We start from the raw sequence: 47,296 nt of genomic DNA, 5'->3' as shown, positions 1-47,296 counted from the left end.
GCTCACACCAAGCGAGTTTGCCAACCGTTCAAACAGGGACGAAAACCAGAACAGAGTCTACTTATAAACGAGGGCAATCAGGGGTGCAGGTCAAAAGGTAAAAGTAATTCATACCCGACCGTGCTTTGAATATTGGCTTCTTTCGCATTTTGAGTTCACAAATGCTCCCTTCCAAGGGGTCTCCGGTGGCAAAAGTGCATGTGATCAAGTTGTAGAGAAAATAACTGGTCACTACCCAGATTTTCGCAAGAACAATGTCGCCGCCATTCGGCGGTTCGTGGACGACGAAAATCTTTTGCAACAAGGTCTGATGAACTATGAGAAATGCTCAAGGTGTGCCGGAGATAATCCAAATACAAATGTTGGCGATCTTGTCCGACATCTGCTTGGTATCGCGAAAATCTTTTAAATCAATTCAAGACAAAAACCCCGGCATCGCTGCCGGGGTTTTGCATTTCGTACCTGCCTGAGTGGCTGGACTTAGAAGTCCATGCCGCCCATGCCGCCGCCCGGAGGCATTCCGCCGCCGCCTGCGCCGCCCTTCTTAGGGACTTCGGCGATCATGGCTTCGGTGGTGATCAGGAGAGCCGCAACCGAAGCTGCGTTCTGGATCGCCGCACGAACGACCTTGGTCGGGTCGATGATGCCCTTGGAGACGAGGTTGCCGTATTCACCGGTCTGCGAGTCGAAGCCGTAAGCATACTGCTCCTTCTCGAGCACCTTGCCGACGATGACCGAACCGTCTTCGCCTGCGTTGATGGCGATCTGGCGGGCCGGAGCGGAGAGCGCCTTGCGGACGATCTCGACGCCGGTCTTCTGGTCGTCGTTCTGGGTCTTGATGCGCTTGAGCTGCTCGGAAGCGCGCAGGAGGGCGACGCCGCCGCCCGGCACGATGCCTTCTTCAACAGCCGCACGGGTCGCATGCATCGCGTCATCAACGCGGTCCTTGCGCTCCTTCACTTCAACCTCGGTCGCGCCGCCGACGCGGATCACCGCGACGCCGCCTGCGAGCTTGGCCAGACGCTCCTGCAGCTTCTCGCGGTCGTAGTCCGAAGTGGTTTCTTCGATCTGCGCCTTGATCTGCGACACGCGTGCTTCGATGTCGGCCTTCTTGCCGGCGCCGTTGACGATGGTGGTGTTTTCCTTGTCGATCATCACCTTCTTGGCGCGGCCCAGCATCTGCAGGGTCACGTTCTCGAGCTTGATGCCGAGGTCTTCCGAGATCGCCTGGCCGCCGGTCAGGACAGCGATGTCCTGCAGCATGGCCTTGCGGCGGTCGCCGAAGCCCGGAGCCTTCACGGCGGCAACCTTGAGGCCGCCGCGGAGACGGTTGACGACGAGGGTGGCGAGAGCTTCGCCTTCGACGTCTTCAGCAACGATGACAAGCGGCTTGCCGGTCTGCACGACGGCTTCCAGCAATGGCAGCAGTTCGTTCAGCGAGGAGAGCTTCTTCTCGTTGATCAGGATGTAGGCGTCGTCGAATTCAACGCGCATCTTGTCGGCGTTGGTGACGAAGTAGGGGGAGATGTAGCCGCGGTCGAACTGCATGCCTTCGACGACGTCGAGTTCGGTGTCGAGCGACTTGGCTTCTTCAACCGTGATGACGCCTTCGTTGCCGACCTTGGCCATCGCCTTCGCGAGGAAGTCGCCGATTTCCTTGTCGCCGTTGGCCGAGATGGTGCCGACCTGGGCGATCTCGTCGTTCGACGTGACCTTCTTGGAGTTCTTGACGAGGTCCGCAACGACCGCTTCGACCGCGAGGTCGATGCCGCGCTTCAGATCCATCGGGTTCATGCCGGCCGCAACTGCCTTGGCGCCTTCCTTGACGATGGCCTGGGCCAGAACGGTCGCGGTGGTGGTGCCGTCGCCGGCAGCGTCTGCCGACTTCGAGGCCACTTCACGGACCATCTGCGCGCCCATGTTCTCGAACTTGTCTTCAAGCTCGATGTCCTTGGCGACGGTGACGCCGTCCTTGGTGATGCGCGGAGCGCCGAACGACTTGTCGAGAACGACGTTGCGGCCCTTCGGACCGAGCGTCACCTTGACGGCGTTGGCGAGGATGTCGACGCCGCGCAACATCTTGTCGCGGGCTTCAACGCCGAATTTGACTTCTTTAGCTGCCATGTTGGATTTCCTTGAGTGTCAGGAAGATTCTGGAATTTCGGATGAGAGAGGGCGCTCTTAAGCGGCCTTCTTCTTCGTGGCGGGCAATCCGGTGATGACGCCCATGATGTCGCTTTCCTTCATGATCAGGACTTCCTGGCCATCGATCTTGACCTCGGTGCCGGACCACTTGCCGAACAGGACGATGTCGCCGACCTTCAGGTCGATCGGGATCAGCTTGCCGGCCTCGTCGCGGCCGCCTGGGCCGACCGAGAGGATCTCGCCCTGCGAGGGCTTCTCTTTGGCGCTGTCCGGAATGATGATGCCGCCAGCGGACTTCTCTTCGGCGTCGATACGCTTGACCACGACGCGGTCGTGAAGCGGACGGAATTTCATGCAGTCCTCCTAATAGATTGATATTGCTGTGTTTTTACGAGTTTAGCAGTCATGGCAGGCGAGTGCTACCGCGACTGCATCGGACATAAGCCCATGGCGGGCGCCGGGCAAGGGCTTCTAGCAGAAAAACTGGCAGTCCGATGGTGCGGCTGCCAATTTTTGCGGGATCGTTAATGGGCCGGCGGCTGGGGCGGAGGCGGGGGCTGAGGCTGGGGCTGGGGCTGAGGTGTGGGCGGGGGTGTCGCGGCCTTCTCCTTGCGCACAATGTCCAGCTCCGGCCGGGGCGCGACCTCCACCGGCATCGGCTTGTCGTTTTTCCAGGCCACCGCGCGGGCGGCCTGCAACGACAGGAAGCCGAAGGTGCGCACCGCCGCCCACATGATCCATCGGGTGAGGAAGCCGACGCCGCATACTTCCATCGCCTCGAGAAAGATCGCGTCGGCACGCTGCCGGGTCGGGGCTTCCGGGTGCGGCTGGGTCCCGGGGCGCAATTCGTTATAGAGATAGTCGTGGATCACGGCGGCGCGGCTGTAGCGGCCCCAGGTCGGGAGAAACGCCCAGAAGATGCGGGGGACCGATGCGCCGTCGGTCTTGAACAGCTTGTACACCTCGATGAGGCGGCCCGAGTTTTCGTCGCCGACCTCATAGACCAGCGGCTGTTCGAGCCGCCATGTCCGGTAATCGACATCGAGCTGCGTGATGGTGAGTTCGCCGGTGAAACGGCTCATGGCCCCGCTCCGTATTGACGAGAGCGAGACTCGCACGCGCAGGGCGTGCTGTCAGCAGCAGCTTTGTCAGCAGTCTCGGTGTCATGCTGCTACTGCCTTGAAAGGCAACACTTTATTTAACATTTAAGCTTGTGATGAGGCTTCGTACTGCGTCAGATTCTTAGGTAGCGCGTTTGTTCGCGACGTGGAATCCGGTTCGCGACTTTCGCGCTCAACAGAGAGTGGGTGCGAGCGCGTTCGACAAAACCGGTTGCCACGATATTTGCCGATCGCCTCCGCCAAGGAGGTTCTGATGATCTCGAAAGCGATGGTCCCGCAGGACGCTGCCTGTCATGGCGTTGTCTCGGAGGACTTCAAGCGGCAACTCGCCGGTTACGGACTGACGACGGCCGAAATTCTTTATCGGCGCCCCGATCACCGCTGGCTGCTGCAATCCTACGTCTGGCAGAACTACGACCTGTTCCCGAAATTTCCGGCGCTGCAGGATTTCCTGACCTTCTGGCAGAACAAGCTCGAAGGGCCGCTGGTCTCGGTCACCGTCGCGCACTCGAAGCTGATCAAGCCAGCGGAGTTGAAGGCGGTCGACGGTCTGTTCCGGCTGCACTGACGGCGTGTCGTTGCGGGGTGCATCACCCCGCAAAGCGGTAAGCGCGCAGTCGCGGATCATTTCGCGAACTTCTTCGCACCCGCGACGCAGGCGACCACTGCGACCGTCACGGCGATCATCAGCGGGCTGACCTGCTCGTGCAGCAGCGAGGCGGAGAGCGCGAGACCGAAGAAGGGCTGGAGCAGTTGCAACTGCCCGACGGCGGCGATGCCGCCCTGAGCGAGACCGCGATACCAGAACACGAAGCCGATCAGCATGCTGAACAGCGACACATAGATCAGGCCAATCCACGCGGGTTCACTCACGCCAGCGAAGGACACCGGCCACGTGTAAAGCGCCAGCCCCACGGTGAGCGGCAGAGACAGCGCGAGCGCCCAGGAAATCACCTGCCAGCCGCCAAGCGTGCGCGACAGTTTCGCCCCTTCGGCATATCCCAGACCACAGACGATGATAGCCGCCAGCATCAGGAGGTCGCCGATCGGCGCGGCGGCGATGCCTTGAACCACTGCAAAGCCGACCACCAGCGCGCTGCCGATGCATGAGAACAGCCAGAACGCGGGCCCCGGGCGTTCACCGCCGCGCAATACCGCGAAGATCGCCGTCGACAACGGCAACAGCCCGATGAACACGATGGAATGAGCCGAGGTGATGTACTGCAGCGCCAGCGCGGTGAGCAGTGGAAAGCCGACGACGACACCGAGCGCGACAATGACCAGCGAGACGAGATCGCTTCGCGCCGGACGCTTCTCATGAAACATGAGAAGAAGCGCCAGACCCATGACACCCGCGATGGCGGCGCGCGCGACGGTCAGGAAGACCGGATCGAAATCCATCACGGCCACCCGCGTCGCCGGCAGCGAACCGCTGAAGATCAGTACACCCACGAAGCCGTTGATCCATCCGCGCGTGGTCTCGTCCATCCAAGTCTCCATTCTTTCGACCTGTATCGGACAAAGGACCGTCGTCATTCCAGAGACACTGCAGTACAATTGGGATGAACTGTTATGGAAGATCGGCCAGTACGGATGAAACCAAGGTCGGGCATCGAGGGGCACGGCGACACGCTGATCGTCACCGTCATGGGCGCGATCCGGCAGCAGATCGGCGCGCGCAGCCTGACGCCGGGCGCAAAGCTGCCGTCGATCCGCGCCTTCGCGGTGACAATGCAGGTTTCCAAATCCACCGTCGTCGAAGCCTATGAACGGCTGATGGCGGAAGGCGTCATCCGGTCGCGTTCCGGCTCCGGCTATTACGTGGCCGCGCCGTTGGCGCCGCTGTCGCTCGCGCTGATAGGCCCGAAGCTCGACCGCGAAATCGATCCGCTGTGGATTTCGCGTCAGTCGCTGGAGGCGGACGACACCCTTCTGAAACCCGGTTGCGGCTGGCTTCCCGCGAGTTGGATGCCGCAGGAAGCGATACGCCGGGGACTGCGCACGATCTCGCGCGCGGAAGAAGCCGCGCTGTCCGACTATGGAACGCCGCGCGGTCTGCCGCCGTTGCGGCAACTGCTGGCGCGCAGGATGGGGGAGCACGGCATCAAGGTCTCGCCCGATAATGTGATCCTGACGGAATCCGGCACTCAGGCGCTCGATCTGATTTGCCGCTTCCTCATCGAGCCCGGCGATACGGTGCTGGTCGATGATCCCTGCTACTTCAACTTCCATGCGTTGCTGCGCGTGCACCGGGCGAATGTGATCAGCGTGCCCTACACGCCAGCCGGGCCGGACGCCGATGCGTTCGCGCAAGCGCTCACCGAGCATCGGCCGCGCCTCTACATCACCAACTCCGGTATTCACAATCCGACCGGCGCGACGTTGTCACCTGTCGTCGCCCATCGTGTGCTGAAGCTGGCGGATCAGGCCGATCTCACCATCGTCGAGGACGACATCTTCGCCGATTTCGAGGTGACTCCGGCCCCAAGGCTCGCTGCCTTCGACGGGCTTGATCGCGTCATCCAGATCGGCAGCTTCTCAAAGACGCTGTCCGCCTCCGTGCGGTGTGGTTTCATCGCTGCGCGGCCGGACTGGATCGACGGCCTGATCGATCTCAAGATCGCCACCAGCTTCGGAGGTGCCAGTTTATCGGCTGCGCTGGTGCAGACGCTGCTGATGGACGGCAGTTACCGCAAGCATATCGGGGCTCTACGACAGCGGCTGTCCAGCGGACGGGCCGAGACGGCGGCGCGATTGAAAGCAATCGGCATCGTTCCGTGGATCGAGCCGCAGGCGGGCATGTTCCTGTGGTGCAAACTGCCGGATGGAATCGACGCTGCGGACATCGCGCGCCGCGCGCTGACCGACAACGTCGTGCTCGCTCCCGGCAATGCGTTCAGCCTGTCGAAGACCGCCGGCGGCTTTATGCGGTTCAACGTCGCGCAATCCGTGGACCCGCGAGTTTTCACGACGCTTCGGGCCGCGATGAAAGGCGCCGAGCGGCGGGTATCGTAGGGCATTTCGATCGGCGATCTTTCAGGCCGCCGATCATTGTCTGGGCGGCGGGCAATGGTTAGTCTTTCCGGGCCACGCTGCATCGACGAATGCTGCTGGCCAAAAGGGAGGCACGCATGGTCAAAACAAGATCGGCCACAACAAAATCCACCAAAACAAAATCGGCGAAAGCGAAGTCTGCAAAGGCGAAGTCAGCGGCGCGATCCGTCGCCCTGAAAAAATCCGCGCCGCGCAAGAAGGCCGCCGCATCCACATCCCGCACCAAAGCCAAGTCGGGCAAGCCGCGTGCATCGGCCGGGCGAAGCGCGCCTATGAAACAAGTTCGCCCGAAGCAGCGCTTCGTGGTCAGTCACCATCGCGAGGAGGATTTTCGTGCCGACGGCCTGCGCGCCTATGCGCAGTACCGCGATCTCGGCATCGCGGAGGGCACCCATGGGCTCGCGCGTGCGCATGTCATCCGTCTGATCGGGCCGTGCGATCCGAAGGAAGTCTCGAAGCTGCATTTCCACGGTGTCGAGTTTCAGATGGTCTACGTCCTGAAAGGCTGGGTGAAAACCTATCTCGAAGGCCAGGGCGAGATCATGATGCGCGAAGGCAGCAGCTGGACGCAGCCGCCGCGCATCAAGCATCTGATCCGCGACTACTCGGACGATTGCGAATTGCTTGAAGTGATCCTGCCGGCGGATTTCGCAACGGTGGAACTGTGATCGGAAAATCCAGGGCCTTCGGCGCCGGCCAGATTTCTCCGAGTCATCGGTAGCGATGTCTCGCGACTCGACGACAACAATCCGAATCCGCGAAGTAGCACTGCTGGCGATTATGGGGCTGATCGCCGCCTATTTCATGGTCTGGCCGGTGTGGCGCGCTTGGTTTCCGTTGGACATCGGCCCAACCGATGGATGGAACGCCTATTTCCAGGACCTCGCTTTCGGACCTGGACTTTATCCCGCTGCTGACGCACTGGTGGCGAACAACTATCCACCGCTGTCTTTCTATTTTATCGCGGCGCTCGGCAAGGTGTTCGGCGATCCGCTCTATGTCGGCCGGGCCGTGTCGATCCTGGCGACCCTCGGCATCGGCATCGAGACCGGTGTTGTGGTCAGGCAACTCGGCGGCGGGCGTTTTGCATCGATCTTCGCGGGTCTGTGGGTGGTTGCGATCCTTGCCCGATCGTTCAATTCCTATGTCGGCCGCAACGATCCGCAACTGCTCGCCGAGTTCATCATGATGCTCGGCCTGATCTGTTTCCTGCACAACAGGGGCCGCGGATTTTCATCGACCATGCCCCTGCTGCTGATGGTGTTTGCAGGGTTCTTCAAGCACAATGTGGTCGCTGTGCCGCTCACCGCTCTAATCTGGATGTTGCTGCATGACGGCCGAAAGGCGATCAGACCGCTCGTGATCGTCGCACTGGTCATCTCCGCAGGCCTGCTGTCGTGCCAGCTGGCGTATCCGACGTTTTTCGCCAACATGCTATCGCCACGCGCCTATTCCATTGAGCGCGTGCTGATCGCGCTCGGTCGGCTGCAGTGGGTGGCTCCGGCGCTGGTGATCAGCATCGTCTGGAGCTGGCGGGAGCGGACGAAAACGCCGGCCCGCTTCACGATGCTGTTCGTCGGCATCGGACTTCTGATCTATCTGATCCAGTGGACCGGCGATTCCGTCATGGACAACGCGCAGTTCGATCTTGTGATCGCCACTGCGGTGGGGGTCGGTCTGGCCTACAACCATGCCGCCAGTCTGCCGCTTGCACCGCGCCTCGGCGTCGCCGGCGTTCGTACTGCGATCGTTACGATCCTTGCGGTGCGGTTGCTGGCGACGGGTCGGATCGAACCCGCGCTGATCCTTTTTGATTCGAATTATCGTGCGCAGTTTCCGGAGCACGCGGCCATCGTGCATGCGGAAGCCGCAAAGGTCGCTCGCATCCCCGGGACGGTCTTTTGCGAAAACCACATCGTCTGCAGGCTGGCGGGAAAGCCTTTTGAGGTCGACGATTTCAAGACCGAGCAGTTCGTCAACACGGGCCGACTCACCCAGGCAGAACTGAGCGCGTTGCTTGATCGCAGGGGAGTAACCAATTTCGGGTCCGATCCTGCCACGAGAGCGGAATCACTGAACCGCGATATGTTTGCGACGCGCGATCCGCCGGTCGCTGCGCGCAACTAGAACAGTTCATCCGCGTCCGACGAACGGCATCGCCATGATGTTGAAACAGCGCGTTGGCGTCGAGCGAGCGTGTTGCCGTGAATACGATGGCGTCGGTAACATTCTGCTCCATCCATGTGCGACGCGCCTTCCTTGCCCTGAGCTGCTCCTTATCCGTTAGTCGCGGCCGGGCTCGCACAACCATGATTTAAAATGCAGTAACCATGCCACCATAAGTTGTATTTTGTTAGCAAGGTAGAAAACATCGTCGGGTATTCGTCAGGCGGACAAACTGGGCAGAATGCATGTTCCGTACCCTTACGTGCCTGACCACCGAGCACGACTGGCGGCTTGTCCTGCTCGCCGGGCTTGTGTGCTTCGTCGCAAGCGTCGTCGCTGTCAGCATTTTCCATCGTGCCATCGCGTCGCAAACCAGGGCGCGTCTGATCTGGATTGCAATCGCCGGAGCCGTGTTTGGATACGGGGTCTGGGCGACGCACTTCATCGCAATGCTCGCCTATGAGCCGGGCGTTTCATCCGGTTACGGCATTGCCCTGACGGCACTGTCGCTTGCTGCGGCAATGATATTGACGTCGTGCGGTTTGGCCTTTGCCGCAAACGACCCCAGCCGGTGGCGTGCACCCATTGGTGGCGGGATCATGGGCGCCGGCATCGCCAGTATGCACTATCTCGGCATGTGGGCGCTCGAAGTGCCGGGGCGCGTGGTGTGGTCGCTGGACCTTGTCGCGGCATCCATCGTGCTCGGATTGCTCTTCGGCTATGTCGCGCTTCTGGTCGCGATACGCCGGAGCGACAGGTGGGGAACGCTTTACGCCGCACTCTTTCTGACGCTTGCGATTGTCGCTCATCACTTCACGGCCATGGGCGCGGTCGAGATCATTCCAGATCCCACGCTGACGCCTGGCACGCTATCGCTTTCTCCAGCGGTGCTTGCCCTGGCCATTGCAGGTGTCGCCCTGTCGGTGCTCGGGATGAGTTTTGTCGGTGTGCTGGCAGATCGCCGCCTTGCGCTGCGCACCCGCAGGTTCGAAGAAATCATCGACCAGCTTTCGCTCGCCCGGCAGCAGAATGAAAGCTCACAAAAGGAACTGCAGGATCAGAAATTCAGGCTGGACACCGCCATCAACAACATGGGCGAAGGCCTGTGTATGTTCGATGCGGAAAAGCGGCTGGTCATTTGCAACGATCGTTATGCCGAAATGTATCGGCTGCCGCCGGAGCTGTTGAAGACGGGCACGCCCCACCATGACATCATCAAGCACCGCATCGTCAACGGTATCCTCAAGGGCGAAACCAGCGAGAGCGCTGCGACGCTGGTGATGTCGAGGCTGGGTGCGCTGCCTCGCAATGAAACGTCGAGCCGGATCGAAGAACTCGCGGATGGCCGTTCGATCTGCGTCACGCGGCAGCCGGTGGCGGCTGGGTTGCGACGCACCTCGACGTCACCGAGCAACGGCGGTCTGAAGCCAGGGTCGCCCATATGGCGCAGCATGACGCGCTCACCGATCTGCCGAATCGCGTGCTGCTTCGGGACCGGCTGGAACAGGCTCTTTCCATCACACGCAGGGGAGGGCCGCATCTGGCAGTGCTGATGCTGGATCTCGACCGCTTCAAGGAGATCAACGACACGCTGGGGCATCCAACGGGCGACGCTTTGCTGCAGGCTGTTGCCGCGCGTCTGTGCACGTGTATCAGAGACACGGCATTGATCGCCCGTCTGGGAGGTGACGAATTCGCCGTCATCGAGCACATGTCAAAGCCGGTTGCCGAAGCTGCGGCTCTTGCCGAGAGGATCAAGCGGGCACTCTCCGAGCCGTTCGATCTTGGTGATCATCAGGTGATCACCGGAACAAGCATCGGTATCGCCGTCGCGCCAACTGACGGCATCAATTCCGATCAGATTTTGAAAGCGGCGGACCTCGCCCTCTATCGCGCCAAAAGCAGCGGACGCGGCACGTTCCATTTCTTCGAGCCCGAGCTGGACCAGCGCATGCATGCGAGGCGAAATCTCGAGCGCGACATGCGGCATGCACTCGTCAGCGGTGAGTTCGAACTCCACTATCAGCCATTTGTCGATCTGAAGAGCGGCGACATCAGCGGGTTGGAGGCACTGTTGCGTTGGCATCATCCCCAGCGCGGGTTGGTTTCGCCTGCGGAGTTTATCCCGCTTGCGGAAGAAACCGGCCTCATTGTGCCCATCGGGGAGTGGGTTCTGAGGACGGCGTGCGCCGAAGCTGCGAAATGGCCGGCCGATCTCAAGGTTGCGGTCAACCTGTCGCCCGCTCAATTCAGAAGCAAGGAACTGGTCCCGGTCGTTTTTGGTGCGCTCGCGGCTTCGGGCATTGCGTCACAAAGGCTTGAACTCGAAGTGACGGAGACGGCAATCATGCATGACAGCGAGGCCGTGTTCGCGGCGCTCGGTCAGTTGCACAAGCTCGGCGTGCGAATTGCGCTGGATGATTTCGGAACGGGCTATTCATCCTTGAGCTTTCTGCAGAAATTTCCGTTCGACAAGATCAAGATCGATCGCAGCTTCGTCAACGAGCTCCTGAGTGCGAAGGAAGAGTCGCGTTTGATCGCGCGGGCCGTGGTGAGATTTGCCGTCAGCCTTGGCAAGACGACCACGGCGGAAGGAGTCGAGACGAAGGAACAGCTGGACATCCTTCGCGAAGAAGCCTGCACCGAGATGCAGGGCTATTACTTCAGCCGGCCGAAGTGTTCCGCCGAAATCGCGCAAATGGTAGGGGCGGAGGCAGTATCAGCACCCGTCGCTACCCGCGACTGGCCCGCCGAAGATCGACGCAAGATTCAATCGGCAGCGGGTTGAGACGGGACCCCTCGGGCGTTCGTCAGCCCCGCCCACGGCCGTCACTCGAGCGGCAGTAGCGGCTTGCGGCGAATGAACGGTGAGTAGACCGGAGCGTCAGGCGTGATCCTGCCGTCGCTCCCCCAATGGGCCATCTGGTTGAACGGGATGGCCGGAATTTTCTCCACCTGGGACAGCGTTGTCGCAAAATCGTTGCTGATCGCCTTCAGGCGCGCTTCCACCGCTGCAGGATCGGAATAACGCAAGCCGGCTTCGACGCCGTAGGCAACGAATGGTTCGAGAACGGAAAATCCGCCGTAGGCGAGGGAGAAATTGATCGGCCACAGCAGCAGGTCAATGTCGCCGCTGCGTCCGTTATAGGCGTAGGTGTCCTCGCTCGTGCCCACGGTCACCGAGAGCATCGCCTTCTTGCCGACAAACCGGCCGTTCTCGAAGCGCTTCTTGCTGGTGTAGACGTCGCCGTAAATGAAGACGCGATCAAACCATCCCTTGAGTATCGCGGGCGGCAGATGCCACCACATCGGATACTGCAGGATCAGCAGATCGGCCTGATCGAGCCGCGCGATTTCCGCGGCGACGTCAGGCGGGATGGTTTGCGTCGCGGAGGCGTGGCGTTGTTCGGATTGCACGTCGAAGCGGCTGCGATCCAGCGGCGCCGGATAGTGCTCCGGACGCTCGCAGGGATCGAACCCCATCTGGTAAAGATCGGAAACGGTGACCGACCAGCCTTTCCGTTCAAGCGCTTCGCGGCCGGTCGCGGCCAGATGTGCGTTGTAGGATTTCGGCTCGGGATGAGCGACGACGATGTGAGCGCGCATGTTCTGTGTTTTATCCGCGTCCGACGAACGGCATCTTGGTCGCCATGATGTTGAGGAACAGCGCGTTGGCGTCGAGCGAACGCGTCGCCATGAACACGATGGCGTCGGCGACGTTCTGCACGTCCATGCGCGGCTCAACCATCGTATCGCCGCGCGGCTGAAGCACGCCGCCGGTCATGCGTTCGGTCATCTCGGTTGCGGCGTTGCCGATGTCGATCTGGCCGCAGGCGATGTCGTAGGCGCGGCCGTCGAGGGCGGTGGCGCGGGTGAGGCCGCTGATGGCGTGCTTGGTCGAGGTGTAGGGCGCGGAGAATGGACGCGGGGCATAGGCCGAGATCGAGCCGTTGTTGATGATGCGTCCGCCGCGCGGCGTCTGGTCCTTCATGATGCGGAACGCGTGCTGCGTGCACAGGAACGGCGCGGTGAGGTTGGTCGCCACCGTGGTCTGCCACTGCTGCAGGCTGATGTCCTCCAGCGGCACCGGCGGTGTGCCGACGCCGGCGTTGTTGAACAAGACATCGAGGCGGCCGAATGCGTCCATGGTCTTGGCGAACAGCGCGCCGATCGAGGCCGGATCGGTCATGTCGCTGGGCACGACGAGGCTCTTGCCGAGATCCTTGCCGGCCTTCGCGGTGTCTTCCAGGGCGTCCTTGCGGCGCCCCGCAAGAACCACCGAGAAGCCGGCCTTCATCAACGCCAGCGAGGAGGCGCGTCCAATTCCGGAACCGGCGCCGGTGACGATCGCAACTTTCATCTGTTTCTCCCTTTATTGTTTTTCGTGATTTGGTCTTTCATCCGTCACGGCAGAAAACCCGCTGTGACAAATGTTATTTCGTATTCCCGTAAGGCGGACGCGGGATGTTCTGGTGCGCGGCGCGCAGTGCAGCCGACCAGCGCGAGCGCAGATCGTGGAAATACGGCTCGCCCGCTTCGATGCGATAGTTCAGGTCGGCGTCGAGGGCGTCGGGACGCACCAGAAGAATGTCGATCGGCATGCCGACGCCGAGATTGGAGCGCATCGTCGAATCCATCGACACCAGCCCGACCTTGAGCGCGTCATACAGATCGACGTCATAGGAGATCGCGCGGTCGAGCACGGGCTTGCCGTATTTGTGCTCGCCGATCTGCAGGTAGGGCGTATCGGTGGTGCATTCGATGAAGTTGCCGGCGGTGTAGACCATGAACAGCCGCATCCGTGCGCCCTTGATCTGGCCGCCGAACAGAAACGACACGTCGAAGGAAATATCCTCGGCGCGCAGCGCGCTGCCTTCGAGCGCATGAACGCTCCGGATGGCGCGGCCGATGCGCTGCGCCGCCTGAAACATGGTCGGCGCGTTCATCAGCGTTTCACGTTCGCCGGTCTCGGGGTTTTCAAATCCTTCGTTCAGCGTCGAGATGACGGATTGGGTGAGGGCCAGATTGCCGGCAGTGGCGATCGCCATGATCCGCTCGCCGGGATTGCTGAAGACGTGCAGCTTGCGGAAGGTGGAGATGTTGTCGAGGCCCGCATTGGTGCGGGTGTCGGCCATCATCATCAGCCCGTCACGTACGAGGATTCCGCAGCAATAGGTCATACTAGTGGTCCGGTTCTAACATTCGCATCCCGTTTCAGCAGCGATCTTTTGCGAATGTTAGAATCAAAGGACCACTAGCGAATATAAGTTTCCAGTGGAGTTTTGGATTTGACATTCGCGTTGCGAACCCTCTGCAAATGGGTCGCGAATGTCAAATCCACTCCACTGGTCTCCAGACCGTGCATTTCTACGCGGCTGGAGCGGGTGGGGCAACCGGCCAGCGGCCGGGCATACGCCCGTCAGACGAATGAAACCGTCACGATTGGCTCTGCCGTCCGGCCTGATCGACCCTGACGGCGACTTCCAGCGTCTCCGTGCCGCCGCCGTAACGGGTGCCGCGCGTCGGAGCAGCGCTCAGGTAGTCAAGACCGACTGCGACCCGGACATGGGACTCCGTGGTGCAGATGGCGTTGGTTGCATCGAACCCGACCCAGCCGAGCCGCTCGACGTAAGCTTCCGCCCAAGCGTGCCCCGCATCCTGCGCGACCATGCCGTCGGAGCGGAGCAGATGCCCTGAGACGTAGCGGGCCGGGACGCCAACGCTGCGGGCGCAGGCAATGAAGATGTGCGCGTAATCCTGACAGACGCCGCGCTTGAGCGCGAAAGCTTCTGTGGCGGATGTTCCGGCGTGGGTCGGATCGGTATCGAACGTCATGTGATCGTTGATCTGAAGCATCAGCGCATGAAGGAAACCCAGCGTGTCGCCGGCCGCGTCGCTGAAAAGGTTGCTGGCGAACTTCGCCATCGCTGCGTTGACCTCGGTCAGCGGCGTGGCGCGCAGGAAAAGGCTCGGTGGGAATCGCTCGTCGGTGCCGCGCACCACGCCACCGGTGTCATGGGTCTCGATCAGGCCTTCGACATGGATGGTCAGGTCCGACAGTGCGCCATGAGTCAGCACGTGCGTGACGTTGCCGAAGGCATCCTGATGCACGTCGAGGCGCGTATCGGTGGAGACGTCGATCTGCCAGTCGGCGACATACTGGCCGTCATGGCTGCCCGGCGTCATGCGCAGAATCTGGATCACGCCGGTCGCCGGCGGCTCGTAGCGGTATGTGGTGGTGTGGGCGATTTTCAGGCGCATGGCGTGTCAAACAATTTGAGTTTCATCATGCCCGGCCTTGTGCCGGGCATCCACGTCTTTTTTATTGCGGCTTTCCGAAGCAAGTCGTGGATGGCCGGGACATAGGCGTTCTTTAGAACGCCGTTCTTCGAACGGCTATGCCCGGCCATGATGGCATCAATGGAATCCGGGTCGCATCAGATCAGGTATTGCTTCGAGATGGTATCGCCCAACCGGGCATTGTCCGCAATGAATTCCTGGATGAATTCGTGCAGGCCGCGCTGGAACAGGTCGTCCATGTGCGCATGTTCCAGCCGGTTGCGAACGCCGCGCGCGTGGCGTTGCGCCGCGCCCTGCCGTCCGTAGGCGACGCCGATCTGGTCGAGATTGCGCACGAGATTGCCGTAGCAGCTCGCCAGCGAGCGCGGCAGCGACTCATTGAGAATGAGCAGATCCGCGATCAGCCACGGCTTCAGCGTTTCGCGATAGACCCAGTGGTAGGCGGTGAGCGCCGAGACCGAACGCAGGATCGAGGTCCACTGATAGTAATCGAGCGGGCCGCCGACATGCTCTTCCTCAGGCAGCAGCACGTGATACTTCACGTCGAGAATACGCGCGGTGTTGTCGGCGCGTTCCAGATGCAGGCCGAGCCGCGAAAACCAGTAGGCATCGTTGCGCAGCATCGTCCGGTAGGCGGAGCCGTCGAACCGCAGTGAGGTTTCCTGCACGAAGCGGAGAAATTTCGTCAGGTCCTCGCGCGTCTTCGCGCCTTTGGGCCATTTCGCGTGCAACTCGATCCACGCACCGTTGATGGTATCCCACATCTCAGAGGTCAGCGCGGTGCGCACCGAGCGTGAATTCAGCCGCGCATTCTCGATGCAGTTGCGGATCGAGGAGGGGTTGTCGAGCGAGAACGACAGGAAGTCGACGACGGTGCGCTCGTTGGCCTCTTCGTGAAACTTGTAAAAGATGTCGTCGATGCCCGCGGTGAGCAGCGCGGATTCCCATTCGTTGCTCTTGCCGACATAGGCATCGGGCAGCGCGGTGGCGCGTAGCGTCGCCTCGATGGTGCGCGCGAGATACTCCGCGCGTTCGACGTAGCGGGCCAGCCAGTAGAGACTTTCTGCGGTGCGCGACAGCATGCGTTACTCGAGTATCCACGTATCTTTGGTGCCGCCGCCCTGGCTGGAATTGACCACGAGCGAACCTTCCTTCAGCGCCACACGGGTGAGACCGCCGGGCACCACGGTGACGTGATCCTTGCCGGTCAGCACAAACGGCCGTAGATCGACGTGGCGCGGCGCAAGGCCCGATGCGGTGCAGGTTGGGCAGGTGGACAGCGCCAGCGTCGGCTGTGCGATGAAGCCTTCCGGCTCCTTCAGCAGTTTGGCGCGGAAGGCTTCGATCATCTCGTTGGTGGAAGCGGGGCCGATCAGCATGCCGTAGCCGCCGGAGCCATGCACTTCCTTGACGACGAGGTCTTTGAGGTTGTCGAGCACGTAGGAGAGGTCCTTCGGCTCGCGGCAGCGATAGGTCGGGACGTTCTTCAGGATCGGCTCTTCTCCGAGATAGAACTTCACGATGTCCGGCATGTAGCTGTAGACCGCCTTGTCGTCGGCGATACCGGTGCCGACCGCGTTGGCGAGCGTGACGTTACCGGCGATATAAGCCGACATCAGGCCCGGAACGCCGAGCACAGAGTCGGGGCGGAAGGTGAGGGGGTCGAGGAAGTCGTCATCGACGCGGCGGTAGATCACATCGACGCGTTTCAGTCCCTCGGTCGTGCGCATGAACACTTCGTCGTTCTTGACGATGAGGTCGCGGCCCTCGACCAGTTCGACGCCAAGCTTGTCGGCTAGAAACGAGTGTTCGTAGTACGCCGAGTTGTAGATGCCGGGCGTGAGCAGGGCGACGGTCGGTTCGGCCTTCGAGGTGAGGGGGGCCACCGAGCGCAACGCTGCCAGCAGTTCATCCGGATAGTTCTCCACCGGCGCCACGCGATGCCGCGCGAACAGGTCCGGAAACAGCCGCATCATGATTTCGCGGTTTTCCAGCATGTAGGACACGCCGGACGGCGTGCGGGCGTTGTCTTCCAGCACGTAGAAGTTCTCGGAGTCGACGCGCACGATGTCGATCCCGGCGATGTGGACATAGACGTCGTGCGGGACGTCCTGGCCGTTCATCTCCGGCCTGAACACCGGGTTCTGGAAGATCAGATCGTCGGGAATGATCTTGGCTCGGAGGATGTCGCGGCCGTGATAGATGTCGCTCAGGAACATGTTGAGCGCCTTGACGCGCTGCTTCAGCCCCTTTTCCATCGTCGTCCATTCCTTGCCGGACAGGATCCGGGGGATGACGTCAAATGGGATCAGCCGCTCGGTGGACTCGGCCTCGCCGTAGACCGCGAAGGTGATGCCGATCCGCCGGAACAGCAGCTCGGCCTCCTGACGCCGGTATTCCAGCGCGTCCGGAGGGGTCTCCTTCAGCCAGAGGGAGAGTTCGTGATAGGCGGAGCGAAGAGCGCCGCCCGGTCCATTCATTTCATCGAAGGCAACTGCCATAAACCAGTACGCTTCTTTCAGGTCCTAGTGGTCCGTCCCGCTGCTCAAACTGATGGTAGCAAGGGTTGGGCCAGCGCGATATGCATTGCCTGCGGGCAATTGACGGGACCTTGCGTCGATCTGCCTGAAAAACGAGCGGGCGGCTGCCCAGAGATGCGGCAAAAGCTCGTGACTTCAATGCGTTGTGTGCGCCAAAGTTCCTGGCGTACCTGTGGGCGGCCCCGGACGTCCGCTCCGGGACAGGTAGGAGAGACAAAATGAGTGAGATCGTCACCGCCGGCATTCTCGTGATCGGCGATGAAATCCTGTCCGGGCGCACCAAGGACAAGAACATCGGCTTCATCGCCGAATACCTGACCAATATCGGCATCGACCTGAAGGAAGTGCGGGTCGTGGCCGACGAGGAAGACTCGATCATCGAGGCGCTCGACGCGCTGCGCGAACGCTACACCTACGTCTTCACCACGGGCGGCATCGGGCCGACCCACGACGACATCACCGCAGACAGCGTAGCCAAGGCGTTCGGGGTCAAGATCGATCTCCATCCCGAGGTGGTGGCCCGCTTCGAGGAGCGTTTCGGCGCTGACCTGAACGAGGCACGGTTGCGGATGGCACGTATCCCGGACGGGGCGGAGCTGATCACGAGCGCGACCATCCTCGCTCCCGGCTTCAAGATCGGCAATGTCATCGTGATGGCCGGTGTGCCGTCGATCATGCAGGCGATGATGGACATCATTTCGCCGAAGCTGAAGTCCGGTATACGGATGCTGTCGGATTCGGTGCGCGCCAATGCTCGGGAAGGCGATATCGGCACGCCGCTGCGCGCCATTCAGGAAGCGCATCCCGACACCAGCATCGGCAGCTATCCGTTCCTTGACGAGAACGGCAAGCCTAACACCAACGTCGTGGTGCGCTCGCGCGACGAGGCCAAGCTGCGCGCCGCAATGACGGACGTGGAAGCCATGCTGGCTAACCTCAAGGTCGCAAAGTAGTTGCTGCGGGAAGGTCATGTCATGAGCGAGCGATTTTTCGAGGCGATCGCTGCCGGGAAAGTCCCGACGCCGGAATGCGCCAAGACGCTGGGCCTGGACATCATCGGCTACGATCTCGACGCGCATACGGTCGAGCTCGGGTTCGAGGGCCGCCCGGAGTTCGCCAACCCGATTGGCATCGTGCAGGGCGGCTTTCTGTCCGCGATGCTGGATGACTGCATGGGTCTTGCCTCGGCGACATTGCTGAGCGTGGGAGAGTTCGCGCCGACGCTCGCGATCAACGTCCAGTTTCACCGCCCGGCGAAAATCGGCAAGCTTCGGGGAGCAGGGCGGGTCACCAAGCAAGGCAAGGACATTCTCCATCTGGCTGGGGAGCTGTTTCAGGACGACAAGCTCGTTGCGACTGGCACCGCGACAGCGATGGTCCGGAAAATGTGACATGAGCGGAGATGGCTACGATGAGTGACGAGAGCGCGCGAAAGCCGTTTCCGGTGTCGTGGGACCAGTTTCACCGCGATGCGCGGGCGCTGGCGTGGCGGCTGAGCGGGGCGGGACCGTTCGAAGCCATGATCGCGGTGACGCGCGGGGGGCTCGTGCCTGCGGCGGTCATCGCGCGCGAACTCGGTATTCGTGTCATCGATACGCTGTGCGTGTCGAGCTACGACCATACCTCGCAGGGCGAGCCGACCTTACTGAAGGGAATCTCCGACGCGGTGGCGCGGCTCGGCGGCGGCACTGGCAAGGGGTTGCTGGTGGTCGAAGATCTGGTCGACACCGGCAAGACCGCGCGCATCGTGCGCGATCTGGTGCCACAGGCGCACATCGCGGCGGTCTACGCCAAGCCGATAGGCAAGCCGATGGTCGATACCTTCATCACGGAAGTGTCGCAGGACACCTGGATCTTCTTTCCGTGGGATACCGGGCTGTCGTTCCAGCCGCCGATCCGGGACGGCGCGGCGTAGTGCGGCGCAACAGCCGAACGCGGTAGAATGCGATCAGTCAGCGTCGTATCGTGCGGTCATCGATGATCTGGATGTGAAGGATCGGGACCATGACCGAGACCGGAAACAAGCGTGCGTTCGACTCGTCCGATATCACCGCGCTGTCGCATCTGTATCGCGGCGAACTTTACCGCAGTACGGTCTGGCGCACCCGGCTCGACGCCACGACCAATTGGGCGGTGCTGACCACCGGCATCGCGCTGTCGCTGACGTTCAGCAGCGAGCACGCTTCGCCTCTGCCGCTGGTGCTGGTGGGGCTGCTGGTCGCCACGTTTCTGTTCATCGAAGCGCGGCGTTACCGCTTTTTTGATTTCTGGCGCATGCGGGCGCACGTGCTTGAAGTCCAGTTCTTCGGACCGATTCTGAGGGGCGAGGGCGTTCAGACCGCGAATGGCTGGAACGAGATTCTCTATCAGGACTACAAGGCGCCTAACCTTCACATCAGCTACCTCGAGGCGATCGGCCGGCGGCTTCGCAACAACTATTGCTGGATTTTCGCGATCCAGGTCACGGCCTATCTCGGCAAGCTCCTGATCCATCCGGAGCCTGTCGCCTCGCTGCACGAACTGTTTGCGCGCGCAACGATCGGGCCGATCCCCGGCCAGCTTGTCCTGCTCGCCGGACTTGTTTTCCATGCCACATGGATCACCATCGCGATGGTCACATATCGCAGCCGAAGGGGCGCTGGGCGCTCGCGGCCGCCACGTCCGGCAAGCGACCGGCTGCTGGATCTTGCGCGGGGATAGGGATTAGCCCAGCTTCTCCCGCGCCAGCTTCGCGCCCGCGCCGAGCGCGCGGAGTTTTGCTTCCGCGATGTCGCGGCGCATCGGCGCCATGCCGCAGTTGGTCGTGGCGACGATGTTGTCCTTCGGCACGAACTTCATCACGGCTTCGATGGTTTTCACGACATCTTCGGGCGTCTCGACCGTGTCGCTGGCGACGTCGATCACGCCGGCCTGCACGACCTTGCCCTTGAGCAGGCCGAGAAGCTCCAGCGGCACATGCGAGTTGCGGCATTCGATGGCAACCTGCTGGATCGGACTCTTGTCGATAGCCGGGAAGATCTGCTCGTACTGCCGCCACTCTGCGCCGAGCGATTCCTTCCAGTCGGTGTTGGCCTTGATGCCGTAGCCGTAGCAAATGTGAACGGCGGTCTGGCAGGTGAGGCCCTGCGCGGCGCGCGTCAGCGCCTCGATTCCCCAGTCGTTGACCTCGTCCATGAACACGTTGAAGGCGGGCTCGTCGAACTGGATCATGTCGACGCCGTCGGCCTGCAGCGCCTTCGCTTCGGCGTTCAGCAGATCGGCAAAGGCGAACGCCATCTTCACGCGGTCGCCATAGTAACTGTCGGCGAGGGTGTCGATGATGGTCATCGGGCCGGGCAGGGTGAATTTCAGCTTGCGCGTCGTATGCGCCCGCGCGGCGCGCGCTTCATCGGCGTGGACTCGGCCCTTCAGCTGCAACGGTGCAACGACCTGCGGCACCATCGCCTTGTAGCGATCCTTGCGGATTCCCATTTCGACCTTGTGGGCGAAATCGATCCCTTCGACGCGCTCCAGAAATCCATGCACGAAATGCTGCCGCGCCTGTTCGCCCTCGGTGACGAGATCGATCCCGGCGTCTTCCTGGATTTTCACCGCGAGCAGCGTGGCGTCACGTTTGGCGTTGACCAGTTCCGCGCCCTTGAGTTTCCAGGGCGCCCACAGCGTATTGGGCTCGGCCAGCCATTCGGGCTTCGGCAATGAGCCGGCGATGGTCGTTTGAAACAGCATGGCGCTTCCGTTCTTCTTGGTTGCACGCTTATCTGCCATGTCCTGGCCGTCGCATACAAGCTGTTCGCGCTTGCGGGATGGAATGTGGCTGGAGACGCCGCTAGGATTGCGTGCGGCCGTTCGGCCTCGCTTATCCAGACACGGACCATGGCATGATTGAACTGTATTACGCGCCGACACCCAACGGGTGGAAAATCTCGATCATGCTGGAAGAACTGGGGCTGCCTTACACGGTGTTTCCAGTGAACATCCGGACCGGCGAACAGTTCGAGCCCGAGTTCCTCAAGATCAGCCCGAACAACCGCATCCCCGCGATCATCGACCGTGCGCCTGCCGACGGCGGTGAGCCGATCCCGATGTTTGAGACCGGCGCGATCCTGATCTATCTGGCGGAGAAGACTGGACGCTTTCTGCCGAAGGATGTGCGCGGCCGTTTCAAGGTGATCCAGTGGGTGATGTGGCAGATGGGCGGGCTCGGCCCGATGCTCGGTCAGCACGGTCACTTCGCGCTCTATGCGACCGAGCAAATTCCCTACGCGATCCAGCGCTATCGCGACGAGGCCTCGCGGCTTTATGCCGTGCTCGACCGGCAGCTTGGCAAGACCGGCGCCTATGTCGCGGGCGATGAGTATTCCATTGCCGACATCGCGTGCTTCCCCTGGACCATGACCCACAAGGCGCAGGGATTCACGCTCGACGACTTTCCGCACATCAAGCGCTGGTACGCGGACGTCCGTGCGCGGCCGGAGGTGCAGAAGGGTCTTGCCGTCGGAAAATTCGACAAGACGCCGTTCACCGAGGAGCAGCGCAAGAACATGTTCGGCAAGGCCGCGCAGCAGGCACAATAAACGACAACAAAAGACGAAACAGGAAACGCCATCATGATCGAGTTCTTCTTCGACTGCTCCAGCCCGTGGACGTATCTGGCGTTCACCAACATCCAGCCGCTTGCGAAGGAGCTTGGCGCAGAGATCACATGGCGGCCGATTCTGGTCGGTGGCATCTTCAACACCGTCAACAAGACGATGTACGAGACGCGCGCCAATCCGGTGCCGGCGAAGCAGGCCTACACGGCGAAGGACATGGCGGACTGGGCGCGGCTTGCGAACATCAAGATCAAGATGCCGCCGACGGTGTTCCCGGTGAACGCGGTGAAATCGATGCGCGGGTGTATCTGGGCGGACAGCCAGGGCAAGCTGCTGCCGTTCGCCACGGCAGTGTTCGAAGCCTATTGGGGCGACGATCAGGATGTCTCCAAGGACGAGGTGCTGACGAAAATCTGCGAGCGCGTCGGTCTCGATCCGCAAAAATTCTTCGCGGGCATCGCCGAGCAGTCCGTCAAGGATCAGCTCAAGGCCAACACCGATGAGGCGATCGCGCGCGGCGCATTCGGCTCGCCGACGATTTATCTCGACAAGACCGACATGTACTTCGGCAACGACCGCCTGCCGTTGATCCGCGCCGCGCTGATGCGGAAGAAGAAGACGGCGTGACAATGATTGTGGGGCGAACGGTCGTATTGTCTCCGGTCGTCCCCGCGGAAGCGGGGACCCAGAGCAAAGAACTGGATTCCCGCGTGCGCGGGAATGAGCGGAGAAACTAATGCCGCGCGCCGTTGTCTGCCGCGAGCTTGGGCCGCCTGAATCCCTGAAGCTGGAAGATGTCCCGCGCGCCACGCTCGCGCCGGGGCAGATACGTGTCGCGATCCATGCGGCCGGGCTGAATTTCCCCGACATCCTGATGGCGGCGGGTGAATATCAGTTGAAGCCGCCGCTGCCGTTCACGCCGGGCATGGAGGCGGGCGGCGAGGTGATCGAGGCCGCGGGGGGGGATGGCGTTCGCGCGGGCGACAGGGTGATCGTGAAGGCGCGGTTCGGCTGCTACGCCGATGAAATTGTCGTCACGCCCGATCAACTCACGCCGCTGCCGTCAACATTCGATTACGCGCAGGGCGCGACGTTCCTCGCGGCGCACGGCACGGCGTATCACGCGTTGAAGGATCGTGCGCAGATCAAGCCGGGTGAGGTGCTGCTTGTGCACGGCGCTGGCGGCGGCGTCGGGCTCGCAGCCGTTGAACTCGGCAAGGTATTCGGCGCAATCGTTATCGCGTGCGCGTCAAGCGAAGAGAAGCTGGCCGTCGCAGGGCAGCGCGGCGCGGACCATGTCGTGCTTTACGGACGCGAGCCGTTCAAGGACGCGGTGAAGCGCATTACGGAAGGGCGCGGCGTCGATGTCGTGTTCGATCCGGTGGGCGGCGAGATCTTCGAGGACAGCCTGCGCTGCATCGCGTGGGGCGCACGCCTGCTGGTGATCGGCTTCACCGGCGGCGTCGGCGCGGCGAAGACAAATCTGGTGCTGATCAAGGGTGCCAGCGTGCTTGGCGTGCGCGCGGGCGAGGCGGTGCGCAAGGACCCTTCGCTTGGCGTTGTTCGCCTTGCGGACCTGACACGGCTCGCCGAGGAGGGTCGCATCAGTCCAAACATCTCGCATCGCCTGCCGCTGGAAGATTATGCGAAGGCGATGCGGTTGTTGATGGACCGCCGCGCCATCGGGCGCGTGGTCCTCACGATGCGGTAGGCTGTTTACTTGTACTCCCGCTCGGTCCACCACGGGAAATACGACGGCATGTCCTTCGATACGGTTTGCTTGAACTGCGCGGGCCGCTTCTCGAGGAACGACATCACGCCTTCGCGCACGTCGGCGGACTGGCCGCGCGAGTAGATGCCGCGGCTGTCGACCTTGTGGGCCTCCATCGGATCGTCCGCGCCCAGCATGCGCCACATCTGCTGGCGGATCAGCGCGATCGACACCGGGGCGGTATTCTCCACGATCTCGCGCGCGATGGCGCGCGCAGCGGGCATCAGTTCATCGGCAGGCAGCACCTTGCTGACGAGGCGTCCGTCGAGGGCTTCCTGTGCCGGAAACACGCGGCCCGAGTAACACCATTCCAGCGCCTGCGAGATACCGACGAGGCGCGGCAGGAACCAGCTCGATGCCGCTTCCGGCACGATGCCGCGCCGCGCGAACACGAAGCCGAACCGCGCGTCGACTGAGGCGATTCGAATGTCCATGGGAAGCTGCATGGTGACGCCGATGCCGACGGCCGCGCCGTTGATCGCGCCGATGACGGGCTTCAGCGATTTGAAAATGCGCAGCGTCACGCGTCCGCCGCCGTCGCGCACCGCGTCGTCGCTCCACTCGACTTCGCCGTTCGGGCGAAGTGGCGCGCTTTTGCGATCAGGCCGTGCAGCGCGGTCGAAGGTTGCGCCGCCTTCGGAGAGGTCCGCGCCCGCGCAGAACGCGCGCCCCGCGCCTGTCACGATGATGGCGCGCACGTTGTCGTCGGCGTCGGCAGCGTCGAACGCGTCGATCAGCTCGTTCATCATGACATGCGTGAACGCGTTCATCTTGTCGGGACGATTGAGCGTGATGGTCAGGATATTGTCCTGAACTTCGTATTTGATCTGTTGGTAGTTTGCCTGGGCCATCGCCGCGTATCCTCCAGCTTGTTTGTTTTATGTTCGCGCGAGGGCGAACCAGGCGGATACCCTAGCGCGTCTGTCGAAGCGCTGGCAATTTTCGCAAACGGGACACAACTATGCGATGGACGTTCCGGCCTGCCGCGCGTAGCCTTGCTAGATCGACGTGAGGCAGCCATGCGTGCAGTTCTCGAACACTGCAAGGGCCGGGCGGAAACGTATGTTCCCGCGAAAACGTTGCTGATCCGGGAAGGCGAAACCACCGGCGATCTGTTTATCCTGATCGAGGGTGAACTTGAGGTTCTCAAGGGTGACACCATTATCGCGGTCGTCACCGAGCCGGGCGCAATCCTCGGCGAAATGTCGGTGCTGCTCGGCCAGCCGCACACTGGGACAGTCCGGGCCGCGACCGGCTCCACCGTTTACAAAATCGATGATGGCGCCGGGTTCCTGCGCGAGAATTCCGCTGTGACGCTGCTGGTCGCGACGGTGCTTGCCCAGCGCCTGAATGCCGCGACGACATATGTCGCCGACATCAAACGGCAGTATGCCGGACACGGCACGATGGTCGGCGAAGTGCTCGAGAGTCTCGTCAACCAGCCGGAGTCGAAAGCGTCGGATCGCGAGCCTGACCCACGGTTGTAAGCCAGCCGGCCATGCATGACCTCCCCCGAGGCTGGCTAGTCATCTACGGGCTTTTTGCGCAGGACAAGCTGAGGCTTGCCCGCCGGGAAACTGCAGCAACGTTAAGTGTTTAAAGCTCGCTGTGTGCTGTGGCGCGCTCGCCGTCACAATGCTACAACCCGCGCGCGCGGACGTGGCGGAATTGGTAGACGCAAGGGACTTAAAATCCCTCGATGGCAACGTCGTGCGGGTTCGATTCCCGCCGTCCGCACCAAGTTGCCGCGAGTTCTTTCGCCAGGTGTTCTTGAGATGGATGTCTCAGCGAGAGACCGTCGGCAGGTACGCGCGAATACGCGGCGAGAAATCGGGCGCACCATCGGTATGCGCGCTCAATCGGTCCTCACTTGATCCTCACTTGGCCAGTGCGTTCTTGTAGATGACGCCGTCCTTCATGATGACCAGAAAATTCTTGCCGGGCTCTGCGACGAGATTGATATTTTCCAGCGGATTGCCATCGACCAGCAGCAGGTCGGCAAACGCGCCTTGCTCCACCACGCCGAGCTTGCCGGGATAGGGATTGCGCTTGCCCGACAACTGCAAGAGTTCGGCGTTGGTCGAGGTCGCCATGATCAGCGCCTCGGCGGGCGTGTACCAGCGGGTGAGCGAGGCGAGGATAGCACCTTGCTGCTTTGCCAGCGCGGCGGAGAACAGGACGTCGGTGCCCCACGCCGTCTTGATCTTGTACTTCTTTGCGAACTCGTAGGTTCTGGCGATACCGGGCCAGACCTCTTCCGCTTTGTCGCGCTGGACAGAACCCACAGGAAAGCCCAGCTTCAAGGCCTCAGGGAGCGGCTGCGTGCTCAGCCAGATGCCCTTCTCGGCAATCAGTTGGGCGGTTTCTTCGTCCATCAGCGTGCCGTGTTCGAGGCACTTCACGCCCGCCGCGATAGCGCTACGGATCGCAGCCGGCGTGAAGGCGTGCGCGACGACATACGTGCCCCAGTTCTCGGCCGCTTCGACCGCGGCGCGCAACTCGGCTCCGGTGAAGGTGGTCACATCGAGCGGACTGAAGGGCGACGACACGCCGCCGCCCGCCGTCAACTTCACTTGAGACGCGCCCTGCATGAGCTGTTCGCGCACGCGCACGCGCACCTCGTCGGGGCTGTCCGCGACCACGGCGCCGCCGACCAGTTCCATGCGGGTGAGCGCGCCGCTCGCGCGCGGCAAATCCGTGAGCTGGCGGAAATCGCCATGCCCGCTGGTGACCGTGATCATCGCCCCGGACGGATAGATGCGCGGGCCCTTGACGATGCCTTCGTCGATGGCGCGCTTGAGGCCGAACGCCGGCCCGCCGACGTCGCGAACGGTGGTGAAGCCGCGCATGAGGGTGTCTGTCGCCTCCTCGCCGGCCGCGAGATTGTTGTAGCCGACGTCTCCGAACGACTGCGCCACGGTCCCCCGTATCAGCATCGCGTGCCAATGCGCGTCGATCAGGCCGGGCATCAGCGTCTTGCCGCCGCCGTCGACGATGCGGGTGTCGGCTCTGCGATCCACCGGAATGGGCGCGATGGAGATGCGCTCGATCTTGTTGCCCCGGACCAGTACATTCGCCGGATCGGACAACGCAGCATTCTTGCCGTCGAAGATGCGGACGTTCTGAAAAAGTGTGACCCCGTCGCTGGCAGAAGCGGAGGGAGGCGCCGAACTCGGCGCTTGCGCCAGACCCGCCTGGCAAAGTCCGATGAAGATCGCCGCCGACAGCAGCGATGGACCCAGGATGCGTTTCGGATTCCTGGCCATCGCCAGGCCACACAACGTGCTCAACTCTCCTTTTGAGTTCATTGTGCAATCTCCTTTTGCGTTTTGAATTCCAGAATTGAAGCTGATAGCGGAGAACTTTTCGCGGGAGCCAACGTCGACGCATCGGCGTTGGATGTATCTGACGGGACGCTGTGATCGCGGTCACTGAATGCAGCGGCCGGTCGGGCGCAGCTTGAACGGCTTGAACTCTATCATCGCGTGCCGGCTCAAGGCTATCGCGGAAACGGCTGCTGGTGGTGCGCAATGGACATGCCGAGAGGGGGCGAGGGCTTCAGCTTTCGGGAGAACGTCAAGCGGCAAGGACAAGTGCGCCAAAGGAAATCTGATTGAGCTTCCTGTACACTTTGACATCCATGTTGAAATATACAAAAGGACTTAAAGTTTCTCGGTGGTAATGTCGTGCGCTTCGTTGCCGCACGTCGAGCTTTAACGCGTGATCGGACCTGCCGATCGAAGGATTGAAAAATGGACAAGAAAGCCCTGCGCGAAGAAACCGAGCGCCTCGTTCGCGAGGCGATGGAGCGCAAGGCCCTTGTGGTCAAGCAGGGCAATACGCGGATCGAGACAACCTGCGGCAAGTGCGGCAAGGCAAATCGTGTTCTGGCGGAGAAGGGCGCGATCCGCGTCAAGTTCGTCTGCAAGGAATGCGGCCACAAGCAAGAAACGCTTTGATCCGCCACCTCATGCTACTGTCACCACCACAAATTCAACATGAAGACCGGCAACACGACGCGCATGAAACACGGGTTCACAACTGAAGATCTGAATTGCGATCCCGCGCGGCTGCGGGCGGCCGGGCTGCGTCTCGCCGTGCTGGGCGCGCTGGCGATCGGCCTCGGCGCTTGCGCGAGCGGTGGCGAGTCGCCCTTTGGATCGAGCGTGTTTGTCGATCCTTCGAAGTATGATCTCTACAATTGCCAGCAGCTTGCGACGGCGCGCAAAACCACCAACGACCGCGTGGTCGAACTCGAAGGCCTGATGGCCAAGGCGGAAACCGGCGCGGGCGGGGCGCTGGTATCGGGTCTGGCCTATCAGACGGACTACCGCGCGCAGCGTGCGCAGCGCGACGCCATCGACGAAAAGCTCGCCCGCAACAACTGCAGCGCCGAACTCGCGCCGCCTCCGGCCGCCGCCGCGCCGAGCGGCAAGCGCCGCCGCTGATGTTGCTGACGGCGCAGCGCGTCAGGACATTCGCCAGTCGTAGATCCAGTCCTGCTTCGACAGCAGGCGTGATCCGCCCAGCATCCTGATGACCTGATCGCGCGCGAAGCCGACCGGCCCACTGAGGTGATAGGTCTGGCCGTTCTTGCGGGCCGTTCGCTGGACGCGCGTCACGCGCGGCGCGCGCTGGCGGGCGTATTGCGTGAATGCCGCAGTTGGATTTCCTGATGAGGCTTCCAGGCATTTCGCGATCACCGCGGCGTCCTCGATTGCCATGCCCGCACCCTGCGCCGCGAACGGCAGCATCGCGTGCGAGGCGTCGCCCAGGAGCGCAATCGGCCCCTTGTTCCATGTGCCGCCGTCGCGCATGGCGAACAGTGCCCACTTCCGCCAGCTATCGACCGCGCCGATTATCATGCGCGCGGCGATCGGCCAGTGCGGATCTGCGAAATGATTGGCGATTTCCACCACGTCGCCGGGCTCGCTCCAGCCCGGCCTGTTCCATTGGCCCGAGACGATGGCGACCATGTTAATGCGCTTGCCGCCCGACATCGGATAGGCGACGAGATGCGCGTTCGCGCCCATCCAGAGTTGCACGCGCTGCGTCATGAAGCCGCTCGGCAGTTGCGCCGCATCGACGGTGCCGCGCCAGGCGATGCTGCCGGTGAATTGCGGCTTCGCCTCGGGGAAAATTTCGTGGCGGACGCTGGACCAGACACCGTCGGCGCCAATGAGCGCCAGAGCCTGCTCCTGCTGTCGCGTCGTGGCGCGGCGCTGAACCACCGTGACGCCCTTCGGGTAGACGGCGACGTCCTCGAACTGTGCGCCGAGCCGCAGATCGATGTCGGGATGGTTGGTTACGCGCGCCAGCAGCGCGGATTGCAGGTCGGCTCGGCGGACGATCCAGTAGGGCGCGCCGTAACGGAGGGTAGCGGCTTCGCCGAGCGGTATCCGGCCGATTTCCTTAGCCGTGCGGGCCGTCATGATGCTGATCGACTCAGGCGCGATCACATGAGGGGCAAGCAGCGGCTCGAGACCGAGATCAATCAGGATGCGGCTGGCATTGGGTGACAGTTGCAGCCCGGCGCCGGCTTCTTCGAGCTTTTCGGTGCGCTCAAGCACGATGACGCGGAAACCGCGCTGAGCAAGCGTCAGTGCGGCCGTCAGTCCTCCTATACCCGCACCAGCAACGACGATGGTGCGTGAATCGGTCACGGGTTTTTTAGGCGACCTTGTCCTTCAGCACGCACTCAGGAGGGCGTGCTTCGCCGGCCTTCAGATCGGCGGCATAGCGATACAGCGTCGAGCAATAGGGGCAGATGATCTCGTTATCGTCGCCGAGGTCGAGAAATACGTGCGGATGATCGAACGGCGGATTCGCGCCGACGCACATGAACTCCCGAGAGCCAATTTCGATGATGGCCACGCCCGCATCGTTATGAAAGTGAGGGACGACGTGATCCGCCATAGCAATTCTACCCCAATCCTGGTCTTTTGCGTCTTTGCCCATACCCCGGCAAACAGCGACGACGCAGCCGCTGCTGTTCATATTACCGAGCGATACGACTTATTCCTAGTTCCTAGACGGCGGCGCTGGATTCGTCCAATCGCCACAGTGTCAGCATGTGAATTCGACACAATCTTGCCGCCTTGGGAAAGCCCTTCTTTCGTTGGGGAGGTTGTGTCCGAAAAACGGCACACCATGTCATCGGCGAGTCACAGGCTTAGCCGAGTACGGATTTTGAACCCGGGGCCTGCTGAAAGGTTGTCCTTTGCAATGAAACCAGCCCGGCGCATCGGTTTGACACTTGCGGCCGCGGTCGCCTCAGTGGCTGTATTCGCCGTGGTGTGGCCGCATGCGCGCGATGCCGCGGCGCTGTTTCAGGCACAGGACGATCCGCCGCAATTGTCGGACCTGCTGGTCGATTCTGCCCTGCGAAACAACGAAGCCGTTATCGGGGACGGCATTGCGCGGGCGCTCGAAGCCAACGACGCGGATCTCGCAAAAAGCTTCGCAGATCTGGCGCAGGACAAGGGTATCAAGCTGCCGCCCGGCGTGACCGAGCGCGTCGATGCCGCGGTGGCCGATGAAAATTCCGCGGCCAGTACGGCGCGGCGCTTTGCCGCCGGCTTCGTGACAGGCGAGGTCAATGATATGGCCAGTCTCTCCGGCACCGTCGCCGGCGATCTGTTCGTTTACGGCGACATCCGAGACGTGGTGCGCGAGGGCAAGCGGCTCGCGATGGGCGAGGACGCCGACCAGCTGGTGCTCGGGCTGGCAAGCGTCGGCCTTGTGGTCACAGCGGCGACCTATGTGTCGGTCGGCGGCGCGACGCCTGTTCGCGCCGGCCTGTCGATGGTGAAGGACGCCCGCAAGGTCGGCCGCCTCGGCGCAGGCCTCACCGAATGGGCGGGCCGCTCGGCGCGCGGCGTGGTCGATGCGCCGATGCTGCAGCAGGCGGTCGCCACCGCATCGATTACGCGTCCGAGCCAGACCATCAGCGCGATGAAGGCCGCGTTCAAGGCGGAGAAGGCGGGTGCGCTGGTGCGTCTTGCCAAGGATGTCGGCCGTGTTGGCGAGAAGGCCGGCACCAAAGGCGCGCTCGATGTGCTGCGCATCGCCGACGGACCGAAGGATGTCGCGCGCGCGGCGAAGCTCGCGGAATCCAAAGGCAGCCAGACCCGCGCCATCGTGAAAATTCTCGGGCGCGGCGCGCTGCTGCTGACTGCAGGCGCATTCAATCTGGCGTGGTGGGTGTTCGCTGCATTGCTGGCGCTGTTCGGTTTTATCACCTCGATCAAGGCAACGACCGAGCGGCTCACGCTGTCATGGATTCAACGCTCCAAACTCAAACGTGCGCGGCGCGAACTCGCAGCGGCGCAAGCTCAGCACGCGATCTGACGCATCTGGTCAGGCGCGTTGCATCCGGATAAACTGCACCCGCATATCACGACCGTTCCGGTCACATCATCTTTCCCAACACTGGACCATCCGATGCCGAGCTTTCACAACGGCTCCGTTGAAATTGCGTATCTCGATGAGGGCGAGGGCGACCCGATCATCCTCGTGCACGGCTTCGCATCCACCAAGAACGTGAACTGGGTTTATCCGACGTGGGTTTCGACTCTGACGAAAGCGGGGCGGCGCGTCATCGCGCTCGACAATCGCGGTCACGGTGATTCCGCGAAGCTGTACGATTCCGAAGAATATCACATCGGCACCATGGCCGGTGACGTGCGCGCGCTGATGGATCATCTGAACATCGCGCGTGCCGACATGATGGGTTACTCGATGGGCGGACGCATCACCGCGTATCTCGGCCAGCGCAATCCGGAGCGGCTGCGCACGGCGATCCTCGGCGGCATCGGCATGGGTTTGATCGAAGGCGGCGGCCCGGGCGAGAATGTCGCCTCCGCGCTGGAAGCTGCGTCGCTCGATGACGTCACCGATCCGGTCGGCCGGACGTTTCGGGCGTTTGCAGATCAGACCCGCTCGGATCGCAGAGCGCTTGCTGCATGCCTGCGCGGCTCGCGGCGCTTGATGACGCGCGAGGAAGCGGCCGCGATTGCCGTTCCCACGCTGATCGCAGTGGGGACGACCGATGACATCGCGGGGTCCGCACAGCGGCTCGCGGAGGTCATTCCCGGGTCGCAAGTGCTTGATATTCCAAACCGCGATCACATGCGCGCGGTTGGCGACCGCGTTTATAAAGACGGCGTGCTGGAGTTCCTTGCAAAGCACGCCTGAGCGGAAGCGCGTAGATAATTATTCTACGGGGCGGGGAGATTATTATTCCAGCGTCAACCTTGCTGGATGTTGCGGCCTTCCAACAGTCCATTATGTGGTAAGATATCCTCAACGCCCATCAGCCGGACTCCTTACATGGCCAAGCACCATCTCGATACGAAGACGGCCCTCTCGACCGTCGATCCCGTCTGGACCCGTATCCGGGGCGAGGCCGAGGAGATCGTGCAGCGCGAGCCCGAGCTTGCGACCTTCATCTATTCGAGCGTGTTGCATCACGACCGGCTCGAGGATGCGGTGGTGCATCGTATCGCCGAGCGTCTCGATCATTCGGCGCTGTCCGGCGATCTGATCCGTCAGGCCTACAATGACGCGATCGAAGCCGATCCTGATCTGGGCAATGCGTTCCGTGCCGATCTCGTGGCGGTGTACGACCGCGATCCGGCGGTATCGCGTTTCATCGACGCGCTGCTCTACTTCAAGGGCTTCCATGCTCTTCAGGCGCACCGGCTTGCGCACTGGCTGTATCACAACGGCCGCAGGGATTTTGCCTACTACATTCAGAGCCGCTCATCGGCCGAGTTCCAGACCGACATCAATCCTGCCGCAAAAATCGGCCGCGGTATTTTCCTCGACCACGCCACCGGCTTCGTTGTCGGCGAGACCGCGGTAATCGAGGACGATGTATCGATCCTGCACGGCGTGACGCTTGGCGGCACCGGCAAGGAAAACGAGGACCGGCATCCGAAGATTCGTCACGGCGTGATGCTCGGCGCAGGCGCGAAGATTCTCGGCAACATCGAAGTCGGCCACTGCGCGCGCGTGGCGTCAGGCTCGGTGGTGTTGAAAGATGTGCCGAACAACGTCACGGTGGCAGGCGTGCCGGCGAAGATCGTCGGTGAGGCCGGCTGCTCCGAGCCGTCGCGCACCATGAACCAGATGCTCAACGCCAACGGCAATTGATTCAAGCTGCTTGCGATTTATCGCGATCCCACACTAGCGGTCCGCGCCGGATCGCTTTAAAGCTGTCGCCAACATCATTTTTCAGTTGGAGAAACGCCCGTGGACGTTACGGAAGTCAGGAAGCTCGACGCTTATCTCAAGCGGCTGTTCGGTAATCCAAAAATCCGCGTCGTGCCGCGCCCGAAGAAGGACGACTCGGCCGAGGTCTATATCGGCGAGGAATTCATCGGCGTGCTGTTCGTCGATGACGAGGACGATGATCGGTCCTTCCAGTTCCAGATGGCGATCCTCGAAACCGACATCGAGGAAGAGGTTTGATCTAAGCCGCACACGAGAATTTGCTTGAAATAAAGATCGTCATGCCCGGCCTTGTGCCGGGCATCCACGTCTTTGGAACAAGCAAGACGTGGATGGCCGGGACATAGGCGTTCTTTAGAACGCCGTTCTTCGAACGGCTATGCCCGGCCATGACGGTTGTTCGATTTGCCTAACCGTGCGGTCTGCGCATCCGGACGATCAACTGATCCATCGCAGTCGCAACGTCGCGCCATTTCGATAGCCACTCGCGCGGAAATCTGAAAGTCACATCCGTTCCTTCGATCCGGCGCTCGGCAAGACACATGCCGGGCGTTTTCGCGTCGCGCGTGCAACGCGCGATGATCTGCGGCGACGAGGCATAGACGAGATCCTCATTAGCGTAGGGCGTGTTGTCGCGGAACGGGCGGATGCTCAACCCATCCTGCAGGCTGCCTGCATTCTGATCGAGGTAGCGCGGATAAATCGTCCGGGTCCGATCGTCCGGCGACAGCGCATCGTGATGGGCGGCGATGGACAGGAAAATCCGGTCGATCTCCGGGAGATTTTCCTCGACCGTTTCCGCGCTGACCGGACGCCGCGCCTCGGGCGGCTCAAGCGAGGGATAGACGAAGTTGAGATCGACGCGCTCCTGCGGGCCGGTGCGCTTTTGCAGTTTCACCCGGATCGCCTTGGTCGGCACATTGAACAGCGTGTTGCCGATGGTGATCGGCAGCCGGTCCGGATCGCCGGCCTTCTCTAGCCCCCAGGTCGGCCACAGCAGATACGCCACGACGGCGACCGCGCATGCGCCGATCGCGCCCATGGTCAGCAGCGGCACAAGGTGGCTGCGCTGGGCGCGCCGCGTAAGTGCGGGGCGGGACGACGTTGACGAAGACAGGGCCATGATCGGGAAACAGACATTCCGGGGTAATGCCCGTCCTACGCGGGCCGAATCGCGGCGATTATGCCATGTGCGGGCTGATTTCCCCCGGGTTCCGCGTGAGTGGGGCGCCGCCGGAGCCATGCATCCGAGGCCGGGCGGCGGCGCGGTGTTAACCTTTCTTTAAGGATAAAGTGGCGGGCGCGGCAGCATTTTGCGAAGCCTAGGGGCGAGCCAACCGGCGTGCCGGCGGCCCTCAAAGTGTTCTCGTGCGTTGGAAGTTTCAGATGTCGCCCGAAGCGTTGAATTCCTTCTTTGCCATCTTCATCGGATTTGCCACCGCGGGCGCACTGACCAGCGGATTCCAGGCCTTGATGGAAAAGCCTCCCGGTTTCGGATTGCTGATGCAGGAAGCCACGCCGAAGGCGTTCGCCGCCGTGCCGTTTCTGGTCTTCGCCGCGCCCTTCATCATCATGCGCAACACCGTGCGCGGCCGCACGCTCGAAGGACGCCGGGTTCAGTTCGTGGCGATGGCCACCGTCATCGCCGGTTTCTGGAGCATGATGTCCGGAACATTCGTGCTGATGCTGCTCGGCGCGATTGCCTGATCTCCACTGATCGGCTGGCGACAGTCTCGCCAGACCCTGTTCGTTCGTGGCATTGTCGCGCCGGATTTTAGCTGGAGACCGGAATGGCGATCTACGAACTCGACGGGCGCGCGCCCGAACTTCCTGCCGATGGACAATACTTCATCGCCGACACCGCGACGGTGATCGGCAACGTGCGCCTGCAGGCCAACGCCAGCGTCTGGTTCGGCTCGGTCCTGCGCGGCGACAACGAACTGATCGACATCGGCGAGGGCTCCAACGTGCAGGACAACTGCACCTTCCACACCGACCCCGGATTCCCGCTGACCATCGGTAAGAGCTGCACCATCGGCCACAATGTCATTCTGCACGGCTGCACCATTGGAGACGGCGCGCTGATCGGCATGGGCGCGATCATCATGAATGGTGCGCGCATCGGCGCGGGCTGCGTCGTCGGCGCGGGCGCTATCATTACCGAAGGCAAGCAGTTCGAGGACCGCACGCTGGTCATCGGCGCACCCGCGCGCGTCATTCGTACGCTGACGCCAGAACAGGTGACCGCCATGACTTACGGCGCGCCGCATTACGTTCACAACGGCCAGCGGTTCAAGGCGGGTCTGAAGAAGATCGGGTGAGGCGCGCGGACGTCGGCCGAGAAAAAAGTACGGCGTCTCTCGTGCTATCCAGTCACGCGCGCTCTGACAACAGATCGAATGATACAATGTGCAAATGTATCAGTCGAATTCGCGCTTCCATGTCGTCTGAAAATGGTGTTGAAGATCGCCCGCTCAATTCGTTTGAGCCAACACAAAATATATTTCAGGGAGATCGTCATGGTTGGAATTACGCGGCGGCATGTTGTAGCAACTGGCATTGGAGCTTTGGCAGCCATGAATGGCGTGTCGAAGAGCGTTGCGCAAATGGCGGTGCCGAAGACATTCGTCCTAGTTCACGGTGCGTGGCATGGTGGATGGTGCTGGCGTCAGGTTTCCGATGCCCTTGTCAAACAAGGTCATCGGGTGTTTTCGCCGACGCTGACTGGATTGGGCGAACGGTCTCACCTGCTCAACAAGAGCATTAACCTCACGACGCACATCACCGACATTGCCAATGTCATTCAGTACGAGGATCTGTCCAACGTCGTGCTGGTTGGTCATTCCTACGGCGGTATCATCATCAGCGGCGTAGCTGAGCGTCTCGCGGCCCGGATATCGTCGATCGTCTTCCTCGATGCTTTCCTGCCCGAAGACGGCGAAACGCTTTTGCAAAAATCGTCTCCGGCTTTCGTCACTGCCATCAACACGGCGATCGAAAAAGGCGAAAGCGGAATCAAGCCGCCGCCAGCGGCGGCCTTCGGTGTTCCGGAAAAGGATCGTGCGTGGGTCGACAGCAAAACCACGGCCCAGCCGGTCGGGACATATACCGAGGCCGCGGTGTTCAAGGGCGCGCGGGACAGGATCGCGAAGAAGGTCTACGTGCGCGCCAAGGGTTACAAGAGTGTTGCGTTCGATGCGAACCTCGCGAAGGCGAAAGAATCTGGCAAGTGGAAGACGCTTGAGCTGGATATCGGTCACGATCTGATGGTTATCGATCCGGCACAGGTCACGTCGATCATTCTTGAGGCCGCCTAGCGGTTGACGGAACGCTTCCCTAAAAAAAGTTGCGGCCAGCCCTGGGGGAGAGCTGGCCGCGCACGAACCGGTCTGGGACGGGGAGGGGTGGGGATACGACCGGGTCGTGGGTTCCTATGACTTCAAGTATTCATTTTTGAGCATGACGTTTCGATCATGCTCGAATTCTCAGCGTGAACTTGCGGTGGCAACGGCGGGACGCGAGTCTCCAAGCGAAACCCAGGCGTTGGCGTCGGTCTGCGACTGCCGCTTCACGAAGCGGTAGCCAGTGTCGGTCCATGCGACGACTTCCTCGTTCTGGTTGTCGAGGATGAACTCGCCTTTGTCGGACTTCACCGTCAGCACGGCGTGGCCTTCGCCCTTCTTGTCGCGCACCACCGTGATCAGCAGCGCTTCGCGCGGCCAACCGGCCTCGATCAGCATCTTGCGCTTGAGCAGGACATAGTCCTCGCAGTCGCCGTATCCGTCGGTCGGAAGCGACCACTTCTCGATGACGCCCCAATGATCGATGTCGGTCATCGGCTTGATGGTCTCGTTGACCCAGCGATTGACCCGCAGCAGATCTTTCCACGCCGCCTGCGTCATCACGATGTCGCGGGCCTGCGTCGCGCCGCCCCGGCAATCGCGCGGATTGTCGGCGCAGAATTCAACCCAGCCGATCGGCGCACGCGTCGTGTCGCCCAGGCTGGCATATAGCACTCGTTCGCCTGCGGCATGCGCCGCAACCGTCATCCCCAACAGGCTGGCAGCAATCGCCAGACCAACTCCCCGTCCACGAATTGAAAACATTGTGGCCCCCGTTTCTTGTTGGGACCACTTTTCACACAAAGGATTTTCGCCGCGGCTAAGTCGACGAAGTACAATTGAAGCAAAGGCAAGTAAAAACTGGAGATACTTCGATCTATACTTTAGTAAAATGAAATTAAAATTTGAAATAACTGCAATTGATTCAAATTTTATCTATCTTGGTCTAATCCGCTGATAGTGCGGATATTTTCGCGGTGGGGAGGGTCGGGATCGATCGATCAAACCGGCGCGCAAAAAGCTTCAGGGCGACACCCGGATGTGGGTATCGCCCTGATTGGTCTCAAAAATCAGAAACTGGTAACCGCGGCTCTTTACTGCGCGCTTACGTTGTCTTCGACAGTCTCGGGAAGCTGCGCGTGAACGAACTCGATCGCGAAGCCTTCTTCGAGGTGACGGACGACCCGGGCTTGCACGCGGCCGAGGGTGACCGCCTCGCCGACCAGCGGCTTGATTTCTGCGGCAAGGGCCGCACCGGACAGCGACAGGTCCATGATCCGGCAGGCCAGGGCCCGGCCGTCATCGAATTTGAGTACCGACATCGGATTGCGCGGCACGATACGGTCGTGGCGGCGGTCTTCCGGCAAATTGAGGATCTGGCGGTTGGCAAGCCAGGTGAGCTGGGCTGCGAGCTTGTCGCGTTTGCGGGGCGTCGCGCCGACCGTCATGGCAAAGCCATTGTCGAGCAGGCGGGTGATCTTGCCCTCAACGCGGCCGATATGATCGAGATACGCCACCACGCGTTCGCCGACATTGCCGATGCCGGGCGCCAGCATGGCGAGGCCGCCGGGGGACATATTGATGACCTGGCATGGAAACTCGCGCCGGTCCGCCAGCATGTAGCGGCCGAGCAAATGAACCTTCACGCGCTGAAAACGTCGCCGCTCCTGAGCGGACGGACGAATTGATTGTCTTTGCACCAACGCCATCATCAACACCGGTCGACCGGTTTTTCGGTATGATGGACCTTACGGCTGTCTGGGTTAACGATGCGTTAGCCCTAACGAAGTGCGACGCTCGGAAGGCGCTGCGGAATGAAGCGAACGTCGGATACGGGATACTAGCGCAGGCCTTCGTAGACGGTCAGGCCGCGGATCAGCGACCACTTCCGCAGCGCGCGCGGGCGGTTGCGATCCTGTTGCAGATGACGCCAGGACGTCACGCTGAAATCTTTCAGGGTGCCGTAGGTCTGCGTGCCCTCGATGGGACTGAGGGGCGCCAGCGATCCGGTCAGGCTGACCGGGCTGTGGGAGCGGGCGCTGAACGGCAAAAGCAGCAGTTCGAGATGAATTCGGGTTTCGTCCGGAGCCAGCGCGGTCACGCCAACCACGGTGGCCTGGGTTTCCTCCGCCACAATCCCGAGGATGTCCTTGATCTCTTCGCGATCGGCGTCGCGGAACAGGCTGGTGAAACTCTGCCCTTTCAGGTCGCGGCCCAGCAGGGCGCACATCCGGGTTCCGGCCACCCTGAACGGGTACTCGGCAAGGGCATCGTAGGACAGGACGAAGATGTCGCCGAGCAGATGCCGGACCTGATCGGGCGCCAGATCGCTCCGTTCGGGCGCGGCAGCGCCGGCGCGCTTCTCGTCCCAATAGGCGTAAAATTCCCGGCTTGCTGGATGCTTCATCGCTCTATCCCGCGGACGAGGCGGGACAGATTTGTCCCGATTTCAGGCACCGCGAGGCCCCTTTCTGTTGTGCGGGACTTGAAGTGCAGCGTCTATGCCGGAACCGGGATTCGTCGCTCAACCGGGCTGGTTTGCTAAATTAACGTTAAATTAACTACGAGCTTCGTGGATCAACGTATCTCACCTAGTATCTAAGCACTCCAAGTCGCCGGTCTTCTCCAGGGATCGGCGGTGGCGAACTCAAGGTTGAACGACAGGCGGCGGAAAAACGATCTGGTCATTGTACGGGGAGGGGTGGGGATGCCCGGAGCGTGAAGCAGCGCTCTCACTCGAAAGTCCGTACAAGAAGACCGGTACGACCAAGGGAGGGCCTTCAAGCCCTCCCTTTTCTTTTGCGTTGCCTCAATCCTGCCGCTTGCACCGCATGGCCAAAGCCGCCTATCTCAAGAGGTAGTTTCGCTCCGGACATTGTGCGCCCTTGGACTCTCGTGAATCCCCCCGCGAACCGATCCTGACCATTCCGTTCGGCATGACGGCGCTGCTCGTCATCATGGCCGGCATCCACGGCTTGCGCGCCTTGTTGCCGCTCGCCACCGACGCGGAAGTGATCTGGACTTTCGGCTTTGTGCCCGCGCGTTACGACGCGTCCGTGCTGGCGGGACGGTTTCCCGGCGGCGTCGGCGCGGAAATATGGACGTTCCTGACCTATGCCTTCCTGCATGCGGATCTCACCCACATCGCCTTCAATATGCTGTGGATGCTGCCGTTCGGCAGCGCGGTCGCGCGCCGGTTCGGGACCACGCGGTTCTTCGCGTTTTTCGCCGTCACCGCGATTGCGGGTGCGTTCGCCCATCTGGTGACCCACCAGCACGAGGTCGCACCGATGATCGGCGCATCGGCGGCGGTATCGGGCATGATGGCGGCTGCGATCCGCTTCGCCTTCCAGCATGGAAGTTTCCTGTCGTTCCGTCGCGGCGATGCGGAAGCGGCGGCAAGAGTGCCGGCGCTCTCGCTGATGCGGTCTTTGAAGAATCCAAGTGTGCTCGGATTCCTCGCGGTCTGGTTCGGCCTCAACATCATCACCGGTTTAGGCGCGATCGCCATCGGCGCATCCGCGCAGAGCATTGCGTGGCAGGCGCATATCGGCGGTTTTGTCGCAGGCCTGCTGTTGTTTTCATTGTTCGATCCGGTGCCGCGCGCCATCATGCAGGACAATAATGCGCGCGTCTTGCCGCCTGCGGCAGACTGACCGGCGTCCGATCTCCTGCCGCGCGGGCTGCCATGCGGTCCCATGCGCCGCCTTGCGAGCCGGTGGTATTTGCTCCATCATCCGGTCAGGCAATATCGGAGACGCGCGAAACCAATCAGACGATACGTTGTTTGACTCGGCAGCAAAATTAAAGACCTCACTGCGTTCGGCATCAAGAGCAGCGCGATGTGGTCGGATTTTCGGGAGGCTACAATGACGGTTCGAGCAGTTCTGGGTAGCAAGGGCCACCAGGTGATCAGCGTATCGCCCGACACCAAGCTTTCAGCAGCAATCAAGATTCTCACAGAGCGCCGTATCGGCGCTGTGATGGTGATGAGCGGTCAGAAAATCGACGGCATCCTCTCCGAGCGCGACATTGTCCGTGTGCTGGGTGAGCGCGGTGCTGGCGTGCTCGAAGAACCTGTGCGCGGCGTGATGACGTCGAAGGTCATCACCTGTCATGAATCGGACACCGTGTCCGCCATCATGGAAGTCATGACGTCAGGAAAATTCCGGCATCTGCCCGTCGTCGATAACGACAGGATCGTCGGGCTGATTTCAATCGGCGACGTGGTGAAGTGGCGCGTTGCGGAGTTCGAGCGCGAGCAGGAAGCGCTGCAGGACTACATCAAGACGGCCTGACAGCTTCCTTGCGAGACGCAGCCGTTAAGGCTGCGTCGGTTGCGCGGTGCCCGGCGTCTGATTTGATGTCGGGGTCAGCAGGTTGATCGCTTCCTGAATCGATTCGATGTTGCGCTCAGCGGCCCGCGTGCCGTGGTTGATGATTTCCTCGGCGCGATGGAAGTCGAACCATCCGACCTTGCCGACGCGCGGCGAGATCAGAACATCCGGCGGATCGCCCGCGAGGCGCGAGCGCGTGATGCGGTCCTGCATGATGTTGAAGGCCTCGACCATCACCGTGGAAATTCCCGGACGTCCGGCGCTGCCGAAGAATTCCCGCTTCACGGTCTTCTCTGCCGAGAAGAACTTTCCGAAGCCGCGCTTTTCCGGCACTGCGGGTTCAGCCGATGGCGTGGATTCTTCCGCGACCTTGCCGTGCGCGGAGATAAGGGTGCCGTGGCCGAACACGTCGGTCGAGACGTTGCAGGCGATCACGATTTCCGCGCCGAGCGCGCGCGCTGCCGATACCGGCACCGGATTGACCAGCGCGCCGTCCACCAGCCAGCGCTCGCCAATCAGCACCGGCTCGAAGATGCCGGGCAGGGCGTAGGACGCACGCACCGCATCGACCAGCTTTCCGTTAGTGATCCAGATTTCGTGGCCGGTATTGACCTCGGTGGAGACCGCCGCGAACTTCAGCGGAAGTTCATCGATGTAGGTGCCGCCGAATGACGCCTCGAGCTGGGCCGCGAGCTTGCTGCCGCCGATCAGGCCCGAGCCATTGAGGCGGATGTCGAGATAGCTGAAGATATTGCGCGGCAGGAGTCCCTTGGCCCACGCTTCCAGCGTATCGAGATGTCCCGCGGCATAGGAACCGCCGACCACGGCGCCGATGGAGGTACCGACCACGATGTCCGGAACGATGCCGTTGGCGAGCAGCGTGCGCAGGATGCCGATATGCGCGAACCCGCGCGCCGCGCCGCCGCCGAGCGCGAGCCCGATCGTCGGTTTCTTCGTGACTGCCGCCCCCAGCTCCATCTTGTTCCTTGCGCCGTTGTGGCGGAATCCCATCAAACTTTCGAGCAACGTCCGTCTCCTGAGGTCTCATGACGGCGAATCGGTCGCCTTCGACCGGATTTGGTCATGAGAACGCGAAATGGGTGTGATTGTGCCGGGGACACGCGTCTCGCGTACTCAGGAAATGTGACTGTAGCGCGGCTTCTGCCGGGACAGAAGCCGCTATTCCCCGGATAGCGGCTCCTGAAAACCCGTCAAGGCCGTTGTCAGGCTTGAATTTGCCTCGTTTCGGTGAAAAACCTCCGCCATGACAGCCCCCGGACACAGCCGCAGGACAGCCGTCCGCGGTGCGCGGACAGGCTCCATGGATCCTTTGCGTCGTTACGCATTGGCATGGATGCATGCGCTGGCGTGTCTGTTCGCGATTGTGGTTGCGCAGCCTGCGGCCGCGCAGTTCGTCGGCGATGCGCCGCCGCCCATTCCCCCAGCCAATGTGCCCGAGACGCCGACGCCGTCAGGCCCCGCGATCAGTCTCGCGCCGCCGTCCGGTCCCGCCGCAGCACCGGGATTTCCCGCGACGCTGACGCAGCCGCCGGTCACCACCGCATTGCCGCCGCAGCCCGCGCCGACGCCGCAGCAAGGTGTCCTCGCGCTGACCGCGCGATTCGGAAAAGATCTGCCGTCGGTCAGCAACGGCGTGGTGTGGCGTGTCTACTCCGACAAGCCCGACGCGAGCGGCGCGTTTCAGCTGGTGCGCGAAGACCGCACCGCCACCCCGAACATCGTCCTGGCGCCCGGCGGCTATGTCGTTCACGCGTCGCTTGGCCTCGTCAGCGCGGTTCGTCCGGTGACGCTGCGCAACGATACGTTGCGCGAACAGTTCGATCTTCCCGCCGGCGGCCTTCGCATCGAAGGCCGTGTCGGTACCACCAAGATCCCGCAGGGACAGATCACGTTCTCGATTTACAAAGGCAGCCAGTTCGAAGTCGGCGAGCGCGCGCCGCTGGCGCAGAACGTCGCCGCCGGCGATGTGCTGCTGGTGCCCGAAGGGACGTACTACATCATCTCGAACTACGGCGATGCGAACTCGGTGGTGCGTTCGGATATTCGCATCCAGGCCGGCAAGCTGACCGACGTGACCTGCACGCACCGCGCGGCGGTGATCACGCTCAAGCTGGTCAGCGACAAGGGCGGTGAAGCGCTGGCCAATACCGCGTGGTCGGTGATCACGCCTGCGGGCGACGTCATCAAGGAATACAACGGCGCGTTTCCGAAGGTCATCCTTTCGGAAGGCGAGTACCGCGTGATCGCAAAGAACGAAGGCAAGGTGTTCGAGCGCCCGTTCAATGTCAGCAACGGGGTCGACGGCGAAGTCGAAGTCGTCGCGCGATAAGCTGTATTAAATCTGTCATAGTTTCTAAGACGCACTAACCATCAAACGACTTAGAACTTTCACAAACCACACATCGGCGCCGTCGGCGCGCTGCGTTTACGCAGCCTTAAGCGTCGCTGCATTGGATACCGTCCGCTGACACGACAGAAAGCCGTGTCGATGGGATGGGGTGTGCTGTGGTTGCCGTCGCGAAATCGAAGAAGACGTCAGATCCGGAATTATTCAGCGACGTTTCTGTTCTGCGCCGGAAATGGCAGGCAGCGCTCAAGCCCGGAAAAGATCTGCCCTTCTTTGAGGACGTCATGCTGGGCAGTCTTGGCCGCCTGGCCGACCATATCATGCTCATCAAGGACGAGGGCGTTGCGTTCAAGGTCTCGCGCGCCGGCCGTTATGTCGAGCAGTGGCTGGAAACCGAAATCCAGGACACCACGCTCGATGCGTTTCCGCCCGACTGCGCGTTGATCCTGAGCGAAGCAGTTGCGAGCGCGCGACGGAGCGGCAAGCCGTATCTGGCGACGGCCCATTGCGTCCGCGACGGTCTTGTCCAGATTTACGACGTCTTTGCGCTGCCGGTTGCCTCACGGTGGGGCGGCACCATGACCAGCGTCTATGTGAACCGGCGCGGCCTTCAGTACAATTTGCTCGACGCAGTCTTCTCCGCAGCCGGTGACGGTGTCCTGTCGCTGGCGACCATTCGTGACGCGGACGGAAAGCCCGCCGATTTCCAGATCGTCCACCTTAATCAAGGTACCGCGCGCCTTCTTCGGTTGCCTCCGGACGAACTGCGCTGGCGCAGACTGAGTTCCGGAACGCACGCGCTCTGCGCGCCGGAAGTTTTCAGCAGGCTGTGCGCCGTGGTCAGTGACGGGATCGGCGAACAGTTCGAAGTGAGCGATGACACGAGCACGCTGAAGATCAGCGCAGCGCCGGTCGGCGACATGCTTGCGCTGTCGCTGACCGATGTCACGGATATGAAGCGGCGCGAACAATCGTTCCGGTTGTTGTTCGAAAGCAATCCGATGCCGATGTGGGTGTTTGACGTGGAGACGCGGAAGTTTCGCAGCGTGAACGATGCCGCCGTGAGTCACTATGGTTATGACCGCGCGACGTTTCTCTCCATGGAGTTGCAAGATCTCTGGCCGAGAGACGAATGGGAAGAGCATTCCCGCGCGCTGGTCGGGGTTGGCGACGTGTACAATTCCGGCCGCAACTGGCGGCATTTGAAGGCAGACGGCAGCGAGATCGAGGTCCTGACATTCGGTCGTCGTGTGACATTCCAGGACCGCGACAGTTTTCTGGTGTCCGCGGTCGACATTACCGAGCGCCGCAAGGCGGAGGCCCGGATCGCCTACATGGCGCACCACGACGGGCTGACAAATCTGGCAAATCGCGTGATGTTTCAGGAACGATTGCGGCAGGACCTCGAGCGCAGCCGCCTCGTCAACAAGACCATCGCGGTGCTTTGCATCGATCTCGACCTGTTCAAGAACGTCAACGATTCCTTCGGCCATCCGACCGGCGACAGGCTGCTGACGCAGGTGGCGCAGCGGCTTGTGGCCAATGTGCGCGGCGACAATCTGGTGGCGCGGCTCGGCGGCGACGAATTCGCAATCATTCTCGGGACCGGCGCGTCGCCGATCGAGATCAGCGACCAGGCCATCCGCATCATCGAAACCCTCAGCGCGCCTTACCAGATCGACAGCCTCGAAGTGGTCATCGGCGCCAGCATCGGCATCGCTATCTCGCCAGGGGACGGTGACAGCGGGGAAGAACTGCTGCGCAACGCCGACATGGCGCTGTATCGCGCCAAGTCGGAGGGCGGCGGCGTGCACCATTTCTTTGAGAAGGAAATGGACCGCCACGCACAGCGGCGTCGCGACATGGAGATTGATCTGCGCCATGCGCTCGCCAATGGCGAGTTCGAACTGCATTATCAGCCGCTGGTCGATCTGGCGCAGGACCGCATCGTGTCCTTCGAGGCCTTGTTGCGCTGGAAGCATCCCGAGAAGGGCATGATTTCGCCGGCCGATTTCATTCCAGTCGCCGAGGACATCGGCTTGATTGTCCCGCTCGGCGAATGGGTTTTGCGCGAAGCCTGCACGCAGGCGGCGGCGTGGCCTTCGGACATCAAGGTCGCCGTCAATCTGTCGGCGGCGCAGTTCCGAAGCCGCAACCTGACGCAGGCGGTGTTCACGGCGCTCGCGCAGTCCGGTCTGTCGCCGCTGCGGCTCGAGCTCGAAATCACCGAGTCGATTTTCCTGGCGGACAGCGAGGCCAACCTCGCAATCCTGCATCAGTTGCGCGAATTCGGCGTCCGCATTTCGATGGACGATTTTGGCACCGGCTATTCCAGCCTGAGCTATCTGCGCAGTTTTCCGTTCGACAAGATCAAGATCGACCGGTCGTTCGTACGCGACCTTGCCGAGCGGCCCGATTGCGTCGCCATCATCCGGGCGATCTCCGGGCTTGGCCGCAGCCTCAACATTTCAACGACCGCCGAAGGCGTCGAGACCGTGGATCAGCTCGACTGGCTCCGCGCCGAAGGCTGCACCGAGGTACAGGGCTTTCTGTTCAGCGCCGCGCGTCCGGCATCGGAAGTCAGCGCACTGCTCGGAAAGTTCGGTGATCGCGCTTCGCAGGCAGCGTGACCTAGAACCGCGTCACAATATCGCTAAGCGCGGGACGGGGGCGGTCGTCGGTCGGCCGCTCGGCCTTGCCGATATGGATGAAGCCCGCGAGCTTCTCATCCGGCGACAGGCCCAGCGCGGTGAGCACGTCGCGGTCAAACGCCATCCAGCCGGTCAGCCAGTTCGCGACATAGCCCAGCGCATGCGCGGCGTTAACGATGTTCATGGCGCTGGCGCCGGCCGACAATTCCTGCTCCCAGACCGGCACCTTGGGATGCTTCGACGTCCTGCTCACCACGGCGATGACGAGCGGCGCATGCGTAAAGCGCTTCTTCTCGGCCTCGACCTGATCCGGCGTCGCGGTGACGTTCTTGGCGCGGAATACCTTCGCGAAAATCTCGCCGGCGCGGGTTCGTGCATCGCCTTCAAACACGATGAAGCGCCACGGCACGATCTTGCCGTGATCGGGCACGCGCGCGCCGACGGTCAGGATTTTCTCCAACTCCGCGGGCGAGGGGCCGGGGCCGCTCATCTCGATCGGCTTGATGGATCGGCGCGTGGTCAGGAGGTCGATGGCATAAAGCATGTAGGATCCGGGCTGTTGGCGCACCATCGAGGTGCACGACGCTGATATCGGCAATCCAGACCGCGATAACAAGGTTTGTAGTTTATGAGGCCTCTAAAGAAAGAGGCCTCATAAATGTTTTCCGCCGTTCAGGCGTTTGCCCGCTTCAGGTCCGGCGGCAACGCTTCATAGGCGAGCGACTTGAGCGCCTCGTCGAGCGGCAACACGGTCTGGCCTTCGCTGCCGAGACGGCGGATCGAGACCGCGCGGCTTTCGGCTTCCTTCTTGCCGACCACGAGGAGAGCAGGGACCTTCGCCAGCGAATGCTCACGCACCTTGTAGTTGATCTTCTCGTTGCGAAGATCGATCTCGGTGCGCAGTCCCGCCTTGCGGCAGGCAGCAAGCACTTCACGCGCGTAATCGTCGCCATCGGAGGTGATGGTGGTGACCACGGCCTGCACCGGTGCGAGCCAGAGCGGGAAGTGGCCGGCGAAGTGCTCGATCAGGATGCCGGTGAAGCGCTCCAGCGATCCGCAGATGGCGCGATGGACCATCACCGGCGTCACCTTGTTGGAGTGATCGTCGATGTAGAATGCGCCAAACCGGCCCGGCAGATTGAAATCGACCTGCGTGGTGCCGCACTGCCATTCGCGGCCGATAGCGTCGCGCAGCACGTATTCGAACTTCGGCCCGTAGAACGCGCCTTCGCCCGGATTGATGGAGGTCTTGATGCGGTTGTGGCCCTGCGCCGCGATCTGTTCGAGCACCTTCGCCATCACGGTTTCGGCGTGATCCCACGCCTCATCCGAGCCGACGCGCTTTTCCGGACGGGTCGAGAGTTTCACCGTCAGTTCGCCGTCGAAGCCGAAGTCGGCATAGGTCGACAGGATCAGTTCGTTGATCTTGAGGCATTCTTCCGCAAGCTGGTCCTCGGTGCAGAACACATGCGCGTCGTCCTGCGTGAAGCCGCGCACGCGCATCAGCCCATGCATGGCGCCCGATGGCTCGTAACGGTGCACGACGCCGAACTCGGCGATACGGATCGGCAGTTCGCGGTAGCTCTTCAGGCCGTGCTTGAAGATCATTACGTGGCCGGGGCAGTTCATCGGCTTGATCGCGAACCAGCGCTTGTCTTCCGCCTCGTCGCCGGCCG

51 protein-coding genes and 1 tRNA gene (1 of these 52 running past the window's edge) are annotated in these 47,296 nt (G+C 61.9%); 29 read left to right on the top strand and 23 right to left on the bottom strand.

Annotation, left to right across the window (positions count from 1 at the left end):
* Nucleotides 1-76: 76 nt before the first annotated feature.
* Nucleotides 77-409: an RloB domain-containing protein gene (locus tag HNQ36_RS26665; protein ID WP_430641359.1), complete on the top strand. Its 333-nt coding sequence runs from the start codon at nt 77-79 to the stop codon at nt 407-409.
* 71 nt (nt 410-480) lie between these two features.
* Here the strand turns inward: HNQ36_RS26665 and groL are convergent, their stop codons facing one another.
* The 3 genes from groL to HNQ36_RS09500 all read right to left on the bottom strand — a co-directional run bounded on the left by groL (nt 481) and on the right by HNQ36_RS09500 (nt 3,227).
* Nucleotides 481-2,124, bottom strand: coding sequence for a chaperonin GroEL (groL, locus tag HNQ36_RS09510; RefSeq protein ID WP_184084045.1), 1,644 nt, complete (start codon nt 2,122-2,124; stop codon nt 481-483).
* Between the two features lie 57 nt (nt 2,125-2,181).
* Nucleotides 2,182-2,499, bottom strand: a complete 318-nt coding sequence (locus tag HNQ36_RS09505) for a co-chaperone GroES (RefSeq protein ID WP_046826933.1) — start codon at nt 2,497-2,499, stop codon at nt 2,182-2,184.
* Between the two features lie 170 nt (nt 2,500-2,669).
* On the bottom strand, nt 2,670-3,227 hold the full coding sequence (locus HNQ36_RS09500) for a DUF1353 domain-containing protein (RefSeq protein ID WP_184084043.1): 558 nt from the start codon (nt 3,225-3,227) through the stop codon (nt 2,670-2,672).
* A 292-nt stretch (nt 3,228-3,519) separates the two neighbouring features.
* On the opposite strand from HNQ36_RS09500, the gene HNQ36_RS09495 reads away from it, so the two are divergent.
* The gene (locus tag HNQ36_RS09495; RefSeq protein ID WP_184084041.1) at nt 3,520-3,834 is read left to right on the top strand and encodes an usg protein; all 315 of its coding nucleotides are present in this window, start codon (nt 3,520-3,522) and stop codon (nt 3,832-3,834) included.
* 56 nt (nt 3,835-3,890) lie between these two features.
* Here HNQ36_RS09495 and HNQ36_RS09490 read toward each other — a convergent pair whose 3' ends face one another.
* On the bottom strand, nt 3,891-4,754 hold the full coding sequence (locus HNQ36_RS09490) for a DMT family transporter (protein ID WP_184084039.1): 864 nt from the start codon (nt 4,752-4,754) through the stop codon (nt 3,891-3,893).
* A gap of 105 nt (nt 4,755-4,859) precedes the next feature.
* Between HNQ36_RS09490 and HNQ36_RS09485 the strand changes: the two genes are divergently transcribed.
* Nucleotides 4,860-6,281 (top strand): aminotransferase-like domain-containing protein, encoded by a 1,422-nt coding sequence (locus tag HNQ36_RS09485; RefSeq protein ID WP_210311958.1) that lies wholly within the window; start codon nt 4,860-4,862, stop codon nt 6,279-6,281.
* A 58-nt stretch (nt 6,282-6,339) separates the two neighbouring features.
* Here the strand turns inward: HNQ36_RS09485 and HNQ36_RS26165 are convergent, their stop codons facing one another.
* On the bottom strand, nt 6,340-6,561 hold the full coding sequence (locus HNQ36_RS26165; protein ID WP_246395348.1) for a hypothetical protein: 222 nt from the start codon (nt 6,559-6,561) through the stop codon (nt 6,340-6,342).
* Here HNQ36_RS26165 and HNQ36_RS09480 point away from each other — a divergent pair.
* The 4 genes from HNQ36_RS09480 to HNQ36_RS26655 all read left to right on the top strand — a co-directional run bounded on the left by HNQ36_RS09480 (nt 6,494) and on the right by HNQ36_RS26655 (nt 11,274).
* Nucleotides 6,494-6,988, top strand: a complete 495-nt coding sequence (locus HNQ36_RS09480; protein ID WP_246395347.1) for a cupin domain-containing protein — start codon at nt 6,494-6,496, stop codon at nt 6,986-6,988. The genes HNQ36_RS26165 and HNQ36_RS09480 overlap by 68 nt on opposite strands.
* 55 nt (nt 6,989-7,043) lie before the next feature.
* Complete coding sequence (locus tag HNQ36_RS09475; protein WP_184084033.1) at nt 7,044-8,447, top strand: glycosyltransferase family protein; 1,404 nt, start codon at nt 7,044-7,046, stop codon at nt 8,445-8,447.
* Between the two features lie 284 nt (nt 8,448-8,731).
* Nucleotides 8,732-10,039 carry an MHYT domain-containing protein gene (locus HNQ36_RS26660; RefSeq protein ID WP_430641356.1) on the top strand — a complete coding sequence of 436 codons (1,308 nt, stop codon included), beginning with the start codon at nt 8,732-8,734 and terminating at the stop codon, nt 10,037-10,039.
* On the top strand, nt 9,928-11,274 hold the full coding sequence (locus HNQ36_RS26655; protein WP_430641355.1) for a putative bifunctional diguanylate cyclase/phosphodiesterase: 1,347 nt from the start codon (nt 9,928-9,930) through the stop codon (nt 11,272-11,274). Before HNQ36_RS26660 ends, HNQ36_RS26655 begins: the two co-directional genes overlap by 112 nt.
* A gap of 41 nt (nt 11,275-11,315) precedes the next feature.
* Here the strand turns inward: HNQ36_RS26655 and HNQ36_RS09465 are convergent, their stop codons facing one another.
* From HNQ36_RS09465 to HNQ36_RS09440, 6 genes are all read right to left on the bottom strand, one after another.
* A complete protein-coding gene (locus HNQ36_RS09465) occupies nt 11,316-12,092 on the bottom strand; it encodes an NAD(P)H-dependent oxidoreductase (RefSeq protein ID WP_184084031.1) in 777 nt (258 codons plus the stop codon).
* A 10-nt stretch (nt 12,093-12,102) separates the two neighbouring features.
* Nucleotides 12,103-12,846: an SDR family oxidoreductase gene (locus HNQ36_RS09460; RefSeq protein ID WP_184084029.1), complete on the bottom strand. Its 744-nt coding sequence runs from the start codon at nt 12,844-12,846 to the stop codon at nt 12,103-12,105.
* 73 nt (nt 12,847-12,919) lie between these two features.
* Nucleotides 12,920-13,666, bottom strand: coding sequence for a proteasome-type protease (locus tag HNQ36_RS09455; protein ID WP_184084027.1), 747 nt, complete (start codon nt 13,664-13,666; stop codon nt 12,920-12,922).
* Nucleotides 13,667-13,922: 256 nt separating this feature from the next.
* Nucleotides 13,923-14,747: a transglutaminase family protein gene (locus tag HNQ36_RS09450; protein WP_184084025.1), complete on the bottom strand. Its 825-nt coding sequence runs from the start codon at nt 14,745-14,747 to the stop codon at nt 13,923-13,925.
* Between the two features lie 176 nt (nt 14,748-14,923).
* Entirely contained in the window at nt 14,924-15,868 is a 945-nt protein-coding gene (locus tag HNQ36_RS09445) for an alpha-E domain-containing protein (protein ID WP_184084023.1), read from the bottom strand.
* A 3-nt stretch (nt 15,869-15,871) separates the two neighbouring features.
* Nucleotides 15,872-17,287: a circularly permuted type 2 ATP-grasp protein gene (locus tag HNQ36_RS09440; RefSeq protein ID WP_184084021.1), complete on the bottom strand. Its 1,416-nt coding sequence runs from the start codon at nt 17,285-17,287 to the stop codon at nt 15,872-15,874.
* A 257-nt stretch (nt 17,288-17,544) separates the two neighbouring features.
* On the opposite strand from HNQ36_RS09440, the gene HNQ36_RS09435 reads away from it, so the two are divergent.
* From HNQ36_RS09435 to HNQ36_RS09420, 4 genes are all read left to right on the top strand, one after another.
* Entirely contained in the window at nt 17,545-18,279 is a 735-nt protein-coding gene (locus tag HNQ36_RS09435; protein WP_184084019.1) for a competence/damage-inducible protein A, read from the top strand.
* Nucleotides 18,280-18,300: 21 nt separating this feature from the next.
* Nucleotides 18,301-18,717, top strand: coding sequence for a PaaI family thioesterase (locus tag HNQ36_RS09430; RefSeq protein WP_184084017.1), 417 nt, complete (start codon nt 18,301-18,303; stop codon nt 18,715-18,717).
* A gap of 20 nt (nt 18,718-18,737) precedes the next feature.
* Nucleotides 18,738-19,241 carry a xanthine phosphoribosyltransferase gene (gene gpt / locus HNQ36_RS09425; RefSeq protein WP_184084015.1) on the top strand — a complete coding sequence of 168 codons (504 nt, stop codon included), beginning with the start codon at nt 18,738-18,740 and terminating at the stop codon, nt 19,239-19,241.
* An 89-nt stretch (nt 19,242-19,330) separates the two neighbouring features.
* Nucleotides 19,331-20,026 carry a DUF2270 domain-containing protein gene (locus HNQ36_RS09420; RefSeq protein ID WP_184084013.1) on the top strand — a complete coding sequence of 232 codons (696 nt, stop codon included), beginning with the start codon at nt 19,331-19,333 and terminating at the stop codon, nt 20,024-20,026.
* Nucleotides 20,027-20,029: 3 nt separating this feature from the next.
* On the opposite strand, the gene HNQ36_RS09415 is transcribed toward HNQ36_RS09420, so the two are convergent.
* Nucleotides 20,030-21,052 carry a methionine synthase gene (locus HNQ36_RS09415; RefSeq protein ID WP_184084160.1) on the bottom strand — a complete coding sequence of 341 codons (1,023 nt, stop codon included), beginning with the start codon at nt 21,050-21,052 and terminating at the stop codon, nt 20,030-20,032.
* A 152-nt stretch (nt 21,053-21,204) separates the two neighbouring features.
* Between HNQ36_RS09415 and HNQ36_RS09410 the strand changes: the two genes are divergently transcribed.
* The 3 genes from HNQ36_RS09410 to HNQ36_RS09400 all read left to right on the top strand — a co-directional run bounded on the left by HNQ36_RS09410 (nt 21,205) and on the right by HNQ36_RS09400 (nt 23,629).
* The gene (locus HNQ36_RS09410; protein ID WP_184084011.1) at nt 21,205-21,900 is read left to right on the top strand and encodes a glutathione binding-like protein; all 696 of its coding nucleotides are present in this window, start codon (nt 21,205-21,207) and stop codon (nt 21,898-21,900) included.
* A gap of 33 nt (nt 21,901-21,933) precedes the next feature.
* Complete coding sequence (locus HNQ36_RS09405) at nt 21,934-22,545, top strand: 2-hydroxychromene-2-carboxylate isomerase (RefSeq protein ID WP_184084009.1); 612 nt, start codon at nt 21,934-21,936, stop codon at nt 22,543-22,545.
* 109 nt (nt 22,546-22,654) lie between these two features.
* Entirely contained in the window at nt 22,655-23,629 is a 975-nt protein-coding gene (locus HNQ36_RS09400; RefSeq protein WP_184084007.1) for an NADPH:quinone oxidoreductase family protein, read from the top strand.
* Between the two features lie 5 nt (nt 23,630-23,634).
* Here HNQ36_RS09400 and HNQ36_RS09395 read toward each other — a convergent pair whose 3' ends face one another.
* Nucleotides 23,635-24,540 (bottom strand): crotonase/enoyl-CoA hydratase family protein, encoded by a 906-nt coding sequence (locus HNQ36_RS09395; protein WP_046826916.1) that lies wholly within the window; start codon nt 24,538-24,540, stop codon nt 23,635-23,637.
* A 168-nt stretch (nt 24,541-24,708) separates the two neighbouring features.
* On the opposite strand from HNQ36_RS09395, the gene HNQ36_RS09390 reads away from it, so the two are divergent.
* Nucleotides 24,709-25,176, top strand: coding sequence for a cyclic nucleotide-binding domain-containing protein (locus tag HNQ36_RS09390; protein ID WP_184084005.1), 468 nt, complete (start codon nt 24,709-24,711; stop codon nt 25,174-25,176).
* 166 nt (nt 25,177-25,342) lie between these two features.
* A tRNA-Leu gene (locus HNQ36_RS09385) sits at nt 25,343-25,429 on the top strand.
* Between the two features lie 137 nt (nt 25,430-25,566).
* Here HNQ36_RS09385 and HNQ36_RS09380 read toward each other — a convergent pair.
* Nucleotides 25,567-26,997 carry a metal-dependent hydrolase family protein gene (locus HNQ36_RS09380; RefSeq protein ID WP_184084003.1) on the bottom strand — a complete coding sequence of 477 codons (1,431 nt, stop codon included), beginning with the start codon at nt 26,995-26,997 and terminating at the stop codon, nt 25,567-25,569.
* A 444-nt stretch (nt 26,998-27,441) separates the two neighbouring features.
* On the opposite strand from HNQ36_RS09380, the gene HNQ36_RS09375 reads away from it, so the two are divergent.
* Nucleotides 27,442-27,648, top strand: coding sequence for a hypothetical protein (locus HNQ36_RS09375; protein WP_184084001.1), 207 nt, complete (start codon nt 27,442-27,444; stop codon nt 27,646-27,648).
* A 39-nt stretch (nt 27,649-27,687) separates the two neighbouring features.
* The gene (locus HNQ36_RS09370; RefSeq protein ID WP_184083999.1) at nt 27,688-28,137 is read left to right on the top strand and encodes a hypothetical protein; all 450 of its coding nucleotides are present in this window, start codon (nt 27,688-27,690) and stop codon (nt 28,135-28,137) included.
* 21 nt (nt 28,138-28,158) lie between these two features.
* On the opposite strand, the gene HNQ36_RS09365 is transcribed toward HNQ36_RS09370, so the two are convergent.
* Together HNQ36_RS09365 and HNQ36_RS09360 are read right to left on the bottom strand one after the other, a co-directional pair.
* A complete protein-coding gene (locus tag HNQ36_RS09365; protein WP_184083997.1) occupies nt 28,159-29,352 on the bottom strand; it encodes an FAD-dependent monooxygenase in 1,194 nt (397 codons plus the stop codon).
* 7 nt (nt 29,353-29,359) lie between these two features.
* Complete coding sequence (locus HNQ36_RS09360) at nt 29,360-29,605, bottom strand: zinc-finger domain-containing protein (RefSeq protein ID WP_019196414.1); 246 nt, start codon at nt 29,603-29,605, stop codon at nt 29,360-29,362.
* Between the two features lie 309 nt (nt 29,606-29,914).
* On the opposite strand from HNQ36_RS09360, the gene HNQ36_RS09355 reads away from it, so the two are divergent.
* The 4 genes from HNQ36_RS09355 to HNQ36_RS09340 all read left to right on the top strand — a co-directional run bounded on the left by HNQ36_RS09355 (nt 29,915) and on the right by HNQ36_RS09340 (nt 33,163).
* On the top strand, nt 29,915-31,039 hold the full coding sequence (locus HNQ36_RS09355; RefSeq protein WP_184083995.1) for a hypothetical protein: 1,125 nt from the start codon (nt 29,915-29,917) through the stop codon (nt 31,037-31,039).
* 93 nt (nt 31,040-31,132) lie between these two features.
* The gene (locus HNQ36_RS09350; protein WP_184083993.1) at nt 31,133-31,885 is read left to right on the top strand and encodes an alpha/beta fold hydrolase; all 753 of its coding nucleotides are present in this window, start codon (nt 31,133-31,135) and stop codon (nt 31,883-31,885) included.
* Nucleotides 31,886-32,020: 135 nt separating this feature from the next.
* Complete coding sequence (gene cysE / locus HNQ36_RS09345; protein WP_184083990.1) at nt 32,021-32,845, top strand: serine O-acetyltransferase; 825 nt, start codon at nt 32,021-32,023, stop codon at nt 32,843-32,845.
* Between the two features lie 99 nt (nt 32,846-32,944).
* Nucleotides 32,945-33,163 (top strand): DUF3126 family protein, encoded by a 219-nt coding sequence (locus HNQ36_RS09340; protein WP_002712383.1) that lies wholly within the window; start codon nt 32,945-32,947, stop codon nt 33,161-33,163.
* Between the two features lie 169 nt (nt 33,164-33,332).
* On the opposite strand, the gene HNQ36_RS09335 is transcribed toward HNQ36_RS09340, so the two are convergent.
* Nucleotides 33,333-34,046, bottom strand: coding sequence for a hypothetical protein (locus tag HNQ36_RS09335; protein ID WP_184083988.1), 714 nt, complete (start codon nt 34,044-34,046; stop codon nt 33,333-33,335).
* A gap of 263 nt (nt 34,047-34,309) precedes the next feature.
* Between HNQ36_RS09335 and HNQ36_RS09330 the strand changes: the two genes are divergently transcribed.
* From HNQ36_RS09330 to HNQ36_RS09320, 3 genes are all read left to right on the top strand, one after another.
* Nucleotides 34,310-34,630: a DUF6949 family protein gene (locus HNQ36_RS09330; protein ID WP_184084158.1), complete on the top strand. Its 321-nt coding sequence runs from the start codon at nt 34,310-34,312 to the stop codon at nt 34,628-34,630.
* An 83-nt stretch (nt 34,631-34,713) separates the two neighbouring features.
* Nucleotides 34,714-35,244, top strand: coding sequence for a gamma carbonic anhydrase family protein (locus tag HNQ36_RS09325; RefSeq protein WP_184083986.1), 531 nt, complete (start codon nt 34,714-34,716; stop codon nt 35,242-35,244).
* A 198-nt stretch (nt 35,245-35,442) separates the two neighbouring features.
* A complete protein-coding gene (locus tag HNQ36_RS09320) occupies nt 35,443-36,240 on the top strand; it encodes an alpha/beta fold hydrolase (RefSeq protein WP_184083984.1) in 798 nt (265 codons plus the stop codon).
* A gap of 168 nt (nt 36,241-36,408) precedes the next feature.
* Here the strand turns inward: HNQ36_RS09320 and HNQ36_RS09315 are convergent, their stop codons facing one another.
* From HNQ36_RS09315 to HNQ36_RS09305, 3 genes are all read right to left on the bottom strand, one after another.
* Nucleotides 36,409-37,029, bottom strand: coding sequence for a transglutaminase-like cysteine peptidase (locus HNQ36_RS09315; RefSeq protein ID WP_184083982.1), 621 nt, complete (start codon nt 37,027-37,029; stop codon nt 36,409-36,411).
* Nucleotides 37,030-37,358: 329 nt separating this feature from the next.
* A complete protein-coding gene (locus HNQ36_RS09310; protein WP_184083980.1) occupies nt 37,359-37,973 on the bottom strand; it encodes a PilZ domain-containing protein in 615 nt (204 codons plus the stop codon).
* Between the two features lie 131 nt (nt 37,974-38,104).
* Nucleotides 38,105-38,671, bottom strand: coding sequence for a PAS domain-containing protein (locus HNQ36_RS09305; RefSeq protein WP_184083978.1), 567 nt, complete (start codon nt 38,669-38,671; stop codon nt 38,105-38,107).
* A 478-nt stretch (nt 38,672-39,149) separates the two neighbouring features.
* On the opposite strand from HNQ36_RS09305, the gene HNQ36_RS09300 reads away from it, so the two are divergent.
* A complete protein-coding gene (locus tag HNQ36_RS09300) occupies nt 39,150-39,920 on the top strand; it encodes a rhomboid family intramembrane serine protease (RefSeq protein ID WP_430641354.1) in 771 nt (256 codons plus the stop codon).
* Nucleotides 39,921-40,133: 213 nt separating this feature from the next.
* Nucleotides 40,134-40,562, top strand: coding sequence for a CBS domain-containing protein (locus HNQ36_RS09295; protein ID WP_046826901.1), 429 nt, complete (start codon nt 40,134-40,136; stop codon nt 40,560-40,562).
* A gap of 24 nt (nt 40,563-40,586) precedes the next feature.
* On the opposite strand, the gene HNQ36_RS09290 is transcribed toward HNQ36_RS09295, so the two are convergent.
* Nucleotides 40,587-41,627, bottom strand: a complete 1,041-nt coding sequence (locus tag HNQ36_RS09290; RefSeq protein WP_184083976.1) for a patatin-like phospholipase family protein — start codon at nt 41,625-41,627, stop codon at nt 40,587-40,589.
* A 295-nt stretch (nt 41,628-41,922) separates the two neighbouring features.
* On the opposite strand from HNQ36_RS09290, the gene HNQ36_RS09285 reads away from it, so the two are divergent.
* Together HNQ36_RS09285 and HNQ36_RS09280 are read left to right on the top strand one after the other, a co-directional pair.
* Nucleotides 41,923-42,951, top strand: a complete 1,029-nt coding sequence (locus HNQ36_RS09285; protein WP_184083974.1) for a hypothetical protein — start codon at nt 41,923-41,925, stop codon at nt 42,949-42,951.
* A 164-nt stretch (nt 42,952-43,115) separates the two neighbouring features.
* A complete protein-coding gene (locus HNQ36_RS09280; RefSeq protein WP_184083972.1) occupies nt 43,116-45,599 on the top strand; it encodes a putative bifunctional diguanylate cyclase/phosphodiesterase in 2,484 nt (827 codons plus the stop codon).
* Nucleotide 45,600: 1 nt separating this feature from the next.
* On the opposite strand, the gene HNQ36_RS09275 is transcribed toward HNQ36_RS09280, so the two are convergent.
* Together HNQ36_RS09275 and thrS are read right to left on the bottom strand one after the other, a co-directional pair.
* Nucleotides 45,601-46,164 carry a nitroreductase family protein gene (locus HNQ36_RS09275; protein ID WP_184083971.1) on the bottom strand — a complete coding sequence of 188 codons (564 nt, stop codon included), beginning with the start codon at nt 46,162-46,164 and terminating at the stop codon, nt 45,601-45,603.
* Between the two features lie 128 nt (nt 46,165-46,292).
* A protein-coding gene (thrS, locus tag HNQ36_RS09270; RefSeq protein WP_184083969.1) for a threonine--tRNA ligase crosses the window boundary here: on the bottom strand, nt 46,293-47,296 show its end. 1,033 nt of this gene lie beyond the right edge of the window; the window shows 1,004 of its 2,037 coding nt (coding positions 1,034-2,037); the start codon falls outside the window, past its right edge; the stop codon is at nt 46,293-46,295.

This window comes from Afipia massiliensis, assembly GCF_014203115.1.
GTDB lineage: Bacteria > Pseudomonadota > Alphaproteobacteria > Rhizobiales > Xanthobacteraceae > Afipia > Afipia massiliensis.
The sequence above is the reverse complement of the archived record's forward strand: the minus strand, read 5'-3'. Positions and strand labels throughout refer to the sequence as shown.

Excerpts from the sequence above, each read along its gene's own strand:
- HNQ36_RS09360 (WP_019196414.1), bottom strand. The coding sequence starts at position 29,605 with ATGGCGGATCACGTCGTCCCTCACTTTCATAACGATGCGGGCGTGGCC.
- HNQ36_RS09350 (WP_184083993.1), top strand. The coding sequence starts at position 31,133 with ATGCCGAGCTTTCACAACGGCTCCGTTGAAATTGCGTATCTCGATGAG.
- HNQ36_RS09450 (WP_184084025.1), bottom strand. The coding sequence starts at position 14,747 with ATGCGCCTGAAAATCGCCCACACCACCACATACCGCTACGAGCCGCCG.
- HNQ36_RS09355 (WP_184083995.1), top strand. The coding sequence starts at position 29,915 with ATGAAACCAGCCCGGCGCATCGGTTTGACACTTGCGGCCGCGGTCGCC.
- HNQ36_RS09390 (WP_184084005.1), top strand. The coding sequence starts at position 24,709 with ATGCGTGCAGTTCTCGAACACTGCAAGGGCCGGGCGGAAACGTATGTT.
- HNQ36_RS26660 (WP_430641356.1), top strand. The coding sequence starts at position 8,732 with ATGTTCCGTACCCTTACGTGCCTGACCACCGAGCACGACTGGCGGCTT.
- HNQ36_RS09395 (WP_046826916.1), bottom strand. The coding sequence starts at position 24,540 with ATGGCCCAGGCAAACTACCAACAGATCAAATACGAAGTTCAGGACAAT.
- HNQ36_RS09495 (WP_184084041.1), top strand. The coding sequence starts at position 3,520 with ATGATCTCGAAAGCGATGGTCCCGCAGGACGCTGCCTGTCATGGCGTT.
- HNQ36_RS09400 (WP_184084007.1), top strand. The coding sequence starts at position 22,655 with ATGCCGCGCGCCGTTGTCTGCCGCGAGCTTGGGCCGCCTGAATCCCTG.
- HNQ36_RS09490 (WP_184084039.1), bottom strand. The coding sequence starts at position 4,754 with ATGGACGAGACCACGCGCGGATGGATCAACGGCTTCGTGGGTGTACTG.
- HNQ36_RS09320 (WP_184083984.1), top strand. The coding sequence starts at position 35,443 with ATGGTTGGAATTACGCGGCGGCATGTTGTAGCAACTGGCATTGGAGCT.
- HNQ36_RS09440 (WP_184084021.1), bottom strand. The coding sequence starts at position 17,287 with ATGGCAGTTGCCTTCGATGAAATGAATGGACCGGGCGGCGCTCTTCGC.
- HNQ36_RS09305 (WP_184083978.1), bottom strand. The coding sequence starts at position 38,671 with ATGAAGCATCCAGCAAGCCGGGAATTTTACGCCTATTGGGACGAGAAG.
- HNQ36_RS09275 (WP_184083971.1), bottom strand. The coding sequence starts at position 46,164 with ATGCTTTATGCCATCGACCTCCTGACCACGCGCCGATCCATCAAGCCG.
- HNQ36_RS09455 (WP_184084027.1), bottom strand. The coding sequence starts at position 13,666 with ATGACCTATTGCTGCGGAATCCTCGTACGTGACGGGCTGATGATGATG.
- HNQ36_RS09445 (WP_184084023.1), bottom strand. The coding sequence starts at position 15,868 with ATGCTGTCGCGCACCGCAGAAAGTCTCTACTGGCTGGCCCGCTACGTC.
- HNQ36_RS09380 (WP_184084003.1), bottom strand. The coding sequence starts at position 26,997 with ATGAACTCAAAAGGAGAGTTGAGCACGTTGTGTGGCCTGGCGATGGCC.
- HNQ36_RS09420 (WP_184084013.1), top strand. The coding sequence starts at position 19,331 with ATGACCGAGACCGGAAACAAGCGTGCGTTCGACTCGTCCGATATCACC.
- HNQ36_RS09460 (WP_184084029.1), bottom strand. The coding sequence starts at position 12,846 with ATGAAAGTTGCGATCGTCACCGGCGCCGGTTCCGGAATTGGACGCGCC.
- HNQ36_RS09315 (WP_184083982.1), bottom strand. The coding sequence starts at position 37,029 with ATGTTTTCAATTCGTGGACGGGGAGTTGGTCTGGCGATTGCTGCCAGC.
- HNQ36_RS09435 (WP_184084019.1), top strand. The coding sequence starts at position 17,545 with ATGAGTGAGATCGTCACCGCCGGCATTCTCGTGATCGGCGATGAAATC.
- HNQ36_RS09330 (WP_184084158.1), top strand. The coding sequence starts at position 34,310 with ATGTCGCCCGAAGCGTTGAATTCCTTCTTTGCCATCTTCATCGGATTT.
- HNQ36_RS09405 (WP_184084009.1), top strand. The coding sequence starts at position 21,934 with ATGATCGAGTTCTTCTTCGACTGCTCCAGCCCGTGGACGTATCTGGCG.
- HNQ36_RS09310 (WP_184083980.1), bottom strand. The coding sequence starts at position 37,973 with ATGGCGTTGGTGCAAAGACAATCAATTCGTCCGTCCGCTCAGGAGCGG.
- HNQ36_RS09335 (WP_184083988.1), bottom strand. The coding sequence starts at position 34,046 with ATGGCCCTGTCTTCGTCAACGTCGTCCCGCCCCGCACTTACGCGGCGC.
- cysE (WP_184083990.1), top strand. The coding sequence starts at position 32,021 with ATGGCCAAGCACCATCTCGATACGAAGACGGCCCTCTCGACCGTCGAT.
- gpt (WP_184084015.1), top strand. The coding sequence starts at position 18,738 with ATGAGTGACGAGAGCGCGCGAAAGCCGTTTCCGGTGTCGTGGGACCAG.
- HNQ36_RS09475 (WP_184084033.1), top strand. The coding sequence starts at position 7,044 with ATGTCTCGCGACTCGACGACAACAATCCGAATCCGCGAAGTAGCACTG.
- HNQ36_RS09415 (WP_184084160.1), bottom strand. The coding sequence starts at position 21,052 with ATGCTGTTTCAAACGACCATCGCCGGCTCATTGCCGAAGCCCGAATGG.
- HNQ36_RS26655 (WP_430641355.1), top strand. The coding sequence starts at position 9,928 with ATGGCGCAGCATGACGCGCTCACCGATCTGCCGAATCGCGTGCTGCTT.
- HNQ36_RS09285 (WP_184083974.1), top strand. The coding sequence starts at position 41,923 with ATGGATCCTTTGCGTCGTTACGCATTGGCATGGATGCATGCGCTGGCG.
- HNQ36_RS09410 (WP_184084011.1), top strand. The coding sequence starts at position 21,205 with ATGATTGAACTGTATTACGCGCCGACACCCAACGGGTGGAAAATCTCG.
- HNQ36_RS09375 (WP_184084001.1), top strand. The coding sequence starts at position 27,442 with ATGGACAAGAAAGCCCTGCGCGAAGAAACCGAGCGCCTCGTTCGCGAG.
- HNQ36_RS09280 (WP_184083972.1), top strand. The coding sequence starts at position 43,116 with ATGGGGTGTGCTGTGGTTGCCGTCGCGAAATCGAAGAAGACGTCAGAT.
- HNQ36_RS09325 (WP_184083986.1), top strand. The coding sequence starts at position 34,714 with ATGGCGATCTACGAACTCGACGGGCGCGCGCCCGAACTTCCTGCCGAT.
- HNQ36_RS09465 (WP_184084031.1), bottom strand. The coding sequence starts at position 12,092 with ATGCGCGCTCACATCGTCGTCGCTCATCCCGAGCCGAAATCCTACAAC.
- HNQ36_RS09370 (WP_184083999.1), top strand. The coding sequence starts at position 27,688 with ATGAAGACCGGCAACACGACGCGCATGAAACACGGGTTCACAACTGAA.
- groL (WP_184084045.1), bottom strand. The coding sequence starts at position 2,124 with ATGGCAGCTAAAGAAGTCAAATTCGGCGTTGAAGCCCGCGACAAGATG.
- HNQ36_RS09430 (WP_184084017.1), top strand. The coding sequence starts at position 18,301 with ATGAGCGAGCGATTTTTCGAGGCGATCGCTGCCGGGAAAGTCCCGACG.
- HNQ36_RS09500 (WP_184084043.1), bottom strand. The coding sequence starts at position 3,227 with ATGAGCCGTTTCACCGGCGAACTCACCATCACGCAGCTCGATGTCGAT.
- HNQ36_RS09505 (WP_046826933.1), bottom strand. The coding sequence starts at position 2,499 with ATGAAATTCCGTCCGCTTCACGACCGCGTCGTGGTCAAGCGTATCGAC.
- HNQ36_RS09295 (WP_046826901.1), top strand. The coding sequence starts at position 40,134 with ATGACGGTTCGAGCAGTTCTGGGTAGCAAGGGCCACCAGGTGATCAGC.
- HNQ36_RS09485 (WP_210311958.1), top strand. The coding sequence starts at position 4,860 with ATGAAACCAAGGTCGGGCATCGAGGGGCACGGCGACACGCTGATCGTC.